This is a genomic window from Microcoleus sp. B3-D2 (genome assembly GCF_036705345.1).
Classification (GTDB): domain Bacteria; phylum Cyanobacteriota; class Cyanobacteriia; order Cyanobacteriales; family Microcoleaceae; genus Microcoleus.
Window position 1 is genome coordinate 57,672 of record NZ_JAUBUG010000015.1, and the last position, 40,601, is coordinate 98,272.

33 protein-coding genes and 1 pseudogene (1 of these 34 only partly in view) are annotated in these 40,601 nt (G+C 45.6%); 20 read left to right on the top strand and 14 right to left on the bottom strand.

The window, feature by feature from the left end; genetic code table 11:
* Positions 1-493, bottom strand: partial view of a PAS domain S-box protein gene (locus QUB14_RS08455; RefSeq protein ID WP_333216162.1) — the beginning only. It extends 2,306 nt beyond the left edge of the window; the window shows 493 of its 2,799 coding nt (coding positions 1-493); it begins with the start codon at positions 491-493; the stop codon falls past the left edge of the window.
* Positions 494-999: 506 nt separating this feature from the next.
* Complete coding sequence (gene tkt, locus QUB14_RS08460) at positions 1,000-3,015, bottom strand: transketolase (protein WP_333216160.1); 2,016 nt, start codon at positions 3,013-3,015, stop codon at positions 1,000-1,002.
* A gap of 34 nt (positions 3,016-3,049) precedes the next feature.
* On the opposite strand from tkt, the gene QUB14_RS08465 reads away from it, so the two are divergent.
* On the top strand, positions 3,050-3,187 hold the full coding sequence (locus tag QUB14_RS08465; RefSeq protein ID WP_333068296.1) for a hypothetical protein: 138 nt from the start codon (positions 3,050-3,052) through the stop codon (positions 3,185-3,187).
* On the opposite strand, the gene QUB14_RS08470 is transcribed toward QUB14_RS08465, so the two are convergent.
* Positions 3,176-3,388: a hypothetical protein gene (locus QUB14_RS08470; RefSeq protein WP_333216158.1), complete on the bottom strand. Its 213-nt coding sequence runs from the start codon at positions 3,386-3,388 to the stop codon at positions 3,176-3,178. The two genes, QUB14_RS08465 and QUB14_RS08470, sit on opposite strands and share 12 nt — an antisense overlap.
* 108 nt (positions 3,389-3,496) lie before the next feature.
* Between QUB14_RS08470 and lysS the strand changes: the two genes are divergently transcribed.
* Positions 3,497-5,053: a lysine--tRNA ligase gene (gene lysS, locus QUB14_RS08475; RefSeq protein ID WP_333216156.1), complete on the top strand. Its 1,557-nt coding sequence runs from the start codon at positions 3,497-3,499 to the stop codon at positions 5,051-5,053.
* A gap of 227 nt (positions 5,054-5,280) precedes the next feature.
* Here lysS and QUB14_RS08480 read toward each other — a convergent pair whose 3' ends face one another.
* From QUB14_RS08480 to QUB14_RS08500, 5 genes are all read right to left on the bottom strand, one after another.
* Positions 5,281-5,880 carry a TerD family protein gene (locus QUB14_RS08480; RefSeq protein ID WP_006632134.1) on the bottom strand — a complete coding sequence of 200 codons (600 nt, stop codon included), beginning with the start codon at positions 5,878-5,880 and terminating at the stop codon, positions 5,281-5,283.
* 81 nt (positions 5,881-5,961) lie between these two features.
* Positions 5,962-7,416 (bottom strand): TerD family protein, encoded by a 1,455-nt coding sequence (locus QUB14_RS08485; protein ID WP_333216153.1) that lies wholly within the window; start codon positions 7,414-7,416, stop codon positions 5,962-5,964.
* A 102-nt stretch (positions 7,417-7,518) separates the two neighbouring features.
* On the bottom strand, positions 7,519-8,088 hold the full coding sequence (locus QUB14_RS08490) for a TerD family protein (RefSeq protein WP_333216151.1): 570 nt from the start codon (positions 8,086-8,088) through the stop codon (positions 7,519-7,521).
* 193 nt (positions 8,089-8,281) lie between these two features.
* Complete coding sequence (gene def, locus QUB14_RS08495) at positions 8,282-8,815, bottom strand: peptide deformylase (RefSeq protein ID WP_333216149.1); 534 nt, start codon at positions 8,813-8,815, stop codon at positions 8,282-8,284.
* Positions 8,816-8,944: 129 nt separating this feature from the next.
* Entirely contained in the window at positions 8,945-10,186 is a 1,242-nt protein-coding gene (locus tag QUB14_RS08500; RefSeq protein ID WP_333216147.1) for an HhoA/HhoB/HtrA family serine endopeptidase, read from the bottom strand.
* Positions 10,187-10,394: 208 nt separating this feature from the next.
* Here QUB14_RS08500 and dnaA point away from each other — a divergent pair, with 208 nt between their 5' ends.
* The 3 genes from dnaA (at position 10,395) to dnaN (ending at position 13,649) form a co-directional block, all read left to right on the top strand.
* Positions 10,395-11,765 (top strand): chromosomal replication initiator protein DnaA, encoded by a 1,371-nt coding sequence (gene dnaA, locus QUB14_RS08505; RefSeq protein WP_333216145.1) that lies wholly within the window; start codon positions 10,395-10,397, stop codon positions 11,763-11,765.
* 334 nt (positions 11,766-12,099) lie between these two features.
* Positions 12,100-12,273, top strand: coding sequence for a hypothetical protein (locus QUB14_RS08510; protein WP_333216143.1), 174 nt, complete (start codon positions 12,100-12,102; stop codon positions 12,271-12,273).
* 236 nt (positions 12,274-12,509) lie between these two features.
* The gene (gene dnaN, locus QUB14_RS08515) at positions 12,510-13,649 is read left to right on the top strand and encodes a DNA polymerase III subunit beta (RefSeq protein WP_006632140.1); all 1,140 of its coding nucleotides are present in this window, start codon (positions 12,510-12,512) and stop codon (positions 13,647-13,649) included.
* Positions 13,650-13,757: 108 nt separating this feature from the next.
* Here dnaN and QUB14_RS08520 read toward each other — a convergent pair whose 3' ends face one another.
* Positions 13,758-15,197, bottom strand: a complete 1,440-nt coding sequence (locus QUB14_RS08520) for an ATP-binding protein (protein ID WP_333216141.1) — start codon at positions 15,195-15,197, stop codon at positions 13,758-13,760.
* A 1,110-nt stretch (positions 15,198-16,307) separates the two neighbouring features.
* Here QUB14_RS08520 and QUB14_RS08525 point away from each other — a divergent pair.
* A pseudogene (locus QUB14_RS08525) lies at positions 16,308-16,589 on the top strand (permease); the annotation flags it as partial.
* Positions 16,590-16,906: 317 nt separating this feature from the next.
* Here QUB14_RS08525 and QUB14_RS08530 read toward each other — a convergent pair.
* On the bottom strand, positions 16,907-18,124 hold the full coding sequence (locus QUB14_RS08530) for an NAD(P)/FAD-dependent oxidoreductase (protein WP_333216140.1): 1,218 nt from the start codon (positions 18,122-18,124) through the stop codon (positions 16,907-16,909).
* 785 nt (positions 18,125-18,909) lie between these two features.
* Between QUB14_RS08530 and QUB14_RS08535 the strand changes: the two genes are divergently transcribed.
* The 9 genes from QUB14_RS08535 to QUB14_RS08575 all read left to right on the top strand — a co-directional run bounded on the left by QUB14_RS08535 (position 18,910) and on the right by QUB14_RS08575 (position 29,989).
* The gene (locus QUB14_RS08535; RefSeq protein WP_333216138.1) at positions 18,910-19,989 is read left to right on the top strand and encodes a permease; all 1,080 of its coding nucleotides are present in this window, start codon (positions 18,910-18,912) and stop codon (positions 19,987-19,989) included.
* Between the two features lie 186 nt (positions 19,990-20,175).
* Positions 20,176-20,964, top strand: coding sequence for a TIGR03943 family putative permease subunit (locus QUB14_RS08540; protein ID WP_333216136.1), 789 nt, complete (start codon positions 20,176-20,178; stop codon positions 20,962-20,964).
* 185 nt (positions 20,965-21,149) lie between these two features.
* Positions 21,150-22,526, top strand: a complete 1,377-nt coding sequence (locus tag QUB14_RS08545; RefSeq protein WP_333216134.1) for an oligosaccharide flippase family protein — start codon at positions 21,150-21,152, stop codon at positions 22,524-22,526.
* A 20-nt stretch (positions 22,527-22,546) separates the two neighbouring features.
* Positions 22,547-23,008 carry a hypothetical protein gene (locus QUB14_RS08550; protein ID WP_333216132.1) on the top strand — a complete coding sequence of 154 codons (462 nt, stop codon included), beginning with the start codon at positions 22,547-22,549 and terminating at the stop codon, positions 23,006-23,008.
* 57 nt (positions 23,009-23,065) lie between these two features.
* Entirely contained in the window at positions 23,066-23,554 is a 489-nt protein-coding gene (locus QUB14_RS08555; protein WP_333216130.1) for a hypothetical protein, read from the top strand.
* A 483-nt stretch (positions 23,555-24,037) separates the two neighbouring features.
* On the top strand, positions 24,038-25,603 hold the full coding sequence (locus QUB14_RS08560) for a hypothetical protein (RefSeq protein ID WP_333216128.1): 1,566 nt from the start codon (positions 24,038-24,040) through the stop codon (positions 25,601-25,603).
* A gap of 263 nt (positions 25,604-25,866) precedes the next feature.
* The gene (locus QUB14_RS08565; protein ID WP_190735262.1) at positions 25,867-26,433 is read left to right on the top strand and encodes a hypothetical protein; all 567 of its coding nucleotides are present in this window, start codon (positions 25,867-25,869) and stop codon (positions 26,431-26,433) included.
* Between the two features lie 715 nt (positions 26,434-27,148).
* Entirely contained in the window at positions 27,149-28,504 is a 1,356-nt protein-coding gene (locus QUB14_RS08570; RefSeq protein ID WP_333297148.1) for an ATP-binding protein, read from the top strand.
* 108 nt (positions 28,505-28,612) lie between these two features.
* Positions 28,613-29,989 (top strand): ATP-binding protein, encoded by a 1,377-nt coding sequence (locus tag QUB14_RS08575; RefSeq protein ID WP_333216123.1) that lies wholly within the window; start codon positions 28,613-28,615, stop codon positions 29,987-29,989.
* A gap of 263 nt (positions 29,990-30,252) precedes the next feature.
* Here QUB14_RS08575 and QUB14_RS08580 read toward each other — a convergent pair whose 3' ends face one another.
* The gene (locus QUB14_RS08580; protein ID WP_333216119.1) at positions 30,253-31,053 is read right to left on the bottom strand and encodes an ion transporter; all 801 of its coding nucleotides are present in this window, start codon (positions 31,051-31,053) and stop codon (positions 30,253-30,255) included.
* A gap of 25 nt (positions 31,054-31,078) precedes the next feature.
* Here QUB14_RS08580 and QUB14_RS08585 point away from each other — a divergent pair, with 25 nt between their 5' ends.
* The gene (locus QUB14_RS08585; protein WP_333216117.1) at positions 31,079-32,755 is read left to right on the top strand and encodes a TerD family protein; all 1,677 of its coding nucleotides are present in this window, start codon (positions 31,079-31,081) and stop codon (positions 32,753-32,755) included.
* Between the two features lie 112 nt (positions 32,756-32,867).
* Here QUB14_RS08585 and QUB14_RS08590 read toward each other — a convergent pair whose 3' ends face one another.
* Together QUB14_RS08590 and QUB14_RS08595 are read right to left on the bottom strand one after the other, a co-directional pair.
* A complete protein-coding gene (locus QUB14_RS08590; protein ID WP_333216115.1) occupies positions 32,868-33,500 on the bottom strand; it encodes a DUF4276 family protein in 633 nt (210 codons plus the stop codon).
* Complete coding sequence (locus QUB14_RS08595; RefSeq protein ID WP_333216114.1) at positions 33,494-34,696, bottom strand: AAA family ATPase; 1,203 nt, start codon at positions 34,694-34,696, stop codon at positions 33,494-33,496. The genes QUB14_RS08590 and QUB14_RS08595 overlap by 7 nt, the downstream gene beginning before the upstream one ends.
* Before the next feature lie 223 nt (positions 34,697-34,919).
* Between QUB14_RS08595 and QUB14_RS08600 the strand changes: the two genes are divergently transcribed.
* Positions 34,920-35,264: an NAD(P)H-quinone oxidoreductase subunit M gene (locus QUB14_RS08600; protein WP_190660933.1), complete on the top strand. Its 345-nt coding sequence runs from the start codon at positions 34,920-34,922 to the stop codon at positions 35,262-35,264.
* Positions 35,265-35,589: 325 nt separating this feature from the next.
* Here the strand turns inward: QUB14_RS08600 and QUB14_RS08605 are convergent, their stop codons facing one another.
* A complete protein-coding gene (locus QUB14_RS08605; protein WP_333216111.1) occupies positions 35,590-35,949 on the bottom strand; it encodes a hypothetical protein in 360 nt (119 codons plus the stop codon).
* A gap of 817 nt (positions 35,950-36,766) precedes the next feature.
* Between QUB14_RS08605 and QUB14_RS08610 the strand changes: the two genes are divergently transcribed.
* The 3 genes from QUB14_RS08610 to QUB14_RS08620 all read left to right on the top strand — a co-directional run.
* A complete protein-coding gene (locus QUB14_RS08610) occupies positions 36,767-39,076 on the top strand; it encodes a protein phosphatase 2C domain-containing protein (protein ID WP_333216109.1) in 2,310 nt (769 codons plus the stop codon).
* A gap of 162 nt (positions 39,077-39,238) precedes the next feature.
* Positions 39,239-39,964 carry a glycosyltransferase family 25 protein gene (locus tag QUB14_RS08615; RefSeq protein ID WP_333216107.1) on the top strand — a complete coding sequence of 242 codons (726 nt, stop codon included), beginning with the start codon at positions 39,239-39,241 and terminating at the stop codon, positions 39,962-39,964.
* A 235-nt stretch (positions 39,965-40,199) separates the two neighbouring features.
* Positions 40,200-40,601: transposase (locus tag QUB14_RS08620; protein WP_333297150.1), on the top strand; the 402-nt coding region annotated here is incomplete at its 3' end.

Sequence of the window (40,601 nt, forward strand, 5' to 3'; positions counted from 1 at the left end):
CATAAAATATTCCTACCGGCGAAGCTTCAGTTAAAGTTTGATAGCGAGCTTCCGTTTCTCGGCGCTCCATAATTTCTTTTTGCAGTATTGAATCGATCATCCCTAATTGAGTTGGACTGAGGAGAGTTAATGCTTGGGGAACTAAAGGAATTAATGCAAAAGCGGTGTAAGCAGAAATCGCGGCGGTAATAATTTTCAGACTGCCAGAAACCCAATAAACAGGATGCCAAAGCGTCCAAACTTCCATTATATGAGTAGTGCCGCAAGAGATAATAAACGCTGCAAGCAGCCAAAAGATGTTACGGAAGGGCAAGTCTTTTCGCTGACCGATAAAATAAATTAGGGATAGCGGTATTGAATAGTAGGCCAGGGCAATTATAGAGTCTGACACTACGTGGAGCGCGACTAGCTCTCGCTGCCAAAGGTAACAGTAGCCTTGAGGAATATAATTCCCGGTGAATAACAGGTGATTTAAAAATTTCCAAATCATCATAAATGGAATGGGTAATCGAGAATTGGTAATTGGTAATTGGTAATTGGTAATTGGTAATTAGTAATTTAACCCAATGACTTATAACCTATCTCAAATTTTTGAAAGATACAGTCTTTAACGCACCGGGGGCTAAAAACCCGGTTTCTGGTTAGATGCCTTGTTGCCAAACCGAATATTGTCGTAGAAACAGGTTTTTCTTCCGTAACTCTTAATATAGCAATTCTCAATGATGCGCGAGCTGTAGCGAGCTCTAGGTTGGGTAGAACGAAGTGAAACCCCATATTCCCATTTTAGATTTTAGATTTTAGCTTTTCCTTCCTTCTTCCTTATCTTCTAGATAACTAAAGCCTTCTCTCCTAGATAACTAAAGCCTTCTCTCCTAGATAACTAAAGCCTTCTTCCATCCATCTGTTACATCTGTTACATCCGTTGCCGAACTTCTTCCTTCTTCTATAAAAAATGGGGCGAGCCAGAAGCCCGCCCCACCAAAAATTATGCTGCTGCTATTAACCCAACAGCGCCTGAGCCTTAGCTACCACATTATCAACGGTGTAGCCAAACTTTTCTAAAGCAACGGGGCCCGGTGCAGAAGCGCCGAATGTGTCGATGCTTATGCTGTCGCCTTCGGAACCCAAATAACGTCCCCAGCCGAAGCTACAAGCTGCTTCAACTGCCAACCGTTTAGTAACAGCTTTCGGCAGTACAGATTCGCGGTAAGCGGCATCTTGTAAGTCAAACAATTCCCAGCAAGGCATCGAAACTACGCGCACTTTATTGCCTGCGGCGCGCAATTTTTCAGCGGCATCAACGCAGAGGTATGTTTCGCCGCCGGTGCCGATTAAAATGATGTCGGGAGTGCCGCCGTCGTCAGACAAAATGTAAGCGCCTTTGGCAGTTCCTTCGATCGAACTTCCAGCCAAGTTGGGCAGATTTTGGCGCGACAGAGCCATTAAAGTTGGGCGAGTGCGGCTTTCAACTGCCACTTTGTAAGCGCCGGATGTTTCGTTACCATCCGCAGGGCGCATTACCAACAAATCGGGAATTACTCGCAGAGAAGCGATAGTTTCCACCGGTTGGTGAGTGGGGCCGTCTTCGCCCAAGGCTACGGAGTCGTGAGTCATTACGTAAATAACTCCAGCTTCCGAGAGTGCAGAGAGGCGAATTGCTCCCCGCATATAGTCAGCAAATACCAAGAAAGTGGCGCAGTAAGGAATTAAACCGCCGTGCAGAAGCATACCGTTGGCGATCGCACCCATGCCGTGTTCCCGCACACCAAAGCGCAGGTTACGTCCTTCGTACTGACCTTTTTGGAAGTCTTTTTCACCCTTGAGCAAAGTCATGTTAGAAGATGCCAAGTCAGCGGAACCGCCGATCAATTCAGGTAGGACACCTGCCAAAGCATTCAAACATTTTCCAGAATGATTCCGAGTCGAATCTGCCTTATCTTCCGGGTTGTATGTCGGCAAAACTTTATCCCAACCTTCAGGAAGTTTGCCGGCAACCGTGCGCTCATATTCTGCAGCTTCTGCAGGATATGCTGCTTTATAAGCATCAAAAGCTTTCTGCCATTCTTGCTCAGCTTGAGCACCGCGATCGACTGCTTTGCGGAAGTGTGACAAAGCATCCTCAGGAATCTCAAACGGTGCGTGTTCCCACTTCAAGAAATCGCGAGTTGCTTGCACTTCATCGGTACCCAAAGCAGCACCGTGAGCGCTGTAGGAATTGCGCTTGTTTGGAGAACCGTAACCAATGACGGTGCGGACTTTAATCATGGACGGTTTGTCCGTGACTTTTTTGGCTTCTTCAATAGCTTTGTGAACTGCTTCTAGGTTAGTATCTTCGTCTAGAGCGGTATTGTCTACTGTAATAACGTGCCAGTTGTAAGCTTCAAAACGCTTGCCCACATCTTCAGTAAAGGCCAAGCTTGTGTCGCCTTCAATAGAAATGTGATTGTCATCGTACAAGGCAATTAATTTGCCGAGTCCGAGGTGTCCGGCCAAAGAACAAGCTTCGGCAGAAACACCTTCCATGTGGCAGCCGTCACCCAAAATTACATAGGTGTAGTGGTCAACAATTGTGTGGTCGGGCTTGTTAAACTTAGCAGCGAGGTGAGCTTCTGCCATTGCCAAACCGACGCCATTAGCAATTCCTTGTCCCAGGGGGCCGGTGGTAACTTCTACGCCTTCGGTCATGAAGTTTTCGGGGTGTCCGGGGGTTCTGGATTCCCACTGGCGAAATTGCTTGATGTCGTCGAGGGTGACGCTATCGTAGCCGGTCAAGTACAGGAGGGCGTACTGTAGCATACAGCCGTGGCCGGCGGAGAGGACGAAGCGATCGCGATTAAACCACTTCGGGTTTTTGGGGTTGAACCGCATGAACCGATCCCACAGCACGAAGGCCATAGGGGCAGCGCCCATCGGCAGTCCCGGGTGTCCTGATTTTGCTTTTTCTACCGCATCGATGGCCAAAAAGCGGATAGAGTTGATGCAGAGTTCTTCGAGTGATTGGGTTGCAACAGCCATAATTATGGTTTTTATATGTTAAGAGAGAGTGTGTGTGGTCGATTCTGACAGAGGTGCGATGAGCCGAGTTCGATCGCTCGCGTTTCTGCTGTTCAGTTTCTATGGAACTGCCGTGAGGCTGCACTACATATCATCTCACCAGTTGCGATCGACAGACAACTTAATTTTTTAATGTTTCGGTCGCTTTGTGCACTCGATCGCAAATTGTTATCGGAGATATTTCTGGGGCGAGTGCGGCTCTGTGCGATCGGGCTACGAGAGGATGTAACTTATTATTTGGCAAATTGGCTCTCAAAGCCGCCCAGTTATGATAGAGTTTGGTGTTTCTGACATCTTGCAGCTTTGTCACGAACAGGCAAGATGCCTGTTCCACAAAGAGTGAATTTTCTTGTGGGGCGTTGCTTTGAGCAACGCCCGATCGCACGATCGCCAGAATAGTGCAAGATGTCAGATATTTGTAATTTTAATCAGGCAATAACTAATGACTCTCAGTGAAGCCGAAGTCCGCAGTCAAAAAGTAGACGAACTGCGATCGCAAGGCATAGAACCGTATCCCAGTGAATCCTACGCGCGATCGCACACAGCCAAGCTTGTTCGCGAAATATTTAGTCAGCCGGGAAAAGAACTCGAAAACGGAGAAAGCGACCCCGAAGAAATTCCCCTGCGATTAGCCGGCCGCATCACTTCCAAGCGAGACAGCGGCAAAATTGGTTTCATCGATTTAAAAGACGCCACAGACAAGATTCAACTCAAAATCGAGAAAGCAATCGTCACCGGCGAAGTCGGTTTGAGCTTTGAACAAATTAAAAAATTGCTCGATGTCGGCGATTTTGTCGGCGTCGAAGGTATCGGCTGCCGCACCCCCAGGGGAGAACTTTCTATTTTAGTGAGGGAATTAAAGCTTTTATCAAAAGCTACCATTCAATTTCCCGATGCTTATTACGGAATTAACGACCCCGAAGTTTGCCGCCGTCACCGCGAAATGGATTTGGCAAGCAACCAAGATGCGCTCAACCGTTTTATGCTTCGCAGCCGCATCGTTCAAAGCATCCGTTCCTATCTCTGGCAAGCCAATTTTTACGAAATAGAAACGCCAACACTGCAAGCTATTTACGGCGGTGCTGCAGCTAAGCCCTTCATCACTCACCACAATGCTTTGGATGTGGATTTGTATTTGCGAGTGGCTCCCGAATTATTCTTAAAAAGAGCAATTTGCGGCGGTTTCGAGCGAGTATTTGAACTAGGGAAAGCATTTAGAAATGAGGGCATTGACAGCACCCACAATCCGGAGTTTACCTCTTTAGAAGTTTACCAAGCTTATGCTGATGTTTTCGACATTTTAACAGTTGTCGAAGACGTGATGTGTTTTGCCGCGGCGGCGGTATTTGGGGATGTCAAAGAAATTGAAAATCAGGGGGAAACGATTAGTTTAGAACGCAAGTTCGACTACAGCGAAAAATATCCCGGTTTCAGTGGCAAACACTGGCAAGTGAAAACGATGGTAGAAGCTGTCAGAGATGAGTTTGGGCTGGATTTTGACACTTTGGACTTGGAAAGTGCGATCGCTTCTGCAACCAAACTAGAATTGCACCTGTCTAAGTTAGAACAACAGAGTTTAGGCTACGTGCTGTATGCAGTTTTTGACAAATTAGTGGTTCCCAAACTAATTCAACCTACATTCATTATCGACTACCCTGTTGAAGTCAGTCCCTTAGCGAAAGGACATCGCAGCAAGCCGGGATTTGTAGAACGTTTCGAGCTATTTATCAACGGTACAGAATACTCGAACGGCTTCTCAGAATTGAACGATCCGAAGGAGCAAAGAAAGCGGTTTGAGGAACAGTTAGCGCAGAAAAATGCCGGCGATGACGAAGCGCATCCAATGGATGAAGACTTTATTCAAGCGCTATCTTTGGGAATGCCTAACTGTGCGGGAATGGGTATCGGCGTAGACAGATTGGTGATGCTTTTAACTAATACTCAAAGCATCCGAGATGCCGTCATGTTCCCGACAATGCGGCCTGTTAAAGATTCGTAAAATATTGTAGGGGCGGGTTTTACAAACAATATCTAACTCAAACAAACAGTCTCTATAAACCCGCCCCCACCCACAAATAACCTACATCAACCTTGACTTCGATCAAATACGAAAAATGTTCATTGCGATTTACCGTTGGGTGGGGGCGGGTTTATTTATATCGTCAATTATTGACTAATATTGTTGGTGAACCCGCCCCTACAAGCCTCAATTTAACGAATTTGATATCACCGCATAAACGAACCGACAACACCGTTCAAATCTTCAGCCAAAGGATTTCCCAAAGCCTTAAACTTCCACTCGCCGCCTTCTCGATAGACTTCTCCCATCAACATATTTAATTTTCCTTCATAAGATGGGTCATTTGACAAGCGATAGCGAGCTATTTCTTTCCCGGCGGCATCTACAGCCCTAACAAAAGCATTTTGTACCAGACCAAAATGCTGTTTTCTCTCTTTCCCATCGTAAATATTTACGCCCAAAATTATTTTGTGATATTGTGCTGGCAAAGAACTCAGTTTCACCAATATTTGTTCGTCATCTCCTTCTCCCTCACCAGTGAGATTGTCGCCTGAGTGAACAACTGTTTTGTCATTTGACTCCAAATGAGAGTAATAAATTACATCTTCTTTGTAGTTCTTTAATTTGCCATTTTCTCCCAGCAGCAGAGCGTAGGAATCTAAGTCAAAATTTGCCCCGCTGCTGCGGCCGAAAAGACCTTTTTTAGCTTGCGCTACATCCCAGCCCAAAGCCATTGTTAATCGGGATAAGTCGTATTCGCTTTTGCTGAGAACGATCGATTGTCCTTTTGTCAAGTTGATAGCCATAGTTTTGTGATTGTGTAAGGTTTATTGTGAAGTTGAATGATTGCCCTAAGCTAGCATTTTGTTGGCAGGCAAAAGCTGTTTCTAGGGTAAGAGATTTTTGATTCGTGCTGATTTTACCCAATGCGGATATTCGGCGGTCAACAAATCGTATAATTCCTCATCGGCAATATGTTCCGGGTCTTCTAAACTGAAGAAATCGGCGTTGTCTAGGTAGCGAGCGCCCATTTCGTCAAGCTGTTCTAAAAAGCTAAAATCGCTGGCTACGGATCTTGCTAACCACCCTCGAACTCCCTTACTTTTGACATCTTTCTGCGACGTGCCGATCGCCATAAACTGCCAAAATATCGGCTCATAGGACGACCATTGTAGCTGCTGCTTGCTTTCCGACTCGTCCGCAGTTTCTCCATCAGTTACAAACATCACGTAGACAGGTCGATCGGCTTTCATAGCTGCGTAGCGCCTGCTACCGCGACCATCAGGAAAATAGAACTTTCTAATTTCCTTCATCACTTTACCGTAGTAAGTACCTGGTTCTAAAGGATACTGTTGCAGTATATGGTAGATGAAGTTTGAGAAATTGTCGATCGACATTTCACCGGGATTGTGGGGGTTGACTCCAAACAGAAATATGTCGATCGATCCGTTGTCATCAAACCGACATCCCAAAGCCAAAATCTTCTCTGCCAAACGCTGAATTTTTCCTGAACGGTATAGGGAAGACATGGAAGCAGAAATATCGAGGCAAAGCGCTACTTGAGCATCGTGATTTGTGAGATTTGCCTTTTTTAGCGAGATATCGGCTTTCTTAGCAAGATTGAAAATGTGCGGCGCTTTCTCCTGAAGCTTTTTGTCTAATGCTATAGCTTTCTGACTTTTGTGGCTATCTTCAATAACTGGTAATTTAGGCAGTTCTACTGTAATTTTTGCTGGCTTTTCTTGCTGTTGAATCTCAGAATGATACTTGTCAACAAAACTCTGCAACCCTGCTTTATATCCTTGTCCTACGGCCTGAAATCTCCAAGCTGCATCTTTTTTATACAACCGTCCGAACTCGACTGCTGTTTCTTCAGAAAAACCTTCTGTTAAATCATAGCGCGCTAGTTCGCTGCCGGTTTGGCGATCGTACAATCGGATAAAAGCATTTCTGATTTGGCTAAAATTTTGATGTTTAGCTTGTGCGTCGTGAATCGTGACCACAAAAACCATTTCCTCAACAGCAGCCGTTACTTTTTCTAAGTCTACATAAATTGTCTCGTCATCCCCTTGAGTTTGACCAGTTTGATTATCTCCCGAATGGGCGATCGCTCCGTCCGGCGACTGCGAGTTATTGTAAAATACAAAGTATCTTTCATCGGGAATTTTGCCGTCCGAACCTAATGCAAAAACCGAGGCATCGATATCGCAGCTTTGCTGGTTTGAGTCCGATAAACTTCGTTCAGTTGCTATTTCCCATCCCAGGGCGATCGCAACTTTTGTTAAAGTTGGAGATGTTTTAGAAAGATTAAATCTTTCGCCCTTCTTTAATTGAATTCCCATCTGGTTTATCACCTCATGAGTCTGATTGCTTAAAATCGAGGGAAACATTCCTGCTTCCGAATTTTCCCTCGATTTATTTAGCTAGGAGCGATCGACCTTTTATCAGGCGTACTTATCTACAAAGCTTTGCAAGCCGGAATTGTAGCCTTGTCCTACAGCTTGGAACCTCCACTCACCGTCTTTCTTGTAAAGTCTGCCAAACTCTACCGCTGTCTCCCTAGAAAAATCCTCGTCCAAATCGTACTTCGTTACCTCTGTATTAGTAGTAGTGTCGTAAATCCTGATAAAAGCATTCCGCACTTGACCGAAGTTTTGCCTTCTCGATTCTGCTTCGTGGATAGTTACCACAAACACAATTTCTTCCACCGCCGGATCGACTTTAGTTAAATCGACGGTAACTGTTTCATCATCGCCAAATCCTTCTCCGGTTCTGCTATCTCCCAGATGTATTACAGAAGTGTCCGGCGACTCCTTGTTGTTGTAGAAAACAAAGTATTTTTCGCCAGGAATTTTGCCAGTAGCTCCCAACATAAACACGGAAGCATCTAAGTCAAATGCTGCGCCTGTGTCTGTAGCATTGGTATCCCATCCCAAACCAATCCCGGCATTTTTCAGCCCGGGTGCTTCTTTAGAGAGATTGATTCTCCCGCCTTTTTCCAAATTGATAGACATTCGCCCTCCTGCGTGCAAAATCTGTAATATTACTGATAACAATTATACAAACTGTCTGAGCAGCTTGACAAATTGCTGCTGCTAATCGTCATCGATTTTCGATTTTCGATTTTCGATTTTCGATTTTCGATTGGATAATTGAAGAATTGGCCCTGCGGATGAATCCGGGGGCTTGTACGCTGGATGCTTTTGCTTAGAGTAGCTTGACAAATTGTTGCTGGTACTCATCTTCTGTCATCAGTTCGTGGGTACTTTCCACTCTGTCTAAAAACACGATTCCATCTAAATGGTCGTGTTCGTGTTGAAAAATTCGGGCCACAAAGTCTGTCAATTCTTGTCGGTGGAGTTTGCCGTCTCTACTGGTGTATTCTATCTCGATCGCCCTACTTCTGGGCACCAATCCCCGAATCCCCGGAATGCTCAAACAGCCTTCCCAGTCTTTGACTGTCTCTGTTGATGCAGCCACAATCCGGGGATTAATCATCGCTGTGGGTTCCATGTGGGGTGCTTGGGGATACCGCAGGTTGGGACGGGATGCGACGATGAACAGGCGATCGGACTGAGCCGCTTGAGGAGCGGCAATCCCCACTCCGTTTGCCTGCTGTACTGTAAAGATTAAGCTGTCAATCAACTGTTGAATGCGATCGTCCTTAATATTCTCGACAACTTGCGACGGGCGGCGCAGTACAGGATTTCCTAATTGCGATATTTGTAAGAGTTCTGCCATAGTTATTGGTTAGTGGTTATTGGTTAGTCGTTAACTACTGACAAATTATTATTTCCTTCTTCCTCCTTCCTTCTTCCTTCTTCCTTCTTCCTTCTTCCTTCTTCCTTCTTCCTTCTTCCTTCTTCCTTCTTATCTAACTTTTTGAACCGGTAAACTCCCCGTTTTAACAGTCAAATTAACTATTTGCCCGTTGCGGTTGATTTCCATTTGCAACAGCCCGCCAACCTTAGCATTTTGCACGAACTCCTGAACAGCTTCCGACTGAATAATTGGCTGATTGCTAATTTTTTGAATCACATCTCCAGCCCGCAAACCGGCTGCTGCTGCCGGAGAATTAGGAACAACGCTAACAATAGCCACACCCCGATCGACTGCAACTCGCAGGCTGCTGTTAGCGTTGCTGTTAATTTGCTCCTTAACATCGGGAGTCAGCGTCGCCATTTCAATTCCCAAATAAGCGTGTTCGACTCTCCCCGTCGCAATCAGTTCCTTCGCCACCTCTTGCGCCGCCTGAATGGGGATCGCAAAGCCCAATCCTTGAGCACCTTGAATAATCGCCGTATTCATGCCAATAACTTGGCCCGAAGCATTCAGCAGCGGGCCGCCGGAATTCCCCGGATTAATTGCAGCGTCTGTTTGAATAAAACCGACCCGCTTGTCGGGTACGCCCACATCAGAGCTCGATCGCCCCGTAGCGCTAATAATCCCCGCAGTTACGGAATTGTCCAAACCCAAAGGATTGCCGATCGCGATCGCCCATTCCCCAGACAACAGCTTATCCGAATTGCCGATCGCCACCACAGGCACATTATTCGCCTCAATCTTCACCACAGCCACATCCGTTACCTTATCCGCCCCCAACACCCGCCCCTGATAGCTGCGACCGTCCTTGAGAGTTACATTTACCGTATCGGCTCCCTCTACAACGTGAGCGTTAGTGAGAATCACCCCGTCGGCACCGATGACAAAACCCGAACCAGTGCCGCGTTCGATCCCGCCCCGGCCACCCGAATTCGGTTCTATGCCAAAAAAATCTTCCGGCGACAGGCCTCTATTTCCCGGTTTCACCGGGCGCGAAGCATCGATCCGAACCACTGCCGGGCCAACTTTTGCCACGGCAGCCACAATAAAATTCACATTAGTCCCGTCGCCCGACAAGGAAGCCGGCGGCAAGACTTTGCTAACTCGATCCTTTGTATTAGGAGGCAGTTGCAATTTAGGTTCCAGCGCCCTTTGTCCCGAATCGCCAGAATTTGCACGAAATTGAGAAACCGTCAGACGATCGCCCAACATGGCGGCCCCGGCTCCCGTTACCAGCAGCAATATGTAAATTGCCGGTTGCTTCCAAAATTTGCCAGTAGAACTCTTCATTGCCATGTTTTAAGGCTTTCCTGCCAAATCTAAATATTTGCCGAGCCGCTCCCCGATACCTGGTTTGGACTGCTGAGCCGCCAAATTTGTGGGCGATGGCGTCCCGCCCCGCAAGCTACGGCAGACTCCCTTAAACTTTAGCATCTGAGGACTAAACTCTCTAGACTGTAGAATTAATATCTTGAATGCCGATCGGCAGAGGTGAGCAGTGGACATTCCCCTCGAAAGTCTGTGGAATCAGATACTTGAACGTCTCCAGGTACAACTGAGCAGACCTAGCTTTGAGACGTGGATCAAAACTGCCAGGGCCGAACAACTCGAAAATAACTGTTTGATTGTCAGCGCCCCCAACCCCTTTGCTCGCAATTGGTTGCAAAAATATTACGTCAAAACCATTGCCGATGCAGTCTACGAAATTCTCGGCTATCCCGTAGACATTTACTTGACCATTGCCGGAGGAAACGAAACAGGCGGCAGCAGCGATTCCGCCATGATTTGGCCCTCCCCCATCGCCGATATCCCGGAAAGCCACTCGCTTCACCCCCCCAAACCCGCCAATTTAAACCCGAAACACGTATTTTCCCGCTTTGTCGTCGGTTCCAACAACCGCATGGCCCACGCAGCCTCCCTCGCGGTAGCCGAGTCTCCGGGCCGAGAATTCAATCCCCTATTTTTGTGCGGTGGCGTCGGTTTGGGCAAAACTCATTTGATGCAGGCGATCGGTCATTATCGCTTGGAAATTGACCCCAATGCCAAGATTTTTTACGTTTCTACTGAGAAATTTACTAACGATTTAATCGCTGCCATTAGGAAAGATAGTATGCAAACTTTCCGCGATCATTATCGAGCAGCCGATGTTTTGTTAATAGATGATATCCAATTTATTGAAGGCAAAGAATACACTCAAGAAGAATTTTTTCACACTTTTAATACTTTGCACGAAGCCGGAAATCAAGTAGTTTTAGCTTCCGATCGCCCGCCGCAGCAAATCCCACGCCTGCAAGAGCGTCTGTGTTCCAGATTTTCCATGGGATTAATTGCCGACATTCAATTGCCAGACTTGGAAACTAGGATGGCGATTTTGCAGAAAAAAGCTGAGTATGAAAATATGCGTCTGCCGCGAGATGTCATTGAATACATTGCTTCTAGTTACACTTCCAATGTTCGGGAATTGGAAGGTGCTTTGATTCGGGCGGTAGCATATCTTTCAATTACCGGTTTGCCGATGACCGTGGAGAATATCGCCCCGGTTTTGAACCAGCAAACTGAAAGCTTAGAGGCGACGCCAGATGCAGTAATTGCAGTTGTGGCTGAGGAGTTTGATGTTTCTGTTGAAGATTTGAAAGGCATTTCTCGCAGGCGAGAAATTAGTCTGGCCCGTCAAGTAGGGATGTATTTAATTAGGCAGCATACTGGTTTGAGTTTGCCAAAAGTTGGCGAAGTGTTTGGCGGCAAAGATCACACGACTGTGCTTTACAGTTGCGACAAAATTGCTCAGTTGCGGAACACTGACCCGAATTTGGCTCAAACTTTGCGTCAGTTGAGCGATCGAATTAATGTTGTCAGTCGCAAAACTTGAGAAGAAGTCAATTGATTTTAGATTTTAGATTTTAGATTTTAGATTCAAGAATTGAAGCATTGACCCCACGGATAAATTCGGGGGGCAAGTTTCATCGGATACAGGTTTTTTATTTCTGGACGGATGAATCCGGGGGGTTGTATCCTGGATGCTTTCGGTAAGTTGTCAGTTGTCAGTCAGTTGTCAGTCAGTTGTCAGTCAGTTGTCACACCAATGACTCTATGCAGCGATTTCCAGATCCGCATCATCGAAGGGGTAACTCTCCGATAACAGACAATCTCTATGCGTAGCAGCTTGCCTGTGGAAAAACCTGTGGAAAAGTTGCCCTCGGTTTGTGGAAAACTTTACTCGATCGCCCGAAACAGTTTGTGCACAAAAATGGGCGGGCGATCGACCGCAACAGCTTTTCCACAAGTTTTCCACAGGTATTTATTACCTAGAGGTGATGCCCAGCCAGCAGTTAGCTTTTTTTTCCACAGTTTCCACAGGGCGATCGATACAAAAATAGTTCAATAAATTAAAAAAAACAGGCGATCCCTGCGTACCCTACACAGATAGTTCGCGACGCGCGCTGACTTCAGAAACCCGGTTTCTACGAAGATTTCTCGTTTTTACAGACAAAATTTTGCCTAGAAACCCGGTTTCTAGCCCCATGTTTAAGCCCTGACAGAGAAAAACAGACCCGCTGGCTTTCTGTGATACGATTTGTTTCTGTTTCAAATCCGGTTAATTAACCTTCCTACCATGAAATTGGTTTGCACCCAAAGTGACCTCAACGCCAACCTCTCGTTGGTAAGTCGGGCCGTTCCCTCCCGCCCGACACATCCGGTACTCGCCAACGTGCTTTTAGTAGCGGATGAGGAAAATCAGCGGGTTAGCTTGACAGCTTTCGATCTCAGTTTGGGCATTCGTACCAGCTTCGCAGCAGAAGTAACAGGCGGCGGCAGTTTTACAATACCCGCTAAATTGCTTAACGATATTGTTTCGAGACTCCCAGATGGAGAAATTACTTTAGAAGACGAAGCGGGGGACACCGTAGCATATCTCACTTGCAGTTCTGGCAGCTACCAAGTTAGAGGCATGGGCCCAGAAGAATTCCCAGAATTGCCCGCAATCGAAGCCGGAACAATCCTCAAATTGCCGCCGGAAGCCTTGATAGAAGGACTCAAAGGAACTTTATTTGCTACTAGCCCCGACGAGGCAAAACAGGTACTTGCAGGCGTGCATTTAAAGGTATTGCAAGATTGCTTGGAGTTTGCAGCTACAGACGGCCACAGATTGGCAGTAGTTCAAACTGCAAATGAAAAAGCTGAAGGCGAAGAAACCCAAGAAGAATTTGAGGTGACAGTCCCCGCTAAAGCATTGCGGGAAGTAGAAAGAATGCTGGTGATGCGCCAGTGGACTGAACCTGTCACCCTGCATTTTGAACACGGTCAAGTAGTGTTTGAATGGGCAGACCAGCGGCTGACAACCCGCACCTTGGAAGGGCAGTATCCCGCATATCGCCAGTTGATTCCGCCGTCTTTTGAGCGGCAAATTACCTTAGAAAGGCGATCGTTCTTAGCCGCAGTAGAAAGAATTGCCGTTTTTGCAGACCAAAAAAATAATATTCTCAAATGCAGCATCGACGAGGAGAATCAGGAAATTACTTTGTCTGTAGATGCTAAAGATGTCGGCTGCGGTAAAGAGTCAATGCCCGCACAAATTTCTGGAGACAGCATAGATATTGCTTTCAACGTGAAATATCTGATTGATATCTTAAAAACGGCTCAATCCCCAGAAATTCAACTGCAATTAAACGGTGCTTTAGCCCCGGTAATTTTCCAGCCTTTGGGTGGAGTCAATGCTACATTCTTGGTGATGCCAGTTCAGCTTCGAGCGTAACCGATTAATAGGGGCGGGTTTTACAAACAATCTCCGGCTAAAATTGCTCGTCTAATAAACCCGCCCCCGCTTGAACGGTAAATCGATATCGACCAGTCCCCCAGACCTTCAAATCAATGGCAACAAAATTTCAAATTCCGTACCCGTACCGGGGGTTGAATGCAAATTTAACTTGCCTTTATGTTTTTCCGTAACAATTTGATGGGTAATTGCCAACCCCAAACCAGTACCTTTGCCGGCGGGTTTAGTAGTAAAAAACGTCTCAAAAATCCGCCGCTGAATTTCTGGCGGAATTCCCGGCCCGTTATCGGCAATTCTGATGGCTATCCAAGCGTTATTTTGATTATTTTCGCCTGCTTCGGGGCTGAAACCGACGTTTTGGGTGGCGCAGGATAGCTGTTTTGAATTTTGTCGATCGCCCATAACATAATTTTGAATTAATTCCGAATTCACGCAGTCTCCGTCAGAACTGTCTATTACCTCGGTTTCAATAGTAATCGCAGGCACAAAATCTTTTTCTTCTTTTACCTCTTCCAAAGCGTCGATCGCATTGCTGATGATATTCATAAATACCTGGCTCAACTGGCCCGAGTAACACTTGAGTAAAGGCAAATCACCATAGCTTTTAACTACTTCAATTCCGTACTTGAGACGGTTTTTCATAATTAGCAGCGTACTGTCAATACATTCATGGATGTTAGCTTGTTTTAAGTGGGTTTCGTCCATGTGAGAAAAGGTGTGGAGGCTGGTAACGAGTTCGGTCAGCCTCTGTGATGAAACTTTCATACTTTTGATAATTTCCACCCAATCTTCTTGCAAAAAATCAAATTCTATGTGTTTTTTGAGTTGGTTAATTTTTTCGTTTTCACCCACAATGTGTTCGTAAGCAGACAGCAAGTCCATGATGTCTGTGGAATAGTTGGACAAAAAGCCTAGATTTCCGCTGATGCAGGTGACGGGATTTCTAATTTCGTGGGCGACTCCAGCTACCATCTGCCCCAAACTGGCTAGTTTTTCGGTTTGAATTAGTTGAGATTGAGTTTGCTGCCTCAGCAATTTTGTCGCTAGTTCGTGAATGTTGGATTGGGCTACTAACAGTTCGTGTACATCTAGCAAAGTATAAGTTTGAGGCGACACTTGAACTACAATCGGTTCGTAAAGCAGTTCTTTCGATCGCAACAGCGACTTCCTGGCTGCATCCACGATTAAAGTATTGCTGGGAAAAATTAAACTCTCAGTTTCGGCAAAGCGGTACAAAGCCCTCACAGGTCGCTTTAAAAATAATTCTCGCCCAAAAGGACGGCTGATAAATTCTAAAAATCTCCGCCGGGAAATCATACCAGCAAATTCACCTTGATGGGTCACAATGACTCCCGGTAACAGCGGATTAGCTTCTAACATCTGAGAAATTCGCATTCCCCAATCCGTAGCCTCTACATGAAAATCGTAAAGCGACAATTCTTGGAGAGTAGAGTCTAAACAAAGTGCTCCTAGGTCAGCCTCGGAGATGGGTGGAACTGGTCTTTCTACGCAGGAGGTATTCAACATAAATTCATCAGTACGCTTTTTTGGGGTTATATTGGCTAGCAGACATTCAGCTACCCAAGGTCAGCAGGTAAGTTGCTGAGTGCTTTGACCGGGATCATCCTGACAAACTGCTTTTTTAATTACACAAAAAACTGACTGTAGTAAATGGAATTTTACCACTTAAAGTATGAGGCAATATTAAGTATCACTGAGATAAATGCGCCCTGGCTAGGCCTGACTTTATTTTAGACTGACTTGAGGGGTATTAACGCTTGGTTCGACTATTTAATTATTCATTAACCTTGAGTTATTTTTTTAACCTTGTGTTAATAAAATTATTAAGCTGAAAAATATCATTAATGGACAAGAGAGGAAAATCGGAATTGCCCGATCGCCCACCCGATGCACCCCGTCAGGAGACAAGTTAAAAGCAGAAATAGGGGCGATCGCGTCCCGGAGTTTTAGCTTGCTAAGCCCGATGGCGGGACGCCTTGCAAGCTAGGGCATTTGAGGCGATTTCATCCCATCTCCCCGATCCGGTACTCGCAACCCCCCGTAACGTTCAGCCAGCGACACGCCTGCCAGTGCGTCCCCTATAGGTTTGTAGTGAAAACTAAAGTCATCGCTACAAACCAATTTTATAGCAATCGTTATATAAAACAGTTAGGGAGCATCTCATATTTGTAAAAACACTTCTTCTTCCTCCTTCCTTCTGACTCTTTCCTCCTGGCTCCTGGCTCCTAACTCCAATTTTGGGCTGGGCTGCTTTCATTGAGATGTTCCGAAAAGTTAGCCTCGCCCGCAATCTGCAAAATCTGCCTTGGCATTTGTTCTACAATCAATTATTGTTAACCGAAAGACCCATCAAATCTGCGACGGTTTGCCGAGTCAATTATTGATTGGCTGTACGAGGCGGATATGAAGAAAACTTCAGTCAAATTCAAACAAGTTTAACCAGTCCAAATCATTCAAGGCATCAGCATTGATTAAATTAGAACATCTACAAAATCCAGCAAAAAAAAGGCTAAAAAAAATTAACTGGCTCTTAACTTAGTGCTATGCTTTGGTATGATCTAGAAGGAGTTCTACCAAAGACGTATAACTAAATAGCAATCTACCAGTAGGTGATCGATGCAACCCGCCCTCACGAACCAGTTAAACAATGCTTTTACCCTTTTTCTCAGCTTGTTAGTAGAAGCAATACCTTTTCTGCTGCTGGGAGTTTTATTCTCAGGGTTGCTGCTGGGGTTTGTAGACGAACGCAAACTCGTATCCCGCATCCCGCGAAACCCGCTACTGGGGGCTTTGATGGGCAGTTCGATCGGCTTTTTGTTTCCCGTGTGCGAGTGCGGTAACGTGCCCGTAGCCCGTCGGCTACTGATGCAGGGAGTGCCCGCACCAGCGGCGATCGGCTGCTGTGAGCGCTCAAAGATGTCAAATGGGTTCTATAAGCCTGTATTTAACCCAACCTACAATCTGGAAATGGAGGTTTTTCGGGGTCAGGATGTGGAATATCTAGTTTCGGATCTGCTTCTTTTGGTAACAATTGCGCCGCTTAGAAAACTTTTAAGTGAATGGGATCGTAGCGAACTCGGGCGCTTTCAACTTTCGTGGGGTGGAAAAAAGCTCGAACAGTCGTGTTAAGGTTTGTCTAATAGACATCTCCCAAAACTATTGTAGGGCAGGCATCCTGTCTGCCTTTGACCTTATTTTTAGGAGATGTCTAATGATTATGTTGCTGATATTTCCATCCAGGGTTTCAAACGTGATTCACTATTGGGGTCATACCCATAAGCCCAACTCTGAAACTCTTCAAAAGCGACTCGTTCTCGCGCCGCTTTTTCTGGGTCTTGTGTTCCTATGTCCGTTGCATAGAAGCGCTGTTCGGTCAAAGCACTTCGGGCTTGGAGCAGTTGGGTACGCGGGATGCGTCGGTTCTCATAGGTGGTCAAGGCTTCTGCGATGCTGGACGACTGGGAAAGACATTGAGCCAGTTCGTAGGCATCTTCAAAAGTGCTATTAGCTCCCTGTCCCAGCGAAGGGGACATTGGATGGGCGGCATCCCCTAGAAGTGTCACCCGTCCTTGGCTCCAACTCTTCAAAGGCAGGCGATCGCAGAGTGGGAAAAATAAAATCTGCTTTGGATCAGTGGCTTCCATGATCCCCCTTGCGGGTTCCCACCAAGTCGAAAATTTCTCCAAAATGCTAGACTTAATTTCTGGTGCACTCTCAGGTACAGGACATTTTGGCATCAACGCCCGTACCGTCCAAGATTTGTAGCCACCGCCGACATCAAACAAGAAAAGTGCTTTTTGCTCTCCCCTCATCAAAATCAGTTCATTGGGATTTAGCAATTCGTGGTTATACTCGATCACTGCCCGCCAAGACATACTCCCCAAATAACGAGGTTCCCCATCACCGATCAGGGTTTTTCGCACTGGGGAGTTAATCCCATCTGCGCCAATGAGCAGGTCTGCCCGTACTGATTTATCCCCATCAAAATAGGCTGTCACCCCGTTCTCATCTTGTTCAAAGCCGATGCAGCGATAATCCAAGTGGATCGCTTCCGGGGGGAGTGCACAGGCCAAGACTTGCTGCAAGCGCCACCACCAGAAAAGCAACGTTGGCTGCCCGTATTTCTCCTGGTGGGTAGCTGTGTTTTGTGTGATTATCTCTCCTGTATGTTTTGTGAAAACACTGTGATTTAGTGTGCAGCTTGCGCGTTTGAGATTCTCTACAATACCTGGAGAGATGGCATCAAGGGAGTGTAAGCCGTTCGGAAATAGAGCCAAACCCGCTCCCACTGGCCGAAATTCCTGCGCTCGTTCATAGACATGGGCATCAATGCCTTGTTTTCGTAGCGCGATCGCCGTTGCCAGACCTCCAAGCCCACCACCAATAACTGCGACTTTGTGAACAACAGGACGGCTAACTTGTTTAATTTCCATGTTCTGTACCCGATCCATTAATGATTCTTGATGCCTATTTGGGAAGTCTTAATTAGAGGCTCCACTGGTCGAGCAGCATCCGATGCTATAACAGTTCAGATGCTTTTTGCATGGGCTGCTGAATGCTGATTTGAGCGTGCCTAGCGATCGCCAGTTTACACTATTTTGGTGATGATTGGCTACCGCTAGTGATGGCAATTAACGCATTTTGGTGCTTGAGCGTGTTACTGCGATGTAATAAAATTGGTTTGTGACCGAGCGAAATTTTAACCAGCATCAGATGTAACTGGTACTCGAACGTCTATTTTCAAGAATGGACAACTGGGTGATGCAGAGTTACCGAGATTCTTGAGTATGTATTACTCATTATTGTCTCGGATGATTCACTTTGAGCCACTCAACCCGTGTACGCTGCCCCTTGGGGGTGCGGAATGTGGGCTAGAATACGGCTAAAAGATGTCAAATGGGTTCTCTAAGAAATATAAAGTATAAGCAAGATAGATGCGCCCAGGCAATTAGGGCTGATTTTATTTGAGATTGAGTTTTTGGTATTAACGATTAGTTACCGACTTTAGCTGCGAGTTAACCTAATTTTTCATTTTTCACCTATTGTTAACACTAATTGAAATTGGTCTTGAGTCGGTATTATTTACACAATTCCTTAATTCAAGCAATAATAGGACAGCGAGGGATTTTTTAACGGAATCTTAACTTAGCGCTGTCATGAGCTATTATTGACCAGAGGTATGCCCAAGATAGCACAGTAATTTACGAGTAGGTGATGGATGCAACCCGCCCTAACGAATCAGTTAAACAATGCTTTTACCCTTTTTCTCAGCTTGTTAGTAGAGGCAATACCTTTTCTGCTGCTGGGAGTTTTATTCTCAGGTTTGCTGCTGGGCTTTGTAGACGAACGCAAACTCGTATCCCGCATCCCGCGAAACCCGCTACTGGCGGCTTTGATGGGCAGTTCGATCGGCTTTTTGTTTCCCGTGTGCGAGTGCGGTAACGTGCCCGTAGCCCGTCGGCTACTGATGCAGGGAGTGCCCGCACCAGCGGCGATCGGCTTTTTGCTCGCGGCCCCCACCATCAACCCCGTGGTAATTTGGGCGACTTGGACGGCATTTCGCGATCAGCCAGAAATTGTAGTTTTGCGGGTGGTATTTTCCCTAATCACAGCCACAATTATCGGCTGGGTGTTCAGCACCCAAAAAGACTTGCGGCCTCTGCTGCAACCCTCTGTAGCGCGCGCTATCCCCCTGCCAAAACCCGAGTTTTCCGAAAAAAAACTCGTCCAAGCCAACACTCCGCTGCTGTTGCAGTCGGGAACTTTTATGCTGGGTCAGCCGGGTGGAGCGGTGCCGATCGAATCCTTGCTACAAGACGACTGGAAGCCATTACAAACAGACCAAACAGAAAAAACCTCGAAACGTTCCTCCATGTTCCACCGCGTTTCTAAAGAGCGTCTGCGCCTGCTTTTAGATACTATGGTACAGGAGTTGCGCGAATTGGGAGGAGTGTTGGTAATCGGAAGTGCGATCGCAGCCATCATTCAAGTTGGCGCCCCCCGCGAACTAATTCTCAACCTCGGCCAAGGCCCCGTTTCCTCGATTCTAGCCATGCTGCTCTTAGGCGCAGTCGTATCGATTTGTTCTACAGTAGATGCCTTTTTTGCCCTGTCTTTTGCTTCCACATTTACCAGCGGTTCGCTGTTAGCATTTCTCGTTTTCGGCCCGATGATTGACCTCAAAGGCATCGGTTTAATGCTGTCAATTTTTAAAAGTAGAGCCGTAGTTTACATCATTGTCTTGGCAGCTCAGTTAACCTTTTTAATGACCCTCGCTGTAAACTTGCATTTAGGTTAATAAATTAGCTGGGACAGACAACTAATACCCTTTTCGATTTGCGATTTTTAATTATTTTGAGCCACGACACGGAAATCGATATACAGATAGCTATTTTTCCCCTCTTCCTTGTTCCTTATTTCCTCTTCTTCTTCCTTTTCTCTTCCTGCAACGTTCTAGTTTCCAATTCTCAATGACTCTTAAAAAATGAATCTTAAAAAAATTAGCCCCTGGCTGGACGCCCTAGCTATCTTAGCCTGGGGAATACTGCTTCTTAAATATTGGATTACCGGCAAATTAAGCATTCTCATTCACCCCCATTACTTTGGGTTGACTTTAGCTGGAGGAATCGGCTTAATGGTTATTGGGGGTTTAAAAACTTGGGAACTCTTAAAACTCGATCGCACCACAAAGCAATCGCGGACATCACCAGCAAATAACTCTCTCAGAATTACAGAAGTTGAACACGTTACTTTGTTTCCCCCCAGCATCGGCAGCACCTTAATGTTGAGCGTCGCATTAATAGGTTTACTAACAACGCCACGCACTTTTACCAGCCAGACAGCATTAGAACGAGGTCTCACCGAATCTCTGCCAATCACCAGACTGCAACCCCAAGAATTTCGCAATACTACAAAACCCGAACAGCGATCGCTCGTCGAATGGGTGCGGCTGTTAAATTTCAACCCCGAACCGGATACATACAGAGGTCAAAAAGTCAAAGTTCAAGGATTTGTAATTCATCCCCCTAACCTAGCAGAACAATATATGTGGATCGGGCGTTTTATCATTACCTGCTGCGCGGCAGACGCCTATCCGATCGGGTTGCCAGTAAAATTACTCATCGGTCAAAGCCGCACCACCTTTGCCCCAGACAGTTGGCTAGAAATAGAAGGAGAAACGATCGTAGAAGAACTGCAAGGCAAGCGCAAATTAATCATTCAAGCATCATCCCTCCAACCAATTCCCGAACCAAAAAACCCTTATGATTATTAAATCGGGAGCAAGCTGGAGATTAAATTTTACCTTTCTGATTTTGGGATGGGCATTCCGGGCCCGTCCGACCTATGCAAATTAAGATACAGTAAAATTAGCTATAAAAGTGGCAGCAGCATCCTGTAACAGTTGCCAAGCGCAAATTCAGCAACTAGACTCGTAATTAGGAAATAAATTCTGAGTATATGTCATCAGAAAAAAAATTAGCTCTCAAAGGTGCAGCCTGGACGATCGCAAGTTATGGAAGCAGTCAAATTATCCGATTTGGTAGCAACCTAATCCTGACGCGCCTGCTTTTGCCTGAATTATTTGGTCTAATGGGTCTAGCCTACGTTTTCATCGTAGGCATTAACTTATTCACAGACATAGGTCTGGGCCCAAGTATCATTCAAAACAAGCGCGGGGACGATCCTCAATTTCTCAACACTGCTTGGACAATGCAAGTTATTCGCAGCTTGTTTGTTTGGTTGTGTTTAATTCTAATAACCTGGCCAGTTACTCAATTCTATGAAGAACCCCGTCTGATGTGGTTGATTCCAGCCATAAGTATAAATACCCTAATAGGAGGGTTTAAATCGACTTCCCTATCCACCCTAGAACGCAAAATGAGCGTTAAGGAAGTAGTGCTTTTTGAGTTGGGTACACAGATAATTTCTACTACAGTGATGATTGTGTGGGCTTTCTTCGATCGCAGCATCTGGGCGATCGTTGCAGGTGGCTTTAGTGGAGCTTTAATGGAGGTAGTATGGAGCCATTTTTTGATTCCCGGCAAGTCAAACCGCTTTGCTTGGGATAAAGAAGCAGTAAAAGAAATATTTTCTTATGGCAAATGGATATTTTTGTCTACGATTTTATTTTTTCTGTGTTCTCAAGCCGATCGACTTATCCTCGGGAAAATATTTAATTTAACAATGTTGGGCATTTACGGCATCGCTTTTACCCTGGGCGATATGCCGCGCCAAGTCATCATCGCCATTAGCGGCAGGGTGATTTTTCCCTCAATTTCTATGCTCGCCGAGCTGCCGCGGCAGGAGTTGCGCGCGAAGATACTTAAGAACCGCAAACTAATTCTAATACCATTAGCGGTAGGTTTAGCAATTTTTGTGAGCTTCGGAGATCAGTTAATTTTAGCACTGTACAGGAAAGAGTATGCGGCGGCATCTTGGATGATGCCAATCTTGGCTTTAGGTATCTGGCACACCACCCTCCACAATATGATGGCTTCTTGTCTGTTAGCCGTAGGAAAGTCTCAGTACGCAGCTATGGGCAATCTGCTTACTTTTGTAAATCTATGTATAAGTATACCGCTGGGATATCACTTAAAAGGTAATTTAGGTGCCGTGATTGCTGTAGCTCTCGGCGACCTTCCTACCTATGCAGTAACTAACTACGGTTTGTGGAAAGAAGGACTAACTTGTTTTTGGCAGGATATTCAATTAACAGGGCTGTTTGTAGGGGTGCTGGCTACTCTACTTTGGTGTAGAGTAGCTTTTGGTTTGGGTCTGCCGCTCGATAAAATATCACCGATGGATTTAGTTCCAATCAATCAACTGTTTCAGTAAACAAAAAGGAGATTGTCTCTATGTCAGCCGAACACAATTCTATGTCAGCCGAACACAATCCAAGAAGAAAAGTAATGCACTTTATCTTTTTACAAATGGCTCTGTTACAAGAAATATCGCGAGTAGCCACGAGGTATACTAAACTGATGTTTTTTTATCAAATAAATCGCATTATAAATTTATTCAAAGAAATAGAAGCCCCCGAAAAAGAACGCCCCAAAGTCTTTGCGGCTGTCGAACACATTACATCAGTTGAAGAATCTAACAATCCAGAAAAAGGCGCAGCAAAAATAGAGAGACTCAGGCACACAATAGATGGACTGTTGACGAGTTTTGCTCATTGCGACCTGACAATTACTATCCAAACTCTACCGAACCGCCACATTACAGCCTACTTACCTGAATATCAAATTAAGTGCATTCAGATACAAGAAGGCCCTGAATGCGACCCCATGTTTGTAGAGTTTAGATTTCAGGAATAATTTGTCGAAAGAGTAGAAAATTTTGACTGGTTTTTATTCATAGAAGATGACATTGTTTTGTACGATGCTTTCATTATAGAAAAATTAGAAAGTTTTAACCGACAAAGCGGGTATGAAAATGCTATTCTTTACCCAAACCGTTTTGAAATGTATCAAGGAACCAAGAGATACATTGATTTGACAATTGATACGGAGCTATCATGGAATCAGCTATCTAGTGTAGAGATAGAAGGTGTAAAATTTGCTGAGTTTAGCAATCCTCATTCAGCATTTTACTGTTTGTCAAGAAAGCAGATGAAAGAGTGGATGAAATCAGGTCGCCTCTTCAAAAATCAAGTAGTGAATGTCGGGCCTTTAGAGAGTGCAGCAACTTTTTGTCTTTTGGAATGTTTCTCGCTATATAAGCCTCACCCGTCAAACTTAAACTATTTTGAGGTCAGGCATTACGATAGCAAATATTCTAAGCTACATCCCGAACCGGAATCTCCGTATACACTATCAGCGGTTAATAATAATTCCCACACACCAATCGTCAAGGGTTCGTGAAAGGGATATAAGTAGGGGTCATAATTATTAGTAGGATGGGTAGATCGCCAGGGTTACCCCTCAACCTATTAAAGAATTAGCGATTTGAGGTTTGAGATTAAATTAAAAATCTAAAATCTCAAACAGTGTTGGACACAACTGGCACAATGGTAGGGTGCTCTACTTTCCTCAAAGCCTCTCTCGATCGAGCAATTTTTAGCTCTGAGGCATCTTAAAAGGTAAAATCTATAATTTCACATCTCCACTCGGTTGATACTGTTAGAAGTGCCGCATACTCCACGGATTTAAGGTTGTGAGTTTAATTCAGTCTTGGAGACACCAACACTTTTAGAAACCGAGTTTTTTACCAAGATACTTCGCTGCATTCGTTTTCGCTGGTAAAAAAAAACCGTTTCAGAGGGTCGGGAGTACGCCCAAGGCAGTAAAATTTAAGAGGGAAAATTTGGCAGTTAATTTTCAGCAGAAAGTAGGAGAGAAAGATTTGTGAGTATTTTTAAGAAAAAAATTCATCCTTCACCCTTCGCTAATCTGCCATTCAAACAGCCGATCGACCGCACGGCCATCTTCCTCATGCTAGTGCTGAGCGTCTTAATCGGACTGCTGCTGCTGAGCGGCGATCGCACAGCACCCAGAGTGCGAGAATTTACCTGGGAAAACAAACAAATCGGCGCCGAAGATACCGGCTTTATCCTCACATTCTTTCGGCCGATGAACCACTCCACCGTCGAGGAAAACTTAAAGCTAGAACCCCCCCTCCCCGGTAAATTTAGTTGGGCGGGAAGGCGCATGGCTTACACTCTCAAAGATCCAGCACCCTACGGCGTTACCTACACAGTCAAACTCGCCGGAGCAACCGACAAGTATTTCGGAGAAAACAACCAAAAAAAAGGAACGCCAATGCAACCGTTTAGCAGTTCCTTTCGCAGCCGCGATCGAGCTTTTGCTTACATCGGTGTCCAAGGCGAAACAGAAAGCAGATTAATGCTAGTCAATCTCACCAGCAGCGAATCGAAACCGATAGCGCTGACTCCCAAAGATTTAGTCGTTACCGATTTTAAACCGTATCCCGACAGCGATCGCATTTTATTCTCCGCCACAGATCGATCAATCGCCCGTACTCGCGGCACTCTAAATCAAGAACTATTCACAGTCACCACCGGCCTCAACCCCCAATCGGGATCAGGAACTCAACAAAAATACCCAGCCGGTAGAATCGACAAAATCTTAGACTCCAAAGATTACCAAAACCTCAAATTCGACCTCTCAGCCGACGGAAAAATCATAGTTGTCCAGCGCGTCAACCGCAGCAATCCCGGCGATTTCAGTCCTTGGATTTTGGAAGAAAAACAGGCGCCCAGACCATTGGAAAACGAACAAGGCGGAGATTTTATGATTCGCCCCGACAGCAAATCGATGGTAATATCTCAAAAACAAGGATTAGCGATCGTCCCCCTCAAACCGGAAGCAGACCCAGTAGAATTTTTGCCAAAATACGAACAAGTATTGGGGATGGCCCGCGACAACTCTGCCGCCGCCTATGTTAAATACAACAGCGACTTTACTCGATCGCTTTTCATCTTAGATAACCAAGGTGTAGAACAAGAAATATTGCGTATTCCCGGCAGCATTATGGCCGTTTATTTCGACCCCCGCAAAAACCAAGACAACCAAGTTCAGCGTCTTTACTGTTTGTTAGCCCAACGCCTCAAAACAGAAAGCTACAAAGAACAGCCTTTCCTCGCCACCATCGACCTCAAAAAAGAGGGTACTCGTTTGGTAGGAACCATCAAACCGCTGCTGATTTTGCCCAACCAATTAGATACCCAAATCAGTTTATCTCCCGACGGGCTGGCATTAATTTTCGACCAATCAGTCACAGCAGCAACTCCCTCAGCAGCAGACCGTCCCCGCAACTCGGGCGGACAGTCGATCGCCACCAGCCGCCTCTGGCTGCTACCCTTAGGAGACATACCCGCAGACGGTTCTCCCGCAAAACTACAGCCAGAAGAACTTCCCCTTGCCGGCTATCACCCCCGCTGGCTTCCCTAAATCGATTTTAGATTTTAGATTTTAGATTTTAGATTGACCGATATTGGTAAATATCAATAGGGTAAGGTGCGCCCATAAACACCAAGCGTTGAAATGTGCGCGGTGTACACCCTACTTTTACTAAATTGATTTGAGATTTGAGATTTGAGATTTGAAATTGAGTTGATACTAAGCCATACTGGTAAGTATTACAAACTTTTGAAACCAACTCACCAGCCTGCAATTTCACATCTAAAACCTCAAACCTAAAATCTAAAATTCGCATGACTCCCGAAGAAATTAGCAATACCCTTAAAGACTTATTTGGTGACAGTGTTGAGATGCCTGCTGCCACTTCTTGGCAAGTAGAAACCCCCAATTTTCGCCTGTTAGTCCTCCTTTCAGAAGACGGGACTTGGCTGCGGATTTTGCTGCCGATCGCCGATGCCCAGGAAGCTCAACCATTTTTTGATAAACTCCTAGAAGCTAACTTTGACACCACCCTGGAAACTCGCTACGCCTTACATCAAAACGTTGTGTGGGGAGTATTTCAGCACAGTTGTGCCACACTCGCGGCCGCAGATTTCTCGGCCGCCGTCGCCAGAGTGCTGGCTTTGCAAGAGCGAGGTTTGTCCGACTTTTTCGGCGGTTTAATAGAAAGCCGCATCCGTCAAATCATCAAAGGTGCGAAGATGCAGGGACAGTCTGTGGAAACTACCCTTCAGACTTTAGACCGTTTCTACGCAGAAGGATTGATGGGTGAAATGGAACTAGGGCGAGAGTCTCGCGAAAATACCCTCGCGGCTTGGCGGTATCAGCTAGAACGCCTCTGGCCGGAGGTGGAACCCTAAGACGATTTGAGATGGCAGATGGGAGGTGGCAGATTGCAAAAAACTGACTACCATCGAGGTTGGAAGTTGCCTAAAGTTGCATTTCTTTTGAGTGGTATAGCAACCGCCAATACGGTGAGAAGGTTCTTAATTGCACAAACCCTTGCGGAACATTGCTTGTTCCTTCTCTCGCGACGATAACTAAAGCCTCCCATCCGTTACATTCGGTTACATCCGAAGAAAGCGAATCCGTTGCCGAACTTCTTTCTGCTGTAGAATCTGCAGATTGTTACCTGGACCCCAGTCTTGACGGTACCGTTGGAGCCTCAAGCCCCTTGGACGACGGCTAATCCGGACCCTCCAACCCTCGAAGGATGGCCGTATATTCACTGATAACGCGCTCGCGGTTCTCCAATTCCCTTCTATCACTAGAAAGATGGTATAATTTATCACAATAATTAGTTATAAATATTAAAAATTTTCGGAAAACAGGCGATCGCAGGTATATCATGGTAAAAAGTTTACAGCGCGTGCTCCGTAAGTTCCACAAAAGCTTCGATCGTTTAATATTGACTTAGAAACAAAATCTTTAGCAGACAATGCTACTGCGATCGGGTTTTCCCATCGGGTGCTGTTGAAATTTCACAAATTAGCAACTACCCGCTACCAATTACCCGTTACCAATTAATAGCAACTTAAGTTGTTAATGAATACAATTTTAACAGGGGTTTCATCTATGTTTGCTGTGCGTGAGACTAGCTCGGAGTTATCAGTGTTGCATATACCTGAAATTTGTACTTGGAACATCTCCTTAGAATCAACTCTCCTAGACCTGCCCCTCTACCACTGCCAAATTGAATTAACTCAACAGGCAAAAGAAGTAGCCCAGGCTTTTGAACAAAATTCCATGCTTCCCGGCGTCATTTTGACAGAGGGGGGTAATTTTGTCGGCATAATATCCAGGCGTCTCTTTTTTGAAAAAATTAACCGCCGCTACGGATTAGAAATGTTTTTCAAGCGACCAATAGAGGTATTATACAAGTTTTCCAAGCCAGCTCCGCTGGTACTTCCCGGCAGTAAATTAATAGTAGAAGCTGCCCAGGAATCGCTTTACAGGTCAGGAGAATTAATTTACGAACCCGTAGTAGTGGAAATAGCACCTCAGACCTACAAGCTGTTAGACGTACACCAATTAATGGTCGCTCAATCAAGAATTCACCAATTAACAAATAAGTTACTCCACAAACAAACCCAAGCCAAACTCATCCAAACAGAAAAAATGGCTAGTTTGGGGAGAATTGTAGCAGAAGTAGCCCACGAAATCAGAAATCCGCTGAACTGTATTTGGGGAAATTTAACTTTTCTGCTGTCGTATTTTGAACACTTGCTTCAGCTCATGTCGGTTTATGAAGAAGAATATTCGGCACCGTGTCCCCGAATTGAGGCTCTTAAAAAAGAAATTGAATTTGATTTTTTACAAGAAGATTTGCCGATCACCTTAGAAGGGATGGAGTTGGGAGCCTCGCAACTGCTAAAAATAGTTAACGGGCTGCACCACTTCTCTCACATGGACGAGACAAAACCAGTGGAGACAGACATTCACGAATGCGTGGAGATGACGCTGTTAATTCTGAAAAACCGCTTTAAAAACAGCATAGAAGTGGTTAAAAATTACGGCGAACTGCCGCTAGTTAGCGGCTACTCCGGTCAGTTGAGTCAGGTGTTTTTGAATTTGTTAGTTAATGCTCTAGACGCCCTGACAGAGTACGCAGCCGATCGAGAAATACACACCCCGTGCCCGGACAACTGGCAGCCCCAAATCGAAATTACCACTAAAGTGATAGAAACCGAACACGGCAAGCGGGTGGCAATTTGCATTGCCGATAACGGGCCCGGCATTCCTCCAGAAAATCACCAGCAGATATTTGACACCTTTTTTACCACTAAACCAGCAGGCAAAGGCAGCGGTATGGGGCTAGCTATCTGCAATCAAATCGTCACAGAAAAGCACGGCGGCCAACTCAATTTACGATCGCAACCAGGTAAGAACACTGAATTTGAAATTCTCCTGCCTATAGTTGGCACAACATGATTAACTCAAGAATATTCTCGGTTGTTCGCTCCTGCGGTGAAATGATAGGGTAGCTTAGTAGTAGGTTCTCATTTCACTTTCCCAGCGTTTCGGCAACTAAAAGTTCCAGTGGCAAATAAATTCAGTTCCAAACTCATTGGCCCTTCAGTCTCCGAAGGCAGCCATCAAGACCTTTCCCTAGAGTCTACGCTCTGGGATTTGCCCCTGTATGACTTTCAGGTTAAATCGAGCTGCTTGGCTGTGGCAGTTGCCGAAATGTTTGAACAGCATCCCCTAGTGCCGGGAGTCGTGTTGATGGAAGCAGGAGAGTTTGCTGGCATGATATCTCGCAGGCAACTGCTGGAATATTTGCTCAAACCCCAAGGCCCCGAGCTATTTTTGCACCTGCCGCTAAAAGTTCTCTACAGTTACGCTCGCCTCGAAATATTATTGGTTCCAGAGAGTACAACCATTTTGGCAGCCGCTCCACAAGCTCTGCGTCGATCGCCCGAATTGCAGTCAGAACCGATCGTCGTCCAAATAGACTCTCAATCTTACCGGCTCTTAGACCCTCACGCGCTAAACATCGCCTACTGGCAAATTCGCGGCATAGAAACTCAAGTCCGCTACGAAAGAGCCCAAACTCAAATGATTCAAAGCGAAAAAATGGCGAGTTTAGGGCGTTTAGTCAACGGAGTAGCCCACGAAATTTTAGATCCGGTGGGCTTTATCTGGGGGAATTTAACCTACGTAAGCGACTACAGCAAAAACTTGATGGAGTTGCTCTCAGTTTACGACGCATACTGTACCGACCCCCCGCCGGAAATAGCACAGCTCAAGGAAGAGATCGACTATGACTTTTTGCAAAACGATTTCCTCCGAACTGTTGCCAGCATCAAATCGGGAGCCGAACGTTTGAGCAAGTTGGCAACCAGTTTGCAAAACTTCTGCCACATCGACGATATTTATCCCAAACCGACCGACTTGCACGCCAACCTAGACAGCATTCTTTTGCTGCTCAAAAGTCGTTTGACCAGGGAAATTAAAGTAGTGAAAAACTACGGCTACCTGCCGCCAGTGCCCTGCTATGCAGGCCAACTAAACCAAGTATTTATGAATATCTTGACCAATGCTATTCATACATTAATTAATGAAGCAGTCGGTCAAGAATTGGCGAAAGAGTTCAAAGGTGGAGGACTCAGAGATGCCACTCGCCAGCCTAAAATTGAAATCACAACTCAAGTCTGCTGTCCCGAACCTGCGCCGGATTTAGATAAACTTCATGTTCGCTGGGTTTCGATTTGCATAGCAGATAACGGGCCAGGAATGTCACCTAGCAAGTACAAAAAAATCATAGAATCATTCTCTACGGAAAAACGCGCCCTCAAAGAAACCAGTTTAGCAGTTAGCTATCAAATAGTGACGGGCAAACACGGCGGTGCATTCAGAATGCGATCGGAATTAGGCAGCGGCACTGAATTTGAAATTTTGTTACCCTTGGCTTAAAGAAGGAAGAAGGAAGTTCGGCAACGGATTCTGTAACGGATGTAACGGATGTAACGGATGTAACCGATATCAGGAAGAAGGAAGTTCGGCAACGGATTCTGTAACGGATGTAACGGATGTAACGGATGTCAGTCCGATGGAAGTCGGAAGAGGGAAGAAGTTACAGTGTATTCCTGATTTATGAAGTATAGGACACGGCAATTCCGTCTCCCTACCTGTTATCTGTACTGCACTCAACTGAAAACTGCTGTAACAGTCAACAGTCAACCATTATCTAACTGACTGCCGCACATTTTACAATATTTGGCATTAGCATCGTGTACAGACCAACCGCAACTTCTACAAAAATTTTCTACTTGATTAGCACTTTTAACTAATTGTTTAATCAAATCTCCCAATTGCCAAGGAATCAGAGCAATTCCCGTCAAAATCATCAAAATAGTCAGAAAACGGCCGGATTCCGAAATCGGAGTAACATCGCCAAATCCCACCGTGGTCATCGTGACAACCGAGAAATAAACCGCATCCAAAAAAGTCCCAAAACTTTCGGGATTTGCCGGATGTTCCACTTGATAAATCAAACCAGAATAAACAAAAATTATTGCCAGTAAAGTAAACAAAATCCGAGCAAAAATCACCCCATCTTCGCTGCTGATGCGGAAAATAGAAATTTTTAATTCCAGAAAACGGATGAGTCGGAGAATTCTAAACCAGCGAAAAATTCGGATAAAACTAACGTTGACAAATCCCAGCAAAAATGGTAATATTGCCAGCAAATCAATAATTGAAAAAAAACTAAAAATAAATTTAACTCGATTTTCTGCACACCACAGCCGCAATAAATACTCAACTACAAAAACGATTAAAAGCACAGTATCGAGAGTTTGGAAATTAATTCTAACAGGCCCCGAAAGCGGGTAAGTTTCGGCGATGAAGCTGGCGGAAGATAAAAGAATGAGTCCGGTAAGAGTTAAATTGACGGTTCTGCCAATTGGGGTTTCGATGTCTTCGAGATAAAATCCAATTTGCGATCGGGTTAACATAGATAAGATAATTAATACCATTTCTCAGGTAAGGAAATTATCGCACATGAGCATCGAATTAACTAAGGGTGAAAGATTCAATCTTTCTAAAGAAACTCCTGATTTCAGTAAAATTGCGATCGCCCTGGGTTGGCAAGTCAGCCAGACAGCACTAAACTGCGACATTGACGCATCTGTTTTTATGTTAGCGGCGGACGGTCGCATTCCCGATGAAAAGTATTTTGTATTTTACAACAATCTGACCTCGCCGGACGGTTCGGTGCGACATTCGGGAGACAGCAGGAATGGACAAATTGAGGGAGATGATGAGACGGTTTATCTGGATTTGAGCAAAATCAATGCGGCGATTCAGGAAATAGTGTTTGTTGTGACTATTCACGACGGAAAGGAAAAAAATCAAAGTTTTAGTCAAGTTGAAAATGCTTTTATCCGGCTTTACAATTCAGAGACTCTTAGCGAAGTGGTTCGGTACAATTTAAATCAGATATTTTCGCAAGAAACCGCTTTAGAATTTGGACGGTTGTATAAGAAGAATGGCGAATGGAGGTTTCAGGCCGTAGGACAGGGATATAATGCTGGGCTGCAAAGTTTTGTAGACAAGTATTATGTTGAAAATGCGGTTGAGAAAAGCTCGAATGCTGGTGAGAAGGTTGATGATGCTGAGGTTGTGAGGCGGTTTAGCGAGCGGGTGGACAAGCTATTGCGGGAAGAGGCGATCGAGGAGACACCGATTCCCGTATCTAGCGAAGCGGTAGAACAGCCGGCTGCTACTCCTGTAAATGCGGATACTGTGCAATCTGAAGAAGAGGTCAAAATAGATGACTCTGCACTAGAAAATCTGGAACCAGCTATTAGTGCTGAGGAATTTTGGAAACGGTATGAAGACGGAGAACGCGACTTTACAGGGATTAACCTAGCGGGAGTGGATTTAAGTGGCAAAACTCTCGACTCTAATGTCAGTCTAACTCAAGCAAACCTGAGCAATGCCAATCTAGCAAATGCCAACTTAACTAGGGTGAATTTAATTGGAGCTAACTTGCAAGGCGCAAATTTGAATTCAACAAACTTGCACAGTGCAGATTTGATTGAAGTTAACTTCAGTGGGGCTAACTTAACTAAGGCAATCTTGTATTGTGCAAGACTAATTCAGGCAAATTTGAGTCAAGCCAACTTAAGCGAAGCAAAGTTAGATAGCGCAAACCTGACTACAGCAAACCTCAGTAGAGCTAACTTAACTCAGGCAAGTCTAGCTAGTTCTAACCTGACAGGAGCCGATTTAAGTCAATCGAAGGTAACTCAAGTCAACCTAAGTCATGCAAACCTCCGTGGCGTAAACTTAACAGGGGTAAGTTTGACAAGAGTTAACCTTAGTGGCGTTAACCTTAGTGGCATGAATTTGAGTGGTGTTAAGTTAAGTGGGGCGAATTTGAGTGGAGCCAACTTGAGAGATGCTAATCTCACAGGGGTAAATTTGATTGGGCTAAACTTACGAACCGCTAATCTGAGTGGGCAAAACTTGAGTGGGTTCAATCTCTCTGGGGCTAACCTATATGGAGCAAACTTGAGTAAAGCCGACTTAACTTCTGCCAACTTGTGCGGGGCAGATTTGAGCTCTGCAAACTTAGAGAAAACTAACCTCAAGGAAGCTAAACTGGTTGGAGCAAATATGGACAATGCAACACTCACAGGCGCAATTATGCCAGATGGCACAATTCACAAATAGATTAATGTTTGTAGTAACGAATTGAGTCCTTAGAAATGGAAGGACTGAAGTCCTGACTACCAACCTGTTTGTAGTCAGGACTTCAGTCCTTTTATTACTTAAATATACTTGTTCATTTTGCTTGTTCCATGAGTTCGGTGAGAGTGGTAAAAATACGATCGCACTCTGAAGAAGCCTTACGAACCTTGTCAACATTCAACATCTCTAACAGCTTGGAAGCGTGCTGTATCTTTTGATATTCGCCTTTCGATTTTGTGTCGCGGCTAGCTGCTTTCAGACTTCGTTCTAACGAATCCTTTTCAATCGTCTCCACATTAATATTTTTAGGAATCACATTTTCTTTAAATCCCTGCCCGTAAAATCTTTTTAAAGTATCAATATCAGCCATCAACCAAGCTTCCATCGCTTGAACCATGAGATAGCAATGAGTCTCATCAACCCCAGCAGGCGAATCCCAGTTATCCCTCGACTTCAAATGCTCCCAAGGCCGCTGCTTTAGCTTTACAGGTGCTTCTGAGTCCACTAAAAGGATGATAAAAGCATTTGGGTGATCGGCTAAAGCATTCTTGAAATCCCTGAAAGCATTATTCCGGGAACCGCAAACAGTGATATTCCACTTGATTTTATTGCTACGGGCAACATCCACAAGTTCTTTGAAAAAAAAGCTAAATCCTCCTCGGAGCAATTGCTTTGTATTCTTGCCCTCGCCGCCACCTTCGATGTAAATGCGAACCTCTTTTACCATCGGTTGCCCCCGATTTCTCCCATCCGCCAAAGGTCTCCCAAACTGTAATTCTCAAGCCATTTTTTCAGTCGTTCGAGATCGAGACGGCTCAGGTGACTTCCTCTATCATCCCGATCGCATATTAACACTGACTCAGGACTCAGAGCCGACACTAAAGCATCAGAATGAGTTGTCACAATCAATTGTGTGCGCTGTGAGGCTTCGATCAACATTTCAGCAACAGCAGGCAGAATGTCGGGATGCAAGCCAATCTCCGGTTCTTCAATACAAATAAGTGGCGGGGGAGTTGGATCTAGAAGTAAAGCTATTAAGAATAAATAACGCAGCGTACCGTCTGATAAACGAGTTGCGGGAATTGGCTGATTATTTAATCCTGTTTCGCGGATAAATATCTGCACAGTACCGCCATAAATCTTGATATTCAGTTCTTCGGCTGCATCGTAGAACAATTGTAATTTTTCAATAATCTGCCTACTTCCTAATTGTAACTGTAAGTTATTTAAAACCAGTCCTAAGTTGTCACCATCTTCTAGAAGGGGATGTTCTGGCAAGTCAGTTTGCTGAGCCTTTCTAGATACTGAATCTCTCCCTGTCTGCCAGTTACGATATAAACCAATGTCTGCGAATTTATTTCCCAGATATGATAGTTCTGGATATAGTTCTGGATCTTTTCTTTGAGATAAGATAGATTGAGCGGGAATGATATCTTCTCGCCGCAGATTCCGCAGCTTTCTTGTTTGCTGCTCGTTGTCCTCTATAACATTGATAACAGGGCGACCCCGATCGCTATAACGGTAATAGAAAAATGGCTGGCTTTCAGAACTATGGCGCGGTGCCATATCTTCTATAGCTTCGTCCACTACTTCAAGTCTCTGGCCGACTTCGGTAAAACTAATCTGATAGCGCAGTGGCATCGTTCGTTCTGGGTAATTTAAAATAGCCTCAATTTTTGCTGTGGGAGTACCTTTTTCACCTTTCCACAGAAAATCGCTGATACCACCTCCTTGACGAATCGGAGCAAGTAAGTCTGTAGGTGTTGCCTTCAACACTCCCATCGCTTCAATGAAGTTAGATTTGCCGGATGCGTTAGTACCGATCAATACATTCAGGGGTTGCAGTTCAATTTTTTCCCCCTCACTTCCATAGGAAAGGAAATTTTGCAGTTGCAGGGAGTGAATAAATCTCTTGCCTTCCACCTTGTCCTCCTATGCCAATTCTGAACTATTATACTTTACGAAAGCTTTCGTTTTTAGTCTTGAATTAAGTAGGTCTCAAAACTACCGATTCCAAGTCTTTGCCTTGAAGTCGGAGGGGGAGTGAGATATCCCGATCGATCGCACAACAGGCGACCGACTCTCCTGCAACGGTCTTTGACCCCTTACAATTAATTCAGCAAAAAATCTTTACACATAAGAACTCATGCAGCTCAAGTCAACAACCCGCCATATTCGCATATACACCGCCATCCTCGAAGACAACGAACTCGTCCCCAGCAATGACCTTTTGACGCTCGACATTGACCCAGATAACGAACTTAACTGGGATGACGAGTCAGTCAAACAGGTACAGGCCAAATTCGACCAACTCGTAGACGCATACGAGGGCCAAGATTTGACCGAGTACAACCTCCGCCGTATAGGTTCGGACTTGGAACACTTGGTGCGATCGCTCCTCCAAAAAGGCCAAATCAGCTACAATCTCAACGGTCGCGCTGTCAACTACAGCATGGGATTACCTCAAGTTGATGCGAAAATTCACCTGTAAGCACGATCGGGCGATCGGCATTTGTGTCAACTTAAGATTGAAACCCCTAATAAATCTCGCTTGTAGCTGAGTTTCGATCGCTCCTACTGCTCTTAATCAGGGGAGTACGGCAGGGCGGTTTCATTTTCTTGTAGGGGCCGTGCCCCCGTGCCGGCCCTTTTGGTCTGACTGCCGATCGAATCGTCTCGGTCGGGGGTAGGCACGGGGGCACTACCCCTACAAAATTCATGTTTTTAGTGAGAATGAAACAGCCCTGGGATTGAGGGGGATCTAGACTTCTATACAAAGGAAAGGCCCAGATGGGGAGAAGTGGGAAAATCTGCTTTTATTCTTCTTCCTGCTTGTTTCTGACTCCTGACTCCTGACTCCCGGCTTCTTCCTTCTTCCGACTTCGATCGGACTTCTCCCCCGCCTCCCCTGCTTCAACTCGACAATTAGTAGGATGGCGATCGCGTTCCAAAAACTGTTTAACTGCAACTTGGCGGTTGGTCATAAACTGACCCCAAGCGCCGGGAAACATCCCATCCAAGGTTTCCACCAGCGCCCAAACCTCAAGATTCATCACTTTGTAATAATAACTGTGAGAATGTTGAATGCTAGTGAGTATTTCGTCTATTTCAACTGCAGGCAGTAGCTTCGGATCGGGCAAATTCTTGGGAAAGGCGCTGGGTTCATGTGGGGGCATGGTTAAATACTCAACAGCTTGCAGAGGCCGGTCAGTCGATTTTAGATTTTAGATTTTAGATTTTAGATTGATTCCACAGATGAATCTGGGGGCTTGAACTAATATCTAATTTTTTTTGCTCTCCACGACTACTGTCGCGGGCTGGCATCGGTCAGTAGATGTAAGATGTGAGATTGTAAATTTTATACTTGAGATGGATTCCACAGATGAATCTGGGGGCTTTTATCCGTCTTTGGGTCAGGTTAAATTTAACTTTACTTGGGAAACTCGGGAACGAGGTAATGAACACCCTTGGCGAGAAAACCGAGAATTGATATTTATTTATACCTGTCGGCTCAGGTGATTTCTACGTAGCTGCATCATACCATTATAGTTAGTCTAAAATTTCAATTCCCTTGAGTGCTGCGATTTCTTCGGAAATGGCCACTATCAGGAATATGCTGAAAACAGCGTGATTTCAAGCCGAGGACTTGGGCCTCGCGCGATCGTCTAACTCTGAAAGCTCCTAGCAAAATTCATCGGCGGGTTAACAAAATGGTAGACTATTTGTGTCAGTACAAGACATTAAAACCTACCCCTGGACAGGGGGAAAGTCACGCCTAAAACATTGTCAGGAGATATCACTACGCACACAACAGTGGAAACGTGGTGAGCCCGGGAACCTGAAAAATCAGGATATTAGGACTGCGAAGTCTTAAGAATCTCCGTCTGTTGAGAAAGCGGGGGTGTCAAATAATCGCCACGTATCAACCCGTCGAGGTTCAATCGCTAAAATAGTTCAGATCAGCACGCTTGCCCAAAGGCGTCAGGAACCCTTATGCAAAACTCTGTGGCAAAACACTACTTATGGGCTTTAGGTGAAGGGATCAAAGGGTGTAAGCCAGGCGATCTGATCGCTGGTCGCTACTTGGTCAAGCGCGATCGACTTCTTGTCGATACTCAACCCGAACACTTGCCGGAACTGCCCGAAGAGATTCCGAGTGTTGTCACTCCTTATCTGAGACTGTTTGCCTATCAGTTGCACGTACCTCAAGTATACGGCCTGGTATCGTCCAAGATGAGCAAGCTCTCGGGAGATATCTGGCTGCTGGAAAACGGGCCTATTTTGAAGGTGACGGAATCTTTAATGCCGGAATTGGCGGAATCCTGGAAAGGAGCCGCAGCGATGCGCCAGCTCAATTGGCTGTGGCAAATGGCTCAGTTGTGGCAGCCGTGTATCGCTCAGGGCGTGGCTTCGACGCTGCTGACTCCGGAACTGCTGCGGGTGGAAGGGCAATTGGTGCGGTTTCTGGAATTGCAGCCCGATCGCAAACCGCCTCATTTGTCGCAGTTGGGTAAATTGTGGCAGCAGTGGCTCGAAGATGCTCACCCGGCTATTGCCAATTTTTTGAGGCAACTTTGCCAGCAAATGGTTGCCGGTCAAGTGCGCCACGGCGAACAACTGATGAGCCAGTTGGATAAAGCTCTGGCAAAGTGCGGCCGATTTTACGATCGTCACGTTGAAATTGCCACGGGCACCGATGTAGGCAGATCCCGGGCTCACAACGAAGATGCTTGCTATCCGCCCAGCGGTACGCTGTTCTCCGGAAACCCGGGTGCGGAAGCTTGCGCGATCGTCTGCGACGGTATCGGCGGACAAGACGGCGGCGAAGTCGCTTCGGAAGAAGCAATTGGTGTGCTGCGCGACAAGTTGCAGCAAATGCCCCTACATCAAGCTAATTGGGATCCGTTGAGCCTGACTTCCAAGCTGGAACGGGCGGCTTGTGCTGCTAACGACAAGATAGCCAGTCGCAACGACAGCGAACACCGCCAAGGCCGCCAGCGGATGGGAACTACGCTAGTTATGGGTTTAGCCCACATTCACGAACTCTACGTCGCCCACGTCGGAGACAGTCGCGCTTACTGGATTACCCGCACCGGCTGCTATCAAGTTACTCTCGATGATAATGTGGCTTGCCGCGAGGTGCGTTTGGGCTTCTCTCTCTACCGGGATGCTTTGGAACAAGTGGCCGCCGGAGCTCTGATTCAAGCTTTGGGGATTACTTCGTCCAACACTCTGCACCCGACTGTGCAGCGTTTTCCGGTGGATGAAGACTGCGTTTTGCTGCTGTGTTCCGACGGTTTGAGTGATAAAGACCGGGTTGAGGAATGTTGGGAAGCGGAGATTTTGCCAATTCTCGACGGTAGCATTAATTTGGCTAAGGCGCGCGATCGGCTGATTGAGATTGCTAATACTAGAAACGGTCACGATAACGTCACTGTTGCTTTAATTCACTGTCAAGCACATTTGAGGGAAGACGGCAATACTTTGACAGAACTCTCTGTGGCACCTTTAGATACGCCGATCGAACTAATTTCCGACAGCGAGGATATGCCAACGGATTTGACCGGTATCACAACCTTTGGCGGTGGGAATTCTGAAGGAAAAACGCAGTTGTTACAGCCGGAAAAAAGCAAAAGCCCATTTTCGCTGCTGCTGAAAATTTTATTTTTATTAGGCTTGGGAGGTGTATTTGCTTATTTTTTCATCCCTCCGGTGGGTCGGGCGATCGATACTGCCGGGGAGTCGATTTTTGGGAAACGCGGTTTAATTAATCCTGGAAGCACGCCAGAAAAAGCTGTTGAATCGGTACCTTCTCCGGTCAAATCTTTAGAAATCGGCTCGTTTATAGAGATTAAAAGTTCTGGGGCTGGGGAAGTGGAAAAAGAGGGCGATCGCTTGGATTTGCGAGCCGCAATCGGTGAGTTGACTGTCAAAGGAACAGTCCCAGCCGGTAGCGTTTTACAGGTGACAAACAAACAGCTTACGCCTCAAGGCAATTGGCTGGAATTGAAAGTTTGTTCGATTCCTGAAATAGTGGGATCGAACTCTCCCAAACCCGAGCCAAATAAAGATTTTTCTACAGTTTCAAAACCCGCACTGAATCCATCGGCCGCTGTGGCAACTCCGTCGCCTTCCCCGGCAGTTAAGCCAACAGTTGAAGTAGAAAGCGCCAAGCTGCAACCGGGGGAAATCGGATGGATTCAAGAACAAGCTGGCGTTTCTCAAGTAGTCTCTAACCTAGCCTTAAACCCAACTCAAAAGGGAAAATGCGTTGATTCTGAATCCAATCCCAATGCTAATTAAACTGTTAATGCTAGATCCGGTAGAGGTAATTTAAGTAAGTTTAAGAAAATGGAAGATGCAGCTTGCTAAAAATAGAATAGTTTAAGGCAGACACAGACCTCAAATAAAATTTGAGGCCGCTCAAGCCGAAGATTCATTAACTTTTGGATTCGAGATAAAACTATGACGAAAATTACAGACTATTTCCAGGCAGTTTATGCGGTAAATCTCCCTGAGAGGAAAGACCGACGCCAACTCATAGTCAAGGAATTAGAAGAAGCAGGAATGCCCCTCCTGCCCCATAAAGTAGAGATATTTCCCGCAATCCGCCCCGAGGAAGCAGGAGGTTTCCCCAGCATTGGGGCGAGGGGATGCTTTTCCAGTCATGTAGCTATCCTCAAGCAGGCAAAATACAAGGGGTTGAGCAATATTTTGATTGTAGAAGACGACCTAGAAATTTCAGCAAAGTTCAAAACAGACCAAGCTGTTATCGTCGAACAACTGTGCCAGCAAGATTGGGATTTCGTCTACTTCGGACACGTCGAAGAGGTGGAACAAAAGTCTCCTGTCGCCCTCGTGCCCTTTTCTGAGGGCGTGATGACCACTCATTTTTACGCTGTAAATGGCAGGATTTTCGATCGCCTCCTGCGGTTTCTGGAAGAACTGCAACAGCGACCTCCGGGACATCCCGACGGCGGCCCGATGCACCTCGACGGAGCTTATTCTACTTTCCGAGCTCAAAATCCTGATGTGGTCACCTTGATTGCTTCTCCAAACCTGGGGTGGCAAAGGAGTTCCCGTAGTGACATCCATGCTAATGCGTGGTTTGACCGTGTACCTGTGTTTAGGCAATTGGCAGGCGCAGCAAGAACCAGCAAAACATGGCTGAAGCGTTGGCTTTCTAGTTAATTGAATTTGAGTTTAGAATCCTTCGTTTGTATCAAATCTGTTAGCACAATTGCCCGGAAAATAATTAATACCAAATCCGGGTTTAAGTAAGTCGGTGGAAAAGTTTATAACTAGGGCTTGCTGAATAATCGATCGCACTTGACGTGGCGAAAGGTTATTCGAGCGCGCGATCGAGAGTAAAGTGCAAGATAAACAGGTAAAATAGGTCAAAACCCGTGCATCACCACCTGCGATCGTGTACCGAAAAGTTGAGCTTGCCCCAAAACCCCCATCCGAGTTTGAACTGCCCTTCGGAGGAAGCTTGTCACCAGACAACCGTTGGGTAAAAATGGCCCAACTAATCCCGTGGTCAGAGTTTGAATCAGAATATGCCCAAAATTTCCCCACAGAAATGGGAGCACCAGCCAAATCGTTTAGGATGGCGTTGGGAGCATTAATCATCAAAGAAAAACTGGGAATTAGCGATCGGGAAACAGTAGAACCGATCCGTGAAAACCCCTATCTACAATACTTTATTGGTCAATCAAGCTACAGTAATGAGCTACCCTTTGACCCATCTCTATTAGTTCATTTTCGCCAAAGAATTAGTCCGAACCTAATTAATAAAGTCAACGAACGAATGGTTGAAAAAATCCGC

Bases quoted from the DNA above. Each gene is read 5' to 3' on its own strand.
- tkt (WP_333216160.1), bottom strand. From the start codon at position 3,015: ATGGCTGTTGCAACCCAATCACTCGAAGAACTCTGCATCAACTCTATC.
- lysS (WP_333216156.1), top strand. From the start codon at position 3,497: ATGACTCTCAGTGAAGCCGAAGTCCGCAGTCAAAAAGTAGACGAACTG.
- QUB14_RS08480 (WP_006632134.1), bottom strand. From the start codon at position 5,880: ATGGCTATCAACTTGACAAAAGGACAATCGATCGTTCTCAGCAAAAGC.
- QUB14_RS08485 (WP_333216153.1), bottom strand. From the start codon at position 7,416: ATGGGAATTCAATTAAAGAAGGGCGAAAGATTTAATCTTTCTAAAACA.
- QUB14_RS08490 (WP_333216151.1), bottom strand. From the start codon at position 8,088: ATGTCTATCAATTTGGAAAAAGGCGGGAGAATCAATCTCTCTAAAGAA.
- def (WP_333216149.1), bottom strand. From the start codon at position 8,815: ATGGCAGAACTCTTACAAATATCGCAATTAGGAAATCCTGTACTGCGC.
- QUB14_RS08500 (WP_333216147.1), bottom strand. From the start codon at position 10,186: ATGAAGAGTTCTACTGGCAAATTTTGGAAGCAACCGGCAATTTACATA.
- dnaN (WP_006632140.1), top strand. From the start codon at position 12,510: ATGAAATTGGTTTGCACCCAAAGTGACCTCAACGCCAACCTCTCGTTG.
- QUB14_RS08520 (WP_333216141.1), bottom strand. From the start codon at position 15,197: ATGTTGAATACCTCCTGCGTAGAAAGACCAGTTCCACCCATCTCCGAG.
- QUB14_RS08530 (WP_333216140.1), bottom strand. From the start codon at position 18,124: ATGGAAATTAAACAAGTTAGCCGTCCTGTTGTTCACAAAGTCGCAGTT.
- QUB14_RS08535 (WP_333216138.1), top strand. From the start codon at position 18,910: ATGCAACCCGCCCTAACGAATCAGTTAAACAATGCTTTTACCCTTTTT.
- QUB14_RS08540 (WP_333216136.1), top strand. From the start codon at position 20,176: ATGAATCTTAAAAAAATTAGCCCCTGGCTGGACGCCCTAGCTATCTTA.
- QUB14_RS08545 (WP_333216134.1), top strand. From the start codon at position 21,150: ATGTCATCAGAAAAAAAATTAGCTCTCAAAGGTGCAGCCTGGACGATC.
- QUB14_RS08550 (WP_333216132.1), top strand. From the start codon at position 22,547: ATGTCAGCCGAACACAATTCTATGTCAGCCGAACACAATCCAAGAAGA.
- QUB14_RS08565 (WP_190735262.1), top strand. From the start codon at position 25,867: ATGACTCCCGAAGAAATTAGCAATACCCTTAAAGACTTATTTGGTGAC.
- QUB14_RS08570 (WP_333297148.1), top strand. From the start codon at position 27,149: ATGTTTGCTGTGCGTGAGACTAGCTCGGAGTTATCAGTGTTGCATATA.
- QUB14_RS08580 (WP_333216119.1), bottom strand. From the start codon at position 31,053: ATGGTATTAATTATCTTATCTATGTTAACCCGATCGCAAATTGGATTT.
- QUB14_RS08585 (WP_333216117.1), top strand. From the start codon at position 31,079: ATGAGCATCGAATTAACTAAGGGTGAAAGATTCAATCTTTCTAAAGAA.
- QUB14_RS08590 (WP_333216115.1), bottom strand. From the start codon at position 33,500: ATGGTAAAAGAGGTTCGCATTTACATCGAAGGTGGCGGCGAGGGCAAG.
- QUB14_RS08600 (WP_190660933.1), top strand. From the start codon at position 34,920: ATGCAGCTCAAGTCAACAACCCGCCATATTCGCATATACACCGCCATC.
- QUB14_RS08605 (WP_333216111.1), bottom strand. From the start codon at position 35,949: ATGCCCCCACATGAACCCAGCGCCTTTCCCAAGAATTTGCCCGATCCG.
- QUB14_RS08610 (WP_333216109.1), top strand. From the start codon at position 36,767: ATGCAAAACTCTGTGGCAAAACACTACTTATGGGCTTTAGGTGAAGGG.
- QUB14_RS08615 (WP_333216107.1), top strand. From the start codon at position 39,239: ATGACGAAAATTACAGACTATTTCCAGGCAGTTTATGCGGTAAATCTC.